Genomic DNA, 57,671 nt, shown 5'->3' on the forward strand with positions numbered 1-57,671 from the left:
TCGATCGCCCTCGAGCTGGCCGAGAGCCAGGCCGCCGCGGCCGGGGTTCAGCTCGAATCGGCGGCAGGATCGGCGATTACCGACGACGTGATCGTCGCCACGCTCTCGCAGTTCGCACCGACCGTGACGATCGACGAGTTTTACGGCCTGCTGGACCGGCCGGAGGTGCTGCACTGAGCGGCGGCGCGGCCGGCAAAGGCAAGCGGGCGCTCATGGCGTGAGCACCCAATTTCGTTGCGCAAGCAACGAAACTTCGGAGTATTAGAACTTCTGACGCAAGCCCACGCTCACGATGGCTTGCGACCGCGTGGCCGACGAGTGGCCGTTGCCCTTGTCGGACACCGAAGCGGTTGCCGCGACCGGATTGCCGGCGGCGTCGAGCGTCATGCCCGCTGCATGCTGGTATCCCGCGAGCAGATACACCGTCGAGCGCGTCGAGAGATCATAGGTCGCGCCCACCGAAACGTTGTGGTACTGCGCGTCTTCATCCACACCTTCCACGGCGCTGCCCCGCGTATAGCTGTAGCCCGCGAACAGATGCGTGCGTGGCTGCACGTTCCACTGCGTGAAAATGCCCGCGATATTGAAGATCGCATTGCCCGAAAACAGCGAATTCGCGCCCGAGCGATATTGCACGTTGCTGTAGTTCACGCCGACCACGGCGGGACCGAAGTCCCACGTTGCGCCCGCCGCCACCACCTGCTGCGATTGCGCGCTCGCATAGCCTTCGTTGATCGACGAGTTGAACGTACCGTCGTAGGTGCCTTGCCACTTGCCGTAGGTGGGATCGTCGAGGCCGGTCTTGCTGTTGTCCGAGTGTTCATAACCCACGCCCATGCGCAGCGGGCCGTTTGCGTAGCCCGCGCCCACGCTCCAGGTGTTCTTGCGCTTCATGCTGCCCGCCTGGCCGCCGAAACCGTACAGCGCACCGAACGTGAAGCCCCCGTAGTTCGCGCTCGTGTACTTGATCGAGTTGTCGACGCGCGTGGTCTGGTCGAGGTCGTCGATGTCGCCCGGATGCGCGCCGAAGCCGCCGATGTAGTTCACGGGCGCGACCGGCCCGACGAAGTCGTCGAGCGAGGTGTACTGGCGGCCCATAGTGAGCGAGCCGTAACGCTGGTCCGAGAGGCCCACGAAGGCCTGACGGCCGAACAGGCGCCCGCTCTGGCCCGAGGTGCCGTTCGTGATGTCGAAGCCGTCTTCGAGCAGGAAGATGGCCGCGAGCCCGTTGCCCAGGTCTTCCTTGCCCTTGATGCCCCAGCGGCTGCCCGAGAGGTTGCCGGTGGAGAGGCCCACGTTCGAATGGCCCGTGTAAGCGCCGGTGGTGCCGGTGCGCTCGTTGCTGCGATACGTGATGCCGGCGTCGGCAATGCCATACAGCGTGACCGAGCCTTGCGCCGATGCGATGCCGGCGAGCGAGAACAGGACTGGTGCGGCGAGCAGGTGTTTTCTCATCATTTGTTGTATCAACGTCTAAAGATCGCCTGTTGAGCGATTTCTGGTTATGCGCGCACACACCTGCGGTCTCGCGAACGAGACCGCAGGTGTGAAACGCGGGGAGGGAAAAGTGCTGCGCGGGGCGCGTTAGTGCTTGAGCGTTGCGCCAGGCGGCAGCCCCGGCGTGCTCACGGTGATGGTCTTGCGGACCCTCCCGACGTCTTCGGCGCTCACTGGCGCGCCGGTGTTGCCCCAGCTCGCACGCACGAAGGTGGACACGTCGGCCACTTCCTGGTCGGACAGACGCCAGCCGAACGGCGGCATCGTGAACGACGAGGGCGCGGATTGCGTGCCTTCGAGCGCGCTGCCTGCGAGCAGCACGTGAATCAGCGAAGTGGGGTCCTTGCCCTGCACGACCGGGTTGCCGCCGAGCGCCGGGAACACGCGCGTGTAGCCGCGTCCGTCGCTGCGGTGGCAGGCCATGCAGTTGTCGCGATAGACCGCTGCGCCGCGTGCGCTCGCGTCGCCGTTTTGCAGCTTGTGCGCGGCGGCGGGATCGTAGGCATACGCGGTTTCCTTCGGGTCACTGGAGGGCAGCGTCTTGAGGTAGCGCGCGATGGCGAGCAGGTCCGCGTCGTTCATGTGCTGCATGCTGTGCTGAACCACGTCGGTCATGCCGCCGAACGCCGCAGTATGCAGATTGCGGCCCGACTTGAGGAACTGCACGATGTCGTCCTCGTTCCAGTTGCCCAGGCCCGTGCGCGGGTTGCCGCGCAGGCTGGAGGGGACCCAGCCGTCGATCGGGTCGCCGCCCGCGAGGAAGTCGTCGCCTTCGAGGTCGGAGAGCGCAAGCTCCTGCATCGTGCGTGAGCGCGGCGTGTGGCACGCGCCGCAGTGGCCGAGGCCCTGCACGAGATACGCGCCGCGCGCGACGATCGCATCGTTGTAATGCGAGCCGTCGAACGCCTGCACCTTCGGCGCGAACAGCACGCGCCAGGCGCCGAGCGGCCAGCGCATCGAGAGCGGCCAGGGAATGTCCACGGCGCGGTTCTGCGCCTGCACGGGCCCGACGCCATGCATGAAGTACGCGTAGAGCGCCTTCATGTCGTCGTCGGAGAGGCGTGCGTACGACGGGTAGGGCATCGCCGGGTAAAGCGTGTCGCCGTTCGGCCGCACGCCCTGGCGCACGGCCCTGGCGAAGTCGTCGTAGCTCCACTTGCCGATGCCCGTATTCGCGTCGGGTGTGATGTTGGTCGAGTAGATCGCGCCGATCGGCGTGTCGAACCTCAGGCCGCCCGCGAAGGGCTTGCCGCCCTGTGTGGTGTGGCAGGCAATGCAGTCGCCGGCGCGAGCGAGGTATTCGCCATGTGCGACGAGAGCGGCATTCGGTTGCTCAGCCGCGTGTGCCGAAAATGCCATGAACGCCGCACACGCGAAAGTTGCGCGCGCAACTTTCGCGCCGATGGAAAAAATGTTCTTCTTCATGCGGCTCTTCACACGCTCACCAGGGGACCGGGATTCTTCAGATACTGGTTGCGAATGGCCTTCGCGCTCCAGTAAGCGAGGGCGGCGACGAGGCCGGTCGGGTTGTAGCCGATCCCCTGCGGGAACGCGGAGGCACCCATCACGAACACGTTGGGCACATCCCAGCTCTGCAGATAGCGGTTGATGACGCTGGTGTTCGGATCGGTGCCCATCACGGCACCGCCCACGAGGTGAGTGGTCTGATAGCGGCGCGAGTCGAAGTGCGCGCCGAACTCGCGCGTGTAGACGTTGATGGCCTTCGGGCCCATCGCCTCGGCAATCTTCTGCATCTGGCCCGTCACGTACCGCGCCATCTTGATGTCGTTGTCCTTCCAGTCGAAGGTCATGCGCAGAAGCGGCTGGCCGTATGAATCGCGATAGGTCGGATCGAGGTCGAGGTACACGTCGCGGTACGACATGTTGGAGCCGTGCGCGTCCATCGAAATGGTGTGCGCGTAGTGGTCCTTCACGGCCTTCTTCCAGCCTGCGCCCCAGTTCGGCGTACCCGCCGGCGTGGCGATGCCGCTGATCGGCTTCACGCCCGCCTGGTTCACCCAGAGCGGCGAGCCGCCCACGAAGCCGGGCGGGCCGTGGTCGAAGTTGTCGGCGTTGAAGTCGTCCACGGCCACGCCGTTGCCGCCCGCACCGATGAACGGGTTCGTCCACGTGTCCTTGTCGAAGAACGCCGTGATGGTCGAGAGGTTCTGGTACGCGAAGTTGCGGCCCACCACGCCTTCGCCCGACACCGGGTCATAGGGCTTGCCGATGCCCGAGAGCAGCAGCAGGTGCACGTTGTGATACTGGAACGCCGAGACGATAACGAGGTCCGCGGGCTGGAACACTTCCTGGCCCGCCGGATCGATATACGTCACGCCCGTGGCGCGCTTTCTGGTGTCGTCGAGTTCGACGCGCAGCACGTGGCATTTCGAGCGCAGTTCGAAGTGCTTTTCCTGCTTGAGAGCGGGCAGGATGTTGAGATTCGGCGAAGCCTTCGAGTACATGTAGCACGCGTAGCCGCTGCAGAAGCCGCAGAAGTTGCACGGGCCCATCTGCACGCCATAGGGATTCGTGTACGGCCCCGACGTGTTCGCCGAAGGCAGGCGGTAGGGATGCAGGCCGAGCGACTTCGACGCATCGAAGAAGCGCTGCGCCGAGTACGTATTCAGTTGCGCGGGCAACGGGAAATTGTCGCTGCGCGCGGCTTCGAACACATTGCCGTCGCCGACCACGTTGCCCTTCACCTTGTACGCCTGGCCCGAGGTGCCGAACACCTTTTCCGCGAAGTCGAAGTGCGGCTCCAGTTCGTCGTAGGTGACGCCGTAGTCCTGGATCGTCATGTCTGCGGGGATGAACTTCTTGCCGTAACGCTCTTCGTAATGGCTCTTCAGGCGCAGCTCTTCAGGCGTGATGCGGAAATGCACGCCCGACCAGTGCAGACCCGCGCCGCCCACGCCTTCGCCGGGCAGAAACGCGGCGAGCTGGCGGTAGGGCAGGGCCGTGTCGTTCACGCCGTGGCGAATCGAGACGGTGGTCTTCGAAAGATCGAGGAAGAGCTTCTTGCGGATGTTGTACGTGAGCTCGTCGATGGTGTTGGGGTACGCGCCGTCCGGGTAGGTGTCGCGATACTCGCCGCGCTCGAGCGCCACCACCTTCAGACCCGCTTCGGTCAGTTCCTTCGAGAGGATCGCGCCGGTCCAGCCGAAGCCGATCACGACGGCATCGACATGAGGTTTTTTGATCGCCATTCAGGTACGCTCCCCGTTGATCGAGACCGGGCCGTACGGGTAGGGCTTGCCGTTCTGGTTCACGAAATCCATGAAGTCGGCGCGTGCGCCGGGAAAGCCGATCATCTTCCACGCAGCCATGTTGCGGTTGCCGCCGTGGATCGGGTCGCAGAAGTAGCCTTCGCGCGTGTTCTGCAGCAACTGCCCGAAGAACACGGAGGCCGGCACGCCGTCCAGCTCGACCTTGCCCGCTTCGAGTGCGCTGAGCACGCTGTCGCGCGTGCTGGCGTCGAGCGCGTCGAAGTCCTTGCCGTAGGCCTTCGTGCAGTACGCGTTCACGGCCTTGATGCCGAGGCGGTAGATGTCGCGCGGCACGAGCTTCAGCTGGTAGCCGAGTTCGGGCACGCCTTGCTGGAACGGCCCCTGCATGTACCAGAGCGCGCCGTGCGCGTAGGGCGTGTCCATCTGCCGGTCGATGAATTCGGGCACGCCGGCTTGCAGCGCGCCGGGCCCTTCGGAATCGGCGGGAATCAGACGGTCGGTGGCGGCTTCGACAAAGGCCCACTCGCGCGCGTCGAAAAAGCGCGGCTTGTAGGCGACGGCCTGATGGGCTTCTGGCCTGGCGTTGGGCGCAGAGGCGGCGCTGCCCGCCGCGGCGGTTTCGCTCGACGGCTGCTTGCCGCCCTCGCAGCCCGCCAGTGCGCTGGCGGGTACGAGCACCGCTGCCGTGCGCAGGAAGCCGCGGCGTGTCGTGAGAGGAGATTCAGACATGGTGGGATTCTGTATGAGTTCGGCGCGGTGTGGTTCGACCGTGTCCGAGTAGCCATCCTGAGTTGTTGCGCGTGACATCCGCCGCGGCGGCCACGGAACGGAGATGTTAAATGGAACCGGTTCCACGATTGGAGCGCAATTCTACAATATACCTTTACGGGGCCGGTACCGACCGCGCAAGGGCGAGCGGACCCCGGTTGTCATACCCTCCGAACAAACCCCAACAAATGCAACAAGTTGTTTGACAACTACGGTGGGCCAGTGCTACTGTGCCCGGTATTGACAACCCACCATCCCAGCACGAGGCCTCATGAACGTGTCCCCGATTGTCGAGAGCGAATTCGCCTCGACTGTGATGGCAGTGCCGCCGCTCGCACGCCGCCCCGACTTCTCCCTCGACGTCGAACAGAACCGCAAGCTGATCCGCCATATGGAAGCGGGCGGTATTCGCACGCTGCTGTACGGCGGCAATGCGAATCTGTACCACGTCGCCGTGAGCGAATTCCGCGAGTTGCTTGACATGCTCGCCGGCCTCACCGCGCCCGAAACGCGCGTGATTCCGGCCATCGGCCCCGACTACGGCAAGATGCTCGACCAGGCGCGCATCCTCGCGCAAACGCAATACAAGACGGCCATGGTGCTGCCGCTCTCCGGCTTCACCACGCCCGCAGGCGTCGAAGCCGGTCTCGCGCGTATCGCCGACACCGCCGGTATTCCGCTCACGCTCTATATCAAGAGCGAAGACTACGTCGACGTCGACACGCTCGTGCGCCTGATCGACCGCGGCACGCTCATTGCGGTGAAGTACGCCATCGTGCGCAAGGACCCGGCGAACGATCCGTATCTGCGCCGCCTGCTGGAAAGCGTGCCGGCCTCGAAGGTCGTCTCGGGAATGGGTGAGCGTCCGGCGCTGGTCCACGTGCGCGACTTCGGTCTGGCTGCCTGGACCACGGGCTCGGGCTGTATCGCTTCGAGCGCCATCATGGCGCTCCTGAAGGCCGCGAAGGAGGGCCGTGCGGAAGAAGCCCAGCGCCTCTACGATGCCTTCATGCCGCTCGAAACGCTGCGCGACAACATCTCGCTCATCCGCGTGCTGCATGACGCCGTGACGCTCTCGGGCATTGCCGACATGGGTCCGATCCTGCCGCTGCTCTCGCAGTCGCCCGCTGAGGCGCTGCCGGCGATCGGCGACGCGGCCAGGGCGCTGCTCGCGTTCGAGCAGAAGCTGGCCGCAACGGCCCAGACCGCCAGCGCATAAATGGCAGATAGCATTTGAACGGAGCGAACATGCAGATTACTGGAGCCATGTTGTTGGGCGCGCAAGCGGTGCGCGGCGAGGCGGGCGAGATGCGCGCCTTCGCGCCCGCGCTCGGCCAGGAGATCGAGCCTTCTTTCGGCCTCGGCGGCAAGGCCGAAGTCGCGCGCGCCTGTGAACTCGCAGCGCAGGCGTTCGACGCCTTCCGCGCCGCCCCGCACGAAACGCGTGCGCGCCTGCTCGAAGCGATCGCCGAGCGCATTCTCGGCATCGGCGACGCGCTGATCGAGCGCGCGCATCTCGAATCGGCGCTGCCCAAGGCGCGCCTCGAAGGCGAGCGCGGCCGCACGGTCGGGCAGCTGCGCCTTTTCGCGTCGCTCGTGCGCGACGGCCGCTGGTGCGGCGCCGTGCTCGACTCGGCGCTGCCCGAGCGCAAGCCGCTACCGCGCTCGGACCTGCGCGCGCATCGCATCCCGCTCGGCCCGGTGGCCGTGTTCGGCGCGAGCAACTTCCCGCTGGCGTTTTCGGTGGCGGGCGGCGACACGGCTTCGGCGCTGGCTGCCGGCTGCCCGGTCGTCGTGAAGGCGCACCTCGCGCATCCGGGCACCTCGGAACTCGTGGGCCGCGCGATCCAGCAGGCCGTGGCTGACGTCGGCCTGCCCGAAGGCGTGTTCTCGCTCGTGTTCGGCGGCGGCAACGAAGCGGGCGAAACGCTCGTGGCGCACGCGGCTATCAAGGCCGTGGGCTTCACGGGCTCGCGCCGCGGCGGTCTCGCGCTTTCGCACATCGCGGCCGCGCGTCCCGAGCCGATTCCGGTCTACGCCGAAATGAGCAGCATCAACCCGATGTTCGTGCTGCCCGCGGCGCTGGCCGCCCGCGGCGACGCGCTCGCGCAAGGCTTTGTCGATTCGCTCACGCTGGGCGTGGGCCAGTTCTGCACGAACCCAGGCCTCGTGTTCGCGATCGACTCGCCGGAACTTGACCGCTTCGTGAAGGCGGCGAGCGCCGCGCTCACGCAGAAGCCCTCGCAGAGCATGCTGACTCCCGGCATCGCCTCGACGTATGGCGAAGCGATTGCGGCGCGCAAGCAGCTGCCGGGCATCGAGAATCTCGCCGAAGGCACGAAGACAGAAGCGCATTGCGACGCACTGCCGGTCCTCTTCAAGGCGAGCGCCGAGCAGTTCCTCGCCCAGCACGCGTTGTCGGACGAGATCTTCGGGCCGACCTCGGTCGTCGTGGCGTGCCGCGACGAAGCGGAACTCGCGCGCGTGGCGGAGCACCTCGAAGGCCAGCTCACGGCGACGCTGCACATCGACCGCGACGACTACGCGATGGCCGCGCGCCTCTTGCCGATTCTCGAGCGCAAGGCCGGCCGCATTCTCGCGAACGGCTTCCCGACGGGTGTCGAAGTCTCGTATGCGATGGTTCACGGCGGCCCGTTCCCGGCCACTTCGGACGCGCGCTCGACTTCGGTGGGCGCGATGGCGATCGAGCGCTTCCTGCGTCCGGTCTGCTACCAGGACCTGCCGGCCGAACTGCTGCCGGTCACACTGCAGAACGACAATCCGCTCGCGCTGTGGCGTTTGCGCGACGGCGAGCTGGTGAAGCAGTAATCCCGCGAAAGCGGTCAGAAAAGCGCCTGCAGAAGCCTTGCAGGCGCTTTCTCCAAAAGGAGCCCGACAAGAGGCTCACAGTAGTCTCACAAAGAGCCTGACGTTGCTTGACAACTTGATGCGTGGTTCGGCATCCTGTGTCCGGCTTTGAAAATACAAGAATCGACGGGTCGCGTAGAACAAATTCCATAAACAGAGATGTGAGGAGATGCGATGTTCGATGGACGTTTGAAGGCCAGGGTGCTGGCCGTGTGTGTGGCGGCCGCCGCGGCGCTCGGCATGAGCGCGGCAAAGGCCGATCCCGTTTCGCTGAACATAGTCGACGTGGCCGGTAACCTGCAGCTCACGCAGAAGGCTTTCGAAGCGTTCAAGGCGAAAAACCCGAATCTCGTCTCCAACATCACTTACACCAACGCGCCCGCACCGCAGTTGCCTGGCAAGATCAAGGCCATGCAGGCCGCCGGTCGCGCCGACATTGATCTCGTGCTGACGGGGACCGACGCGCTCGCCGCCGGCATCGAACAGAATCTCTGGATGAAGCTGCTGCCCGACCAGCAGGCCGCGCTGCCGGGCGTGCTCGACAAGTACGCGCCGGGCGCGCGCAAGATGCAGGACCTGGCGCAAGGCTATGGCCTCGAAGTGGCGTACATGCCGGCCGGTCCGCTGATCGAATACAACCCGGCCAAGGTCGCCAGGCCGCCGCAAACGCCGCAGGAACTGCTGACGTGGTGCAAGGCGAACCCCGGCAAGCTGATCTATGCGCGTCCGGCCAACTCGGGTCCGGGCCGCACGTTCCTGATGGGCCTGCCTTACCTGCTCGGCGACAAGAACCCGCAAGACCCGATCAACGGCTGGGACAAGACCTGGGCGTTCCTGAAGGAGCTGAACTCGTGCGTGCCGTACTACCCGGGCGGCACCTCGGCGGTGATGAAGGAATTGGGCGAAGGCACGCGCGACATGACCGTGACGGTGACGGGCTGGGACATCAACCCGCGCGCGCTCGGCATCGTGCCGGCGGACTTCAAGGTGCAAGCGTTCAACAACATGACGTGGGTGAACGACGCCCACTATATGGTCGTGCCGAAGGGCGTTTCGAAAGAGAAGCTCGCGGTGCTGCTCAAGCTCATGAACTTCATGCTCGAGCCGCAGCAGCAGGCCATGACGTATGACGACGGCTACTTCTATCCGGGCCCGGCAGTGAAGGACGTCACGCTGCAGATGGCGCCGAAGGAAAGCCAGGACGTGATCGCGAAATACGGCCGCCCCGAGTACGCGAAGTGGCTCACGGCCTATCCGCATGTCCAGCCGCTTTCGGCGCAGGCGATGGTCGCGGCGTTCCAGAAATGGGACCGCGAAGTCGGTTCGCAGAAGTCGCAGTAACGAGAGGAAGAATCAGCAATGGACGGACGGTATTCGAGTCGCTCATTCGGGTTGAGTGCCGTCCGCGTTCCATTCGTACGTAGTTGATCTTGTTGATCAGGAACGGGTCATGAAGCATTCTTTCGATCGCCTGCGCCTCGACTCGGTGTGTCGTAGCTTCACTAGCGCAGAGGGGACGCAGCTCGCCGCGCTGCGCGGTCTCGACCTCGATATTCGCCGCGGCGAATTCATCGCGCTGCTAGGGCCGTCGGGCTGCGGCAAATCCACGGCGCTCAATTGCATCGCCGGTCTGCAGCCGCTCACGAGCGGCAGCATCTGGCTTGATGACCAGCGCATCGACGTGTTGCCGCCCGAGAAACGCGGCTTCGGCATGGTGTTCCAGAATTACGCGTTGTTCCCGCACATGACGGTGCTGGAAAACGTCGGCTTCGGCCTGAAAATGCAGGGCGTGCCGCGCGAAGAGGCGAAGCGCCGCGCGCGCGAGGCGCTGCAGCTCGTGCAGCTCGTCGGCCATGAAAACAAGCTGCCGGGCCAGCTTTCGGGCGGCCAGCAGCAGCGCGTGGCGATTGCCCGCGCCATCGTCATCGAGCCGCCGCTCGTGCTGATGGACGAGCCGCTCTCTAACCTCGACACCAAGCTGCGCATCGAAATGCGCGCGGAAATCCGCCGCATTCACGGGCAGCTCGAACGCGCCACGATTTACGTGACCCACGATCAGGACGAAGCGCTTTCGATGGCGGACCGCATCGTCGTGATGAAAGAGGGCGTCGTGCAGCAGGTCGCGACGCCGAAGGAAGTGTATAGCCGCCCCTCGAATCTGCACGTTGCGCGCTTCATGGGCTTTCGCAATGTGCTGCCGTTCGCCATGACGGGCGAGCAGGGCGCGCATGTTGCGATGTCGTCCTCGGGCATCACGCTCACAGGCGTGCCGATGGGCGAATTGAACGGCGGCGAAATTTCCGTGGCCATGCGCCCCGAGGATTTCGAGCGCGCCAACGCGGGCGATGCGAACGCCTTCGACGTCGAAGTGGAAATGGTCGAATACGGCGGCCGCGATTCGCTGCTGCTCGCCAACGCGCCGTTCGGCAAGCTGTGGGCGCGCGTGGAAGGCGAATTCGAAGCGGGCGAGCGCGCCACGCTGCGCGTCGCGCCTTCGCACGTGCTGGCCTACGCGGAGCGTGCGTCATGAGCACGCTCCTTCCGTCGCTGGTCAAGGCGCCGCGCGATTCTCGCGGCTGGCTCATCACGCCCGCGCTCGGCTTCATCATCGCGATGTTCCTCTATCCGTTCGCCTACGGTCTCGTCCTGTCGTTCAGGCCGATGAACGGCGGGGGCATGTTCGCGAATTACCTGCAGTTCGTTCACGACCTTTCGCTCTGGCCCACGGTGTTCGTCACGCTCAAGCTGGCGGTGCCCGCGACGATCATCAATGTCGGGCTCTCCCTGCCGGTGGCCTTCGCGCTGCGCCGCAAGTCGCCGTACCAGAAGCTCGTGACCACGCTGCTCGTCATCCCCGTCACGCTCGGCACTGTGCTGATCGCCGACGGCATGCTCAGTTACTTCGGCCCGAACGGCTGGTTCCCGCAGGCGCTGCACGCACTGCATCTGTATACGAACGAAGAGATCCGGCTCACGCACAACTATTGGGGCGTGCTGATTTCGCTGATCGTTTCGGGTTTCCCGTTCGCGTTTCTGCTCACGCTCTCGTACGTCACCGGCATCGACCCGACGCTCGCGCGGGCGGCGGCCACGCTTGGCGCAGGCCCGTGGCAGCAGTTCCGGCAAATCTATTTGCCGCTGCTCGCGCCCGGTCTCACGATGGCCGCGTGCCTGTCGTTCGTGCAGGCGTATTCGGTGTTTCCTTCGGCGGTGCTGCTCGGTGCGCCCGCGGGTCCCACGCGCGTGATCTCCATTGCGGCAGCGGAGGCGGCGTTCGAGAGCTATGACTACTCGCTCGCCTCGACCATCGCCATCGTGATGGGCTTCGTGCAGTTGATCGTCGTGGCCGCGATGTTGAGCGCCAAGCGCTTCTTCTACTCGGGCCCGGTGAGCGGGGGGAAAGGCTGATGAGCGCCCATCAACGTAACGCGGCCGGCCTCGGCACGGGTGCGCAGGCGGGCGAGGAGCGCAGCGCTCCCGCCGCTAACGTCGAGCAGGCCAGGCCCGCTTCGCGCCTGCCCGACGTGCTCTGGAAAGTGTTCGTCTGGGGCGGCGTGGTGTTCTTCCTGCTCAATGTTGTGCTGCTGATCGCCACGGTGGGCGTGAACTCGATCGCCACACGCTGGTTCGGCACGCCGCTGCCGCAGGGCTTCACGCTGCACTGGTATGCGCAGGCGTGGCGCGACTTCCAGCTTTCGAGCGTGCTGTGGGTGACGTTCGAAGTGGTCGGCTCGGTCGTGCTGCTGTCCATCGCGCTGGGCGTGCCCGCGGCCTACGCTCTGGCGCGCGCGCAGTTCCCAGGCAAGCGCATTGCCATGCTCGTGTTTCTGCTGCCGCTCATGGTGCCGCCCGTCACGTACGGTATTCCGATGGCCACTGCGATGTACCAGATCGGCCTCGCGGGCACGCTGCCCGGCGTGATCCTCGCGAACCTGGTGCCCGCGCTGCCGTTCGTGATCCTCGTGATGACGCCGTTCATCGAGCAGATCGATCCGAACCTCGAGTCGGCCGCGCGCATTTTCGGCGCGAACACGTTCCGCTATTTCCGTTATGTATTGCTGCCGCTCCTCGTGCCGGGGATGCTGGCGGCCGGGCTGCTCGTGCTGGTGCGCACGATCGGCATGTTTGAACTCACTTTCTTTACCGCCGGGCCCGACACGCAGACGCTGGTGGTTGCGCTGTACTACGCCGTCTTCTCGACGGGCGTGCGTGCGCCGCAATCCATCGACGCGATGGCCATGATCTACATGGCCATCACGCTCGCGTGGGTGCTGGTGGCACTGCAGTTCGTCAGCCCGACACAGCTCGTGTCGCGCGTGAAGGAGCAGCGCTAGGGCCGGCGGCTTTACTGGAAACACCTGGAGCAACGCAAGATGAGCAAGAAGCGAAAGACCCCCGAAGAACTGCGCAGCCACCGCTGGTATGGCGTGAACGACCTGCGGTCGTTCGGCCATCGCTCGCGCACCGCGCAGATGGGCTACAGCCGCGAGGAGTACGCGGGCAAACCGGTGATCGCCATCCTCAATACGTGGAGCGAGATCAACCCTTGCCATACGCACTTCAAGCAGCGCGTGGAAGAGGTCAAGCGCGGCATCTGGCAGGCGGGTGGTTTCCCGATCGAACTGCCGGTGCAGACGCTTTCCGAGCCGTTCCAGAAGCCCACCACGATGCTCTATCGCAACTTCCTCGCCATGGAGGCGGAAGAGACGATCCGTTCGTACCCGGCCGACGGCGTCGTGCTGATGGGCGGCTGCGACAAGACCACGCCCGCGCTGCTGATGGGCGCGATCTCGATGGATCTGCCGACTATTTTCCTGCCCGCGGGTCCGATGCTCAACGGCAACTGGAACGGCGTGACGCTCGGTTCGGGTTCGGACACCTGGAAGTACTGGGCCGACCTGCGCGCGGGCAAGATCACCGAAGAGGACTGGAAGGGCGTCGAAGGCGGCATTGCACGCTCGCCGGGCCACTGCATGACGATGGGCACGGCATCGACGATGACGAGCGCCGCGGAAGCCTTGGGCTTCACGCTGCCGGGCTTCGCCTCGATTCCCGCGCCGGACTCGCGCCACGCGCAGATGTCGGCAAAGACGGGCATGCGCATCGTCGAGATGGTGTGGGAAGACCTGAAGCCGTCGGACATCATCACGCGCAAGTCGGTCGACAACGCCGTGACCACGTGTCTCGCGCTTTCGGGCTCGACCAACGCGATCGTCCACATGATCGCGCTTGCGCGCCGCGCCGGTGTCGATCTCACGCTCGCGCAGTACGATGAAATCGCGCGCCGCACGCCGGTGCTCGCGAACATCCGCCCGACCGGCAAGTACCTCATGGAGGACTTCTACTACGCCGGCGGCCTGCGCGCGATGCTCAAGGAACTCGGCGAGCTGATCGACGGCACGCAGATGACCGTGAACGGCAAGACGCTCGGCGAAAACATCGCCGACGCGCAAATCTACAGCGAAGAGGTAATCTATCGCCGCGCGAAGCCGCTCATGCCGGATACGGGCCTCGCCGTGCTGCGCGGCAATCTCGCACCGGACGGCGCCGTCATCAAGCCCGGTGCGGCGGAAAAGCGCTTGCACGTGCACACGGGCAAGGCCGTAGTGTTCAAGGATTACAACGACATGGCTGCGCGCATCGACAGTGAAGAGCTCGACTGCGACGAGAACAGCGTGATCGTGCTCCAGCACGCGGGTCCTGTCGGCGCGCCGGGCATGCCGGAGTGGGGCCAGCTGCCGATTCCGCAAAAGATTCTGCAGAAGGGCGTGCGCGACATGTTGCGTATTTCCGACGCGCGCATGAGCGGCACGAGCTACGGCGCATGCGTTTTGCACGTGGCGCCGGAATCGTTCATCGGCGGTCCGCTCGCCCTCGTGCAGGACGGCGACCTGATCGAGCTGAACGTGCCGGAGCGCCGCCTGAACGTGCTGATTTCGGACGAGGAAATGGCGCGCCGCAAGGCCGCGTGGGTCGCACCGGAACCGCGCTTCAGGCGCGGATATGGCGCGATGTACCAGATGCACGTCATGCAGGCCAACAACGGCTGCGAGTTCGACTTCATGCAGCGTGACGGCGTGGGCGGCTCGTGCGCCAGCGCCGGCGGCGAACCCGAGATTCACTAAGGAGACGAATTCGGCCGGGAGCGCTTCAGGGGTGATGCGCTCCTTGCCGGACAGGAGGCAATGTAGCAACCAGGGTTTTAACGAGTATCAAACCACAACGACTAAAGATAGGACGACTGATGAAAAAGACTATCCTCGCTTCCGCGCTTGGACTCGCCGCGCTGGGCGCTCACGCGCAAAGCAGCGTCACGCTGTACGGTATCGTCGATAACGGTATTGGTTATCAAAGCAGCTCCACCTCGCTGGGCAAGACTTCTGGCGGACGTTCGCTCGTCAAGATGGCGCAGGGCATCTGGGCCGGTTCGCGCTTCGGCTTGAAGGGCGGCGAAGATCTGGGCGGCGGCACGCGCGCGATCTTCACCCTTGAAGAAGGCTTCAATTCGGCAACGGGCGCACAGCAAACCACGAACCTGATGTTCAGCCGCCAGGCGTTCGTGGGTGTCACGAACGCGAACTACGGCACGCTGACGGCCGGCCGCCAGTACGCCCCGTACTACACGCTGCTTTCGCCGTACAGCCCGACCACGTGGCTGACCGGCGCATACGGCGCGCACCCGGGCGACATCGACTCGATGGACACCATCTATCGCATCAACAACGCGCTGGTCTATACGTCGCCGAACATCGCGGGCCTGACCGTGAGCGGCATGTATGCACTGGGCGGCGTGGCGGGCAGCACCGGCGCAGGCCAGACGTGGAGCCTTGCCGCGCAATACCTGCACGGTCCGGCAGGCATCGCCGTAGGCTTCGAGCGCCTGCACAACGCGACGCCTAACGGCGGCGCATGGAGCGCGAACTCGACGGCTTACAGCAATGGCGAGCCGGGCGTGTCGGCTCTCACGAACGGCTTCCAGACGACACAGTCGCAGCAGCGCCTGGCTGTGACAGCTGGCTACCAGTTCACCTCGCAGTGGGACATTTCGGTGGCTTACTCGAACGTCCAGTACATTCCGGGCACGGGTTCGTCCTTCCACGACACGCAGATCTGGAACACGGGCGGCGTCGTGCTGCACTACAAGCCGATCACCGTGCTCGACCTCGCGGCTGGGTTCTCCTACACGCGCGCGACCAAGGCCAACGGCATCCAGAGCTCGGCTTCGTACGCACAGTACAACCTGTCGCAGTACTACACGCTGTCGAAGCGCACGGGTCTGTACTTCGTCGAGGCGTACCAGCGCGCAGGCGGTCAGACGCTTGGCACGAACGGCGCGGGCAACATCATCAACGCGACTGCCGACATCGGCGATGGCCAGAACAGCGCGCCGTCCTCGTCGCGCAGCCAGGTGGCGGGCGCGATCGGTATCATTCACCGCTTCTAAGTCTTCACGCTCCGAAAGCAGTATGTTCGGCGGTGCCGGGTCGATAACCGGCGCCGCCGTTTTTTTTGCGGGCAGAGGTAGTAGAACATCTAATCTTCGAATATCCGGCCGAATCGATAAGATCCTGCGATGTTTCACGGAGAATCGGCATGACATTCACGACTTCCGCGCTTCATCTCTCCAACGTCAGGCTGGCCGACGGCCAGCGCGTTGGCGTCGCGCTCGCCGATGGCCGCATCGAGGCAATCGGACCCCACGTCGCGGCACAGCCGGGCGTACCAGTCGTCGACGGCGGCGCAGGGCTGCTGCTGCCCGGATTCGTCGAAGGCCACACGCACCTCGACAAGAGCAACTGGGGCCGCCCGTGGTATCGCAACGAGGTAGGGCCGCTGCTCACCGACCGCATCGCCAACGAGCGCGAATGGCGCAGGACCTCGGGCCACGATGCCGCCGCCCAGTCGCTCGCGCTGGCGCGTGCATTCGTGCAGGCCGGTACGACGCGCCTGCGGACCCATGTCGACATCGACACCGACGCGCGGTTGCGCTACCTCGAAGGCGTGCTCGCCACGCGGCAGACGCTGCGCGATGTCCTCGACCTGCAGATCGTCGCGTTTCCGCAGTCGGGCATGCTGATCCGGCCCGGTACGGTCGAACTGCTCGACAGCGCACTGGCGGCCGGCGCCGACGTGCTCGGCGCGCTCGACCCGGCGCTGATCGACGGCGATCCCGTGGCCTCGCTCGATGCCACGTTCGCACTGGCGGAGCGCCATCGCAAGCCGATCGATATTCATCTGCACGAACCCGGCGAGGTCGGGGCGTTCACGCTGAAACTGCTGCTCGATCGCGTGCAGGCGCTCGGCATGCAAGGCCAGGTGGTCGTGAGTCACGCGTTTTGTCTGGGCGCGTTGCCGGAGCGTGTGCGCGACGCATTGATCGACCGGATTGCGCAACTGCGCGTGGCGCTGCTGACGAGCGCGCCGCCTTCGTGCCCGGTTCCGCCGCTCAAGGTCTGCCGCGACAGGGGCGTGACGGTGTTTGGCGGCAACGACGGCATTCGCGACACGTGGTCGCCGTATGGCGTGCCCGACATGCTCGAGCGTGCCATGTTGATCGGCTTGCGCTACGACTTGCGGCGCGACGACGATATCGCTATCGCATTCGACTGCGTGAGCGTGGCCGCCGCGCGTGGCTGCGGTTTCGCCGACTACGGTCTGCAGGTTGGGGCGCGTGCGGACCTCGTGGTCGTCGAGGCGGAGAGCGTCGCGCAGGCCGTCGTCGCGCGGCCCAAGCGCAAGCTGGTTGTCGCGAATGGATGTGTCGTCGTGCGTGATGGGGAGTGGATCGTGTAAGTGATCGGTGGGACATGCAGCACGGCGGCGCGTTCGGTCCGCCAAAAAGCGCTTCGCAGATTGCCAGGTTAAGGCTCGGTTCGACCCTTCTCTGTCGTTCCACTTAGAACAGCGTATGCAACTTCTGCGTGTTCTTCATCGGCCGCGATGGCATCGTTAGATGCCACCGTGCGCGGCGATGAACATGGCGACTGCCGACCGGCAATAGGATTCGATTTCGTTGTCGTCCTCTGCTCTCGCCTCGTCGAAGCGGGCGATAAGCAGGAGATCGGATCCTTTGAACAGCGCGGCAAACAAGCGGGCCGACTGGAGAGCGTCGGGTACGTTCAGAATCGCTTTCGCGTGCAACTGACTCAACACGGCCTCGATTTGGGCGATGACATGCGCGGGCCCGGCATCGTAATGGAGCTTGCTTAACGACGGTTGATTCGTCTTGTCGGCCAACACCATGGCTTCGACACTGCGGACGTCCGGGCTCAACAGCGTGCGAAGCAGGGATGATCCCACCGCCATGAGCTGATCTTCGGCCGAACCGTCGACGCCTTCAGAAAGGGCCTGCGGTGCAAACTGATCGCAGCGGGCCACCATGGCCGCGCTGAACAGCGCCTCCTTGTTCTCGAAGTGCCGATAGATGCTGAGCTTGGATATCTTCGCGCGCTGGGCGACCTTGTCCATGGTCGTCGCTTGAAAACCCAATTCCACAAAGAGTTCGCAGGCGGCGTCGACGATCGTTTGGCGAAGCGCCTCGTTGGCGGGCCGGCCGCGCCGGCCCTGGCTGTTTTCGGTCACGTCAATTCCAGTACTTGACAGTATTCAAATTCATGTATTACGATACCATTAAGTATCGCAATGTGCAAGCCAAGGGTGGTTTCACCGGTTGTCCAAATCAGGGTTCCCCGGGGCGCCCAGCGACATCGAATGGGGCATTGTCCGGCCGGTCACCTACTCGCTGACCCTCTCTAGCGCGTATCGCCCGCCGATATTGCACACCACGCCCAGCCGACCCCTCCATCCACAACACGGAGCCCAACACCATGAATGACGTCATCATCATCGGCGGCAGCTTTGCCGGCCTCGCCGCCGCCCTGCAGCTCGGCCGTGCCCGCCGCAAGGTCACCGTTCTCGATACCGGCAGGCCGCGCAATCGCTTTGCCGGCCACTCGCATGGCCTGCTCGGCCACGATCACAAGCCGCCGCTGGACATCCTGGTCGAGGCGCGGCAGCAGCTGGTGCGCTATCCAACGATCAGGCTGGTCGATGCCCGAGCCGAGAGCGTGTCTGGCGCCATCGACGATTTCTGCGTCGTCACTGACGATCACGAAAGCCTGAGGGCGCGACGCCTGATCCTGAGCTATGGCGTCGCCGACCAGATGCCTGATGTTCCGGGCTTTGCCGAAAGCTGGGGCACGTCCATCGTGCCCTGCCCCTATTGCGACGGCTTTGAAGTCGCCGGCCAGCATTGGGGCCTCGTCTGGTCCAGCCCGCAATCGCACCAGTCTGCCAGGCTGTTCCGCGATTGGACTGACAAGTTGACTGTCTTCGCCGATGGTCATGACATTGCGGCCGATATCCAGGCCGATCTGGCGCGCCGCAACATACCTCTCGTCGATGGCCGGATCGTCGAGATCGCCCATCACATGGGCCATATCGCCACCGTCAATCTCGATACCGGTCGCAATGTCGCGGTCGATATTCTGTTCGCCCAACCGCGCAACAGGCCGTCCGCAAGCCTGCATGAATCACTGGGCCTCGCCACGGTCGATACGCCCACCGGTATCGTCCTAAAGGTCGACGAGCGCCGCCAAACCAGCATGCCCGGCATCTACGCCGCCGGCGACCTCGCCACGCCCTTCTTGCCCTCGGTCACCCAGGCATCATCGCAGGGCGCGATGGCGGGTATCTTCGCCCAGCAGTCGATGGTTGTTTGAGAGCACAGATTCCTTTCTCCCGTTGCGTCGTCGCCTTCGAAAAGGTCGGCGTAGATCGGCGCGGTGAAGGACGGATCGTCGAGTCAAGGACAGGGCACGCCGCGCTCAGAGGAAGTTCCTGATTAGCATCGTCACCCACCGCCAGGCACCGCCGCAGCCGGCGGCCCGGCAGCGCGCATCGGGATCCGCCAGAAGGCGGCCATTGGCGTCGCTCACCGAACTTGAGTTGCTCAGGAAGTACGCCACGCTGTCTTGCAAGGGATCGAGCCCGTCCTCAGGGATATCTATCCACAGGCCGTTTTCGGTATTCAAGCGGGCCGACAGCGAATCGAAATTGAAACTGCCAAGATAATATCGATGGCCGTCGATGAGGACCAGCTTGGCGTGCATCATGCGGTTCTCTCGGTCGGAATATTCGCGCACCTCGATCCCCGCATTCACCAAGCCGGGCAGATCGTCGGCATAGGCGCGCCCGACCGCGGGGAATTCCTGCGTGATGCTCGCCAGCGAGGCGCTCACCAGGATCACGTGGACACCTTCGCGCTGCCTGCGCTCAAGCGCCTCGCGCAGTTCCGGAACCAGGATCAGGTAGGGGTTGATGATCAGGATTTCGTGCTGCGCCCTATCGAATGCTTCTAGCATGTCCTGCAACGTGCCTGGCGAGCGCTTGTCGGGCCAGTCGTGGACATAGTGCAGTCGCTCGCAGGCGATCGGCATCCAGGCGGGATCAAAATACGCCCCGCGAGCGGGCGGAGCGGCGGGATCATCGGGCGTATCGGAGGCAGTGGGTGTATCGGTAGCGGCCAGGTCTGTCGCCAGGGCAGCAGCATCGAGCGGAGCCTGCAGCCATTTGCGCCAATAATGGATGCGAGCCGGGTCCAGCGTCGGATAACCCTGCGAGTCTCGATAAGGACTTTCGACGTTGAGGAATTTTTCCGGCTCGGGGCGAACCACTTCCGGGCTATTCCAGAACAACGCGAAATGCTGGTACATGGCGTGCAGGGAGGAAGCCTCCTGGCCGGCGTCGCCCGACACCATCAAATCGCGCTCGCTGAGCCAGTTGCGGAAGCTCTCATCCCAGATCGAGGTACTGCCGATCACGGCCGTGTCGCCAACCAGGAACAGTTTGTCGTGCATGCGATGCGAAATCTCGACGAGATCGGATCGTGGATGGAAGATTCGGAGTTCAATGCCGGGCGCCACCTCGTGCAGGGCGACGATGAGTTCGTCCTCGAACGGGTAGTGCGGCTCGGGGCCGATGCCGTCGATCAGCAGCTTGACCGGCACGCCTCGGCGCGCAGCCTCGACCAGATGACGCAAAAGCAGGCCGCCGGTCTGATCGATTTCGAAGATGTAGGCGAGGATGCGGATCTGTTCGGTAGGCGCGGCACGGTCGACCAGCGCAATCCGCGACTGCATCAACTGACCGTCATCAAGACTGGCGACCAGGTCGACACATTGCGCGTGACCTTGCTGGGAAGAGGCAAACACGCACGCCAGAATGAGCGCCAGGCTTCTTGTTGTGGTCATGATGTGGCAAACGGGTTCGATGTGTTTCCGGCCCTATGTCCTTGAAGGTCTGCAAGGCTTTGTCGCGTAAGCGCGGTCAAGTCGCTCGCTGTTACTTCGGGAAGGTGAACAGAGATCGACCCACTGCCGTCGTTCGATCATCTGCTCCGTGGAAGACCCTTCTCGAGGGTACAGCGGCCATTGCCATAACGCTGCGATCGTTGAACCATCCAGACGCCTTTCACACCTTACCTGTAGTCATTCCCCAGCGATTCGGCTAACGCATATCGGGTCTTTACCCATGCCCTTTGGAGTGGTTGCCGACTTCCTGTCATATCCATCCGCGCAAGAATGACATGACCGTCGCCGACGGGGCCGTGAAGTTGTCATGCCCGTCACTGATTCGCGGCAAGACCAGGCTCCCGCCATCGGGCTACTGTCCTATCGATATTCCGACTCACTGTCGGTTCGCTGAGGGATCACATCATGAACAAGCTCACTGCCACCATTCTCGCCAGCTGCTTCTCGTTCGCGACCGCGGGCGCCTTCGCCGATGATAGTGTACCGACCGACGCGACTGCCAACGACGCGCCGAGTCAGGAGATAACCGCAAAGAGCGCAACAGAATCAGACGCGATGAGCGCCGACAGCGCGGCCAAAGACGCGATGAAAGAAGATGCGATGAACCATGACGGCATGGCCGGAGATGAAACAAAGAATGCCGAGGTGAAGGAGTAGTGTCGATGCCAGGTGATCCGCTGATGCCAGACCAGAAGACGCTTCCCGGAGGCGCTCCACGGATCACCCTCACCAGGCACCCGCGCAGTAGTCAGGCCCTTCGAAGCCTTGACGGTTTCGGAACGTCCGTTGCCTGGTGGAGAGCCGACGTACGAATGTCAGCGTGAGAACGGTGGCCAGCGTCGGCAACTGGCGGGCATAACAACAAGGTGAAATGTCCAGGATCTTCGCTAAGCCGCAGCCCCTCCTTATGCAAAGTTTGCATATGTCCATGCCGACACAGCATTAGACGAGCACGTCGGGCCACTTCATCATCGCGTCTCCGCAGCAATTGCGGTTGCCTCTACATCCCAGTGGTCACAAGGCATTACAACAAGGACATGCGTTATCAGGGCCGGCCGGCCGTGTAGACAGGCTCGGTACGGTACATGGATGCCGTACTCCCGGTATGGCTCGCTCGCGCTGTCCATCACGTAGGAGACAATGTGAAGCAATCGATACAACGGAACATCGGCCCGTTCGCGCTGATGTTCACCGGCCTCGGGTCGATCATCGGTTCGGGCTGGCTGTTCGGCGCGTGGAAGGCGGCGAAAATTGCAGGTCCGGCGGCGGTTTGCGCCTGGATTATCGGCGCCGTGGTCATTCTGGCCATCGCGCTCACCTACGCCGAACTCGGTGCGATGTTCCCGGAGTCGGGCGGTATGGTCCGCTACGCCCGCTACTCGCACGGCGCACTGGTGGGCTTCATCAGCGCGTGGGCGAACTGGATCGCCATTGTCTCGGTGATCCCGATCGAAGCCGAAGCCTCGATCCAGTACATGAGCACCTGGCCCTATGCCTGGGCGCACGCGCTCTTCGTCGACGGGTCGTTGACGCATTCAGGGCTCGGGCTCTCCGCGATTCTCGTGATCATCTACTTCATGCTCAACTATTGGGGCGTGAAACTGTTCGCGCGTGCCAACAGCGCGATCACGATCTTCAAGTTCATCATCCCGGGTCTGACGATCATCGGCCTGATGGCGGGTAGCTTCCACCAGGAAAACTTCGGCCAGACGACCTCGTTCGCCCCGTATGGCTGGTCGGCGGTGTTCACGGCAGTCGCCACGAGCGGCATCGTGTTCGCGTTCAACGGCTTCCAGAGCCCGATCAACCTCGCGGGTGAAGCGCGCAATCCGGCGAAGAGCGTGCCGTTCGCAGTCATCGGCTCGATTCTCTGCGCACTCGTGATCTACGTGCTGCTGCAGGTCGCCTATATCGGTGCGGTCAATCCGGCCGACGTCGCGAAGGGCTGGAACACGTTCAACTTCAAGTCGCCGTTCGCGGAACTCGCGATCGCGCTGAACCTGAACTGGCTCGCGATCCTGCTCTACGTCGATGCATTCGTGAGCCCGAGCGGCACCGGTACGACCTACATGGCGACGACCTCGCGCATGATCTACGCGATGGAGCGCAACAACACGATGCCGAAGATGTTCGGCAACGTGCACCCGTTCTACGGCGTGCCGCGCAACGCGATGTGGTTCAACCTGCTCGTGTCGTTCATCTTCATGTTCTTCTTCCGCGGCTGGAGTTCGCTCGCGGCGGTGATCTCGGTGGCAACGGTGATTTCGTACCTCACGGGTCCGATCAGCCTGATGGCGCTCAAGCGCGCCGCCACGGACATCGAGCGCCCGCTCTCCGTGCCGTTCATGAAAGTGATCGCGCCGTTCGCATTCGTGTGCGCATCGATGATCCTGTACTGGGCGAAGTGGCCGCTGACCGGCGAAATCATTCTGCTGATGGTTGTCGCGCTGCCGGTGTACTTCTACTTCCAGAGCAAGCAGGGTTTTGACGGCTGGGGCCAGGATCTGAAGGCCGCATGGTGGCTGTGCGCGTACCTGCCGATCATGGCGCTGCTCTCGCTCGTCGGCAGCAAGCAGTTCGGCGGCGCCGGTCTGCTTCCGTACGGCTGGGACATGCTGGTCGTCGCGCTGGTCTCGCTCGTGTTCTATTACTGGGGCGTGAATTCGGGCTATCGCTCGCCGTACCTCGCGGAACGCCAGGAGCACGACGAAGTCCTCGAGGGCATCGCAGTCCATTGAATGTCGATCGCCTGTCATGCGCGCCGTGGTCATCGCCAGCAGAGATATCTCTGCTGGCGCTCGGAAATGCATTACAGGCTGCGAAGACGCGGGAGCATTGCAGGGGGCGGCGTCCATTGCATGGTCGAACGCTTTGACGCTGGCACCGCTCGAAGATCGGAGGAGGTAGTCGTGGCGATGCGTGCTCTGATTGCGGGATCAGGCCTGAAGTTGGCAACAGAAAAGATGTTGCGAAGTACGGCGGCGTCTAGGCATCACTGGATGAAACGTCGTAGCTCTACCGTGGACGGGCGGCCGAAGATGTCCTCGGGCGGTCCGCTTTCCCATACGCGGCCTTCGTGCATGAACACCACGTTGTCACTGACCGCGCGCGCGAAGCGCATTTCGTGGGTAACCATGATGAGAGTCATGTTCTCGCGCGCGAGGCTTTCCACGACGCCCAACACCTCGCCCACCAGTTCGGGGTCGAGCGCGGATGTGATTTCGTCGCAGAGGAGTACGCTCGGCTTCATGGCGAGTGCGCGCGCAATGGCGACGCGCTGCTGCTGTCCACCCGAGAGTTGATTGGGATATGCGTCGAATTTGTCGCCCAGACCAACGCGCTCCAGCATTTGATGCGCGTTGGCGCGCGCTTCCTTGCGCGGCGCCTTCTTGACAACCGTCTGTGCAAGCATCACGTTTTCGCTGGCCGTGAGATGCGGAAACAGGTTGTATTGCTGGAAGACCATGCCGACCTTCAGCCGCAGTGCCCGCAGGTCCGCGTGCCGTGCATCGACGTGTTCGCCGTCGATTTCGATCGATCCCGCGTCGATACTTTCGAGCCCGTTCAGCGCCCGCAGCAATGTGCTCTTGCCGGAGCCGCTGCGCCCGATGATGCTGACGACCTGGCCGCGTTCGACCGTAAGGTCGATTCCCTTCAGTACATGATGGGCGCCGAACTGCTTTTCGACGCCCTCGGTCTTAACAAGCGGCATGCCATTTCCTTTGCAGGGCCCGCGCATACCGCGTAAGCGGGTAGCAAAGGGCGAAATAGACCAGCGCAACGAGTCCGTAGACGAGAAACGGGCGAAACGTCGCGTTCGAAATTTGGGTGCCAGCCTTCGTGAGTTCGGCAAAGCCGATAATCGACACGAGCGCCGTATCCTTGATGGCCTGCACACCGAAACCCACGGTGGGACCGATGGCGATACGCGCGGCTTGCGGCAGGATCACGTGACGTAACTGCTCGAAATAGTTCATGGCGAGACTGGCGGATGCTTCCCATTGACCTTTGGGCACCGCCTCCACGCAGCCGCGCCAGATTTCTGCCAGATAGGCACTGGTGAAGAAGGTAAGGCCAAGCGTGGCCGCCATCCAGGCCGAGACGTCGACACCTAGCAGCGGCAGGCCGAAGTACACGATAAACAGTTGCAGCAGCAACGGCGTGCCCTGGAACACTTCGATATAGACACGCACGAGAGCGCGCAGCACGCGCGAGCTCGATACGCGCATCACGAGCAGCAGCAAACCGACCATGCCACCGGTAACGAACGAAACGAGTGAGAGCAGGACAGTCCATCGCGCGGCCAGGAGCAATCCTGCGACGATCTGCGCGAATGTGAACTCGATCATCGCGCACCTCGCATGTTGCGCGTGAACAGTCGTCGGCCGGCGGCGGTGAGCGCGGCGCGCAGGAGTAGCGCCATCCCAAGATAGATCCCGGCGATGAGGAAATACGTTTCGAAAGCGCGGAAATTGCGCGACTGCACGTAGCTAGCCGCATACGTGAGATCCGCGACCGAGATCTGCGAGACGACGGCCGAGCCAAGCATCGTGATGACGATCTGGCTCGCCAGCGCCGGGAACACCTTCGCGAATGCTTGTGGAAGCAGCACGTGCACAAACGTTTCGCGGCGCGACATCGCGAGTGCCGCAGCGGCCTCGTGATGTCCGCGCGGCACCGCTTCAATGCCTGCGCGCAGGATTTCCACGGCATACGCACCGAGGTTCAGCGTCATGGCGAGCACGGCCGCGGTGTATTCGCCGATGTGCACGCCGAGGGCGGGCAGACCGAAGAACACGAAGAAAAGCTGGACGAGAAACGGCGTGTTGCGAATCGCCTCCACGTAGGCGTGAACGACTGCGCGCGGCGTCGCGCGGGGGCTCTGATATGCGGCGGCGCCCGCAACGCCGAGGCTGATGCCCAGCAGCGTTGAACTCGCCGTGAGCGCAAGCGTGACTGCGGCGCCGCTCGCGAACATGGTGGCATAGGCGGCGAGGTCGCCGAACTGTAGCTGATAGCTCATGAGGAAATGAGGGTTGCGTAGCGGAAATTGCCAGCCGCGCGTGGTGGCAACGCGGGCGTCACAGATTGGCGGGCAATGGTTGACCGAACCACTTTTTCGACATCGCCTGAAGTGAACCGTCTTTCTTCGCTTGCTCGATGGTTGTGTTGACCCTCGTGAGCAGTTGCGGCTCGTTCTTGTTGAGGCCCACGAAACACGGCGAGTCCTTGATGACGAACTTCATCTGCGGTTCGCGCGGCGGGTGTTTTGCGAGGATCGCCGCGGCGACGATGTTGCCCGCCGCGATCAACTGCACCTGGCCCGAGAGAAATGCCTGGATGGTCGCGTTGTTGTCGTCGAAGCGTCGGATGGTGGCGTTGGGCGCCATGTTGGTGAGCGCGACTTCTTCGAGTGCACCGCGCGTAGCGCCAACCGTTTTGCCAGTGAGGTCCGCCGCTGTGTTGACCTTGATGTCGGCTGGCCCGAAAACGCCCTGGAAGTACGGAGCATAGGCCTGCGAAAAATCGATGACCTTCTCGCGCTCCGGCGTTCTGCCGAGCGAGGAGATCACGAGGTCGACCTTGTCGGTCTGCAGGTAGGGAATCCGGTTCGCGCTGTTGACGGGCACGAGTTGAAGCTTGACCTTCATCGATTTTGCGAGCAGTGCCGCCATGTCGATGTCATAGCCTTGCGGCTGCATGTCGGGACCGATAGCGCCAAACGGAGGATAGTCCTCCGGGACGGCTACACGCAGCGTGCCGCGCTTGGCGATGGCGTCGAGCGCATCGGCGTTGGCGGCCTGTACCGTAACGAGGGCCAAGGCTGGCACTGCCAGCAGCGCAGCGAGCCAGCGGCGACGGCGAAATGAATTGGACTTGTATTCCATGCTGGATTTCCGAGGAGATTTGCCGCTCGCCATGGGTATCAAGCGCGAGCGTGCCATGCTCCAAGCAAGGACCGCGCCAATGCCGGCGCGCCAAGCCCGTGATCCTCCAGGCAGATGAAATGACTGCGCCAGTTTTGGCTCGATGTCGGGGATATTCACCAGATCGGTGCGTGCTGGCTTCCGCGGGGAATGCATCACGAGCACACAGGTGCGTTTCGCGCGACGCCACGCGGGCAGTCCCGATTTGCCTACCGCAAATTCAGGAAAACCTGACAGCTGTTCCGTTTCAGTCGTTGCGGCGAAACACCGTAAACATGGTGGTACCACCGGCTACGAAACAAGTCGCAACGGCGAAGCACGCGAGCGCCGGCCGCGCGAACTATCAGGAAGTCAGCATGCACAGCTTCACACAAAGCATCAAATTCAAGATCGTTCTTGCATTCAGTGTATGTCTGGTACTCATCGCTGCAATGGGTGCCTTTGGTCAGTTTGGGCTTTCGCGGCTGAATTCGAATGTAAGCGATTCCTATGAGGGGAACCTGCTTCCGATTCTTGATCTCGAGGACACGCGAGCCGCACTGCTCGAAATGCGCCTTCAGGTTCGTCGCGCCCAGTCTCTTCACGATGTAGCACAGACGAAAGCCAGCATCGGCAGGATTCGCGCGGCTCAGGATCGCCTCAGCAAGGGCTGGAGCGACTACTACCCAAACCGCGTCTCCAGTGACAAGGAGCGCGAACTCGCCGACACCATCAAGAATTTGTTGCCGCAGTTCGAGGCAGGCATTGATGCGGAGGTCTCGGCGCTGGAAGCTGGCAACTACGACGCCGTATCGACACTCGTCGACAAGTATGGCGAAGTGGCCAATGCGACCAGCAAATCGCTCGACGACGACGTTGCCGAAAATCGGCGCCAGGCAAAGCAGTCTGTCGACGACAGCGAAGGCACTTTTGGCACGATTCGCTGGGTATCCATTGCGCTGATTGGCCTCGGTCTCGTAGGTGCCACGGGAGCCATGGTCTATCTTTCCCGGGCTGTTACGAAGCCGCTCGGCGAAGCGGTGGGCATCGCGAACCGGATCGCCATCGGCGAACTCGAAAACCGCATCACGGTGCGCACACGCGACGAATTTGGCCAACTGCTCGAAGCGTTGAATAAAATGGACCGGCAGTTGAGCGACACCGTGCGGGGCATCAAGTCGGGCGCCGAGTCGGTCACCGTGGCAGCGCAGGAAATTGCCGCCGGCAACACGGACCTGTCGGCCCGCACCGAAGAGCAGGCGGCGTCGCTCGAACAAACAGCATCAAGCATGACTGAGTTGACCGAAACCGTGAAGCAGAACGCCGAAAACGCCCGGCAAGCCAATGCGCTTGCAACCCGTGCCACCGATATGGCCGATTCAGGCAACGAAGCCGTACAGGGTATGGTCGGCACGATCGAGCGGATCAGCGGCAGTTCGACGAAGATTTCGGAGATCACCGGCGTGATCGAGGGCATCGCGTTTCAGACCAACATTCTCGCGCTCAATGCCGCAGTGGAGGCAGCGCGGGCGGGTGAACAGGGTCGGGGATTCGCGGTGGTCGCCAGTGAGGTTCGCAGCCTGGCACAGCGCTCCGCGGCGGCTGCCAAGGAGATCAAGGAACTGATCGGTTCGTCTGTGGCGATGATTCGGGACGGGGCACAGCAGGCGGGCGACGTGGGTGCGACGATGGGTGAGGTCAAGCAGGCGATCAAGCAGGTGTCCGACATCGTGGGCGAAATTGCGGCGGCATCTGAAGAGCAGAGCCGCGGCATCGAGCAAGTCAATCAGGCCGTCATGCAGATGGACGACGTGACCCAGCAAAACGCCGCGCTCGTTGAAGAGGCCGCGGCAGCGGCGCATTCGCTCGAAGAGCAGGCAATGAGTCTTACGGGTACGGTTGCGGTGTTCAGGCTTGCCGACGCAAGGGGCGCCCAAACGCAAACACCGGAAAAGCGGCGAATCAAGACCGCTTGCCGCGCTGCTCCACCGGCGTGAAATCGAAGCTGGCGAAACTGCCGCCCTGATACCGCTGCGCCGTCGCGTCGAGCGGGTTCTTTTGCGCCAGAATTTCAGCCGCCCAATCTTCCGAGTTCTGCTTCGGCTCATAGCCAAGCCGTTTCGCGTCGTCGTGCGCGCCTTCCTGAATCCAGTAGCTGCGCGTGTTGTTCGACACGCCCCACACCACGGCAAAGCCGATTTCATCCACATTGATCACACGATCGACGAGATGGAACAGGTCCTCGTGGCCGAACCACGTGCTCAATTGACGGAACTCGGTGGGCCTCGGCAGGCAGCTGCCGATGCGCACGTTCACGGTTTCGATGCCATGCTTGTCCCAGTACAGGCGCGCGAGCGATTCGCCCCATGCCTTGGAAAGACCGTAGAAGCCGTCCGGGCGAAACGCGCAGTCGAGCGTGAGCTTCTCTTCCACGGGGTACATGCCGATCGCGTGATTCGAGCTCGCGAACAGCATGCGCTTCGTGCCGTGGCGGCGCATGCCCTCGTAGACTTCGACGAGACCGCGCAGATTGTTCTCGATGATCTCGGGCAGGGGACGCTCGACGCTCGTGCCGGCCATATGGATCAGCACGTCCACGCCGTCGAGCAGGCGGTCGACCACGGCGGGGTCGCGCAGGTCGCCGTGCATCACGTCTTCGCCCGCGACGAGCGGTTCGAGCGGCTTCGAGCCGGCCGCGGAACGCAGGTTCACGCCGCGTTCGAGCAGGCCCTTGCGCAACACGGTGCCGAGCTGGCCGCCCGCACCGGTCAATGCAACTTTCTTCACTGTGATTGTCCTCACGTAGAAATGCCGAAAGCCGGCACCCTCGCGGGCGCCGGCCGGTGAACAGGGCGATCAGGCCTGCACTTTGTGCGAGGGCTGGAGCGCAGGGCTGCCCGCGTTGTCCTTCTGCTCGTTCGAGATCAGTCGCCATGCCACACAGGCGCCGATGATGTCGAACAGCATCAGGCACACGAACAACGGGTTATAACCGATCGTGCTGGCCACTGCGCCGACGATGAGCGAGAACACCGTCGCGCCGAGGTAGCCGAACATGCCCGAGAGACCCGTGGCCGTGGCGACTTCGTGCTGGCCGAACACGTCCGAAGCCAGCGTGAACAGCGCGCCCGAAATCGTCTGGTGTGCGAAGGTGCCGACACAGAAGAGGGCGATCGCGGCGTAGGGGCTCGCAACGAGGCCCACGCAGGCCGGACCGACCATCAGCAGCGCACCGGTCGTGATGACGAGCTTGCGCGAAGTGATGAGCGAGCAGCCGAACCAGCGGATGAAGAGCGGCGCGAGGTAGCCGCCCACGAGGCAGCCGAGGTCGGCGGCGAGGAACGGCATCCATGCGAACAGCGCAATTTCCTTCAGGTTCATGTGACGCACGGTGACCATGTACAGCGGAATCCACGCGCCGAAGGTCTGCCATGCCGGTTCCGCGAGCATGCGCGGAATGCCGATGCCCCAGAAGCGGCGCGTCTTGAGCACTTCCTTGAACGAGGCGCGGCGGCCGCGGGTCGACTTCTGCGCTTCGGTCTGGCCTGCGCGGATGTAGTCGGCCTCTTCCTGCGAGAGCCGCGGGTGCTCCGCAGGCATCTTGAAGAACACGAGCCACAGCGCCACCCAGATCAGCGCGCCGCTGCCGGTGACCACGAATGCGAACTGCCAGTTGAACTTGAGAATGCACCACACGACGAGCGGCGGAGCGAGCATCGCGCCGATCGAGGTGCCGGTGTTGAGCCAGCCGGTCGCAACCGAGCGCTCCTTCGCGGGGAACCATGCGCTGATGGCCTTCATGCCGGCCGGGAAGATGGCGGCTTCGGTCATGCCGAGCATGCCGCGGAAAGCCGCGAGCGCGGGCCAGCTGCCGGCGAGGCCGTGCAGCATGTTGGCGACGGCCCAGCCGAACGCGAAGATCGCGAAGCCGATCTTGATGCCCACGGAGTCGAGCACGAAACCGGCGATCGGTTGCGCGAGGGCATAGCAGGCCTGGAAGGCCGTGACCACGTACGAGTACTGCTGCGTGGTCATGTGAAGCGTTTCAGTCAGCGTGGGTGCGGCTACCGCGAGCGAACTGCGCGCGAGGTAGTTGAAGATGGTGCCGATCATGACGAGGCCGATGATCCACCACCGCACCCCCTTGATTGTCTTGCGTCGCACTGCGCGTCTCCTGCTGTTGGCGGGCTCTGGCACCAGGCTGTGCCTGGCCGGGATCAAGGGCGCTGCTGTTCGCATCGGGCCCTTCATGTAAGACATCATTCTATTTGCGGCAAAGTTGTAAAGCAAATATTGATGTGATGGGGATTTCCCTGATGCAGGGTCGGGGTCGGACGACCGGCGCGACGTCTGCACGGCCATTTGTTGACTTTGACCATCATTTCTGGAGCCGCGCATGCCGATCTCACGGGTATTTCGCGCCAGTCCGAAGACTGGTCGTCATACATCCTGGGGTGGCCGGCAGCGCAATGGCGGGTTGACAATTTTCGTGTTGTATTACAACAATGCGACCCATCCGCTCGACAGTTTTTCGAGCCACCGCCCGCGCCACGCGCACCACGAAACACGACAACGGACGAGACACGATGACTTCCCCCGCCATGCCCGTGAGCGATGCCGCGCTCGAACAACTGCGCCACGTTTCCAACGCCACGCTCACCACGCAACTTTTCAAACGCGGCCTGCGCAACGTCTTCCTGCAGGGCGTGAAGCCGCTCGCCGCACCGGCGCCGGGCGCTCCCAACCTGGTCGGTCCGGCCTTCACGATGCGCAATATCCCGGCGCGCGAGGACCTCGACCAGTTGAGCGCGTTCCAGAACCCCGAGCATCCGCAGCGTAAGGGCGTCGAGACCGTGCCCGCGGGCGCGGTGCTCGTGCAGGACTGCCGCGGCGTGACTGACGCTGCCTCGATGGGCTCGATCCTCGCCACGCGCATGAAGGTGCGCGGCGTGGCGGGCATGGTCTCGGACGGCCCGGTGCGCGACAGCGCGACCATCGCGGCGCTCGGCATTCCGGTGTTCTGCGCGGGTGCTTCGGCGCCGCTCAATCTCTGCAGGCACCACACGGTCGACCTGAACGTGCCGATCGGCTGCGGCGGCGTGGCCGTGTTTCCGGGCGACATCATCGTCGGCGATGCGGATGGCGTGGTCGTGATTCCGCGTCATCTGGCCGAGGAAGTCGCGCGCGACGCCACGGAGCAGGAAACGCTCGAGCGCTTCATCACCGAGCGCATCGAGGCGGGCGCGGCGCTGCCGGGCACCTATCCGCCGAACGAGGCAACACTCGCTGCGTACGACGCCTGGAAGAAGGAGCAGCGTTGAGCGCGCAGCACGACGTGACGCTCGATGCGGTGTCGACGCCCCCTGTGAGGCCGCTCGAGGCACACGATGCGCGGCGCTCGTCGGTCGGCGAGTGCCCCGTGTGGCGTGCTGAGGAAAGCGCGCTTTACTGGGTCGATATTCCCGCTCAAACGCTCGTTCGCTATGCGGTCGATACGGCGCGCCGCACCGAGTGGACGCTGCCGGAGCGCATCGGCTGCTTCGCGTTCGCGCGCGATGGCGGTGTGCTGGCGGCGTTGGAGACGGGACTTTTTGCCGTGACGCTGCACGAACCGGCCGCGAACGCGCGGGCAGGCGAGGCAAGTGTGCGGCCGCTCGCGAGCGTGGCGCACGAGGCCGCGCGCATGCGGTTCAACGACGGCCGCTGCGATCGTCAGGGCCGTTTCTGGTCCGGCACGATGGTGCAGGACGCGGCGGCGCCCGACCCGGCGGGCAAGCTCTATCGCTACACGGCGCAAGACGGCTTGTCGGCGCCCGTGGTCGAGGGGTTGTGCACGCAGAACGGCCTCGCCTGGTCGCCGGACGGCCGCACGATGTATCTCTCCGATTCACATGCGTCGAGCCGCCTGATCTGGGCCTTCGACTACGACATCGACGATGGCGTGCCCACGAATCGCCGCGTGTTCACCGATCTGCACGACTACACGGGGCGCCCCGACGGCGCGGCCGTGGACGCCGACGGCTGCTACTGGACCTGCGCGAACGACGCGGGCCGCTTGCTGCGCTTCGCGCCCGCAGGGCGGCTCGAGCGCAGCGTGGGGGTGCCGGTGGCCAAGCCGTCGATGTGCGCGTTCGGCGGAGCCAACCTCGACATGCTTTACGTCACGACGATCTGCCCGCCGCAGACCGGCGAGCTGGACGGCCTCGTGTTCGCCATCGATGCCGGTGTGCGTGGCCTGCCCGAGCCCGCTTTCGCGGGTCCGCTGCGCGCGACCGACTGACCTTTGCCCTATGCCCTTAACGCGTTGACGATATGCCGCCGTTTCAGGACCGTGGCTCGGCCTGCCCGATGCGATTCACACCGGCCTCGGCCTGCGCTGGCTGGAGCCGGGAGAAACGCAGAAAGCGCAACTGCGCATCCGCGTGAGTGCGCTGCGATAAAGCGGGACAGCGCAAAAGCGTAAGCGCCCGTAAATTGGCTGCAAATTGGTAAAGCGGGACGGAAAGCGCGCAAACACCCGCAAAATGGGGGCTGGCCGGGGGCAGGTGCACGCTATCGGCGTGCCATATGACTTACAATTGACGACACTCCTGACAACCCAAAGTGCACCGTCCGATCATGTCTGAGCAGAAAGCGCCGAATATGCCGGCGCGGATTTACAGCGACATCCTCAATCGCATCATCGAGGGCGAATACAAGGAAGGGGAGCGCCTGCCGACCGAGCACATGCTCGCGGAGCGCTTCGCGACCTCGCGCCCCACGGTGCGCGAGGCGCTTGCCCAGCTGCGCGCAGACGGCATCATCGCCACGCGCCACGGCTCGGGCACGACGGTCATGCGGCGTCCCGACCCGGACGTGCGCCGTTTCGCGCCGCTCGAAACGCTGTCGGACATTCGTCGCTGCTACGAATACCGCGTGGTGGTCGAAGCCGGGGCGGCCTCGCTCGCCGCGCAAAAGGCCGAAGATGAAGACATCGCCGCGATCCAGCGCGAGTGGGACAACCTGCAGACCATCATCGAGACTTCGGGCATCGGCGCGAAAGACGACTTCGCGTTCCATATGGCCGTGGCGCGCGCCTCGAAGAACCAGTTCTTCATCACGGCGCTCTCGGGCATCCAGGAGCAGATGGTGTTCAGCATGAACCTGTCGCGCAACCTCTCGCTCGTGAAGTCGATCGAGCGGCAGCGCCTCGTGCAGCAGGAGCACCTCGAAGTGCTCGAAGCGATCCGGGCGCGCGACCCCGAGCGCGCATCGACCGCCATGCGCGCGCATCTCGAGCGCGCCGTAAACCGGATGTTCGGCTCCTGAGCGCACCTGCGCGGCGTGTGCCTTCATGGGTTCAAACGTTCTGCGCCGGCTGGCTGTTGTGACTGCGACGATCGCGGCGAGCGCGCTGATCGTTGCGCCGGCACCCGCACAGGCTCGCGCCGTGCGACCCGTCAGTGTGATCGCCGACGCGCGCATGAAGGTCGATACCCCGCAAGGCCACGCACAATTCCCGCTCTATGTGAGCGCGGACTGGAACGTGCCGCGGCCCGCCGTCCAGCGCGCGGTGGTAATCGTGCACGGACGGCTGCGTAACGCCGATACCTACTTTCGCACCGCGCAGCATGCGCGCGAGCTGGCGGGCGTCGATCCGGCGGCCACACTGCTCGTCGCCCCACAGTTTCTCGCCACCGCCGACGTGAGCGCGCACCACGCACCGGGCGACCTTCTGAGCTGGCGCGGCAACGCGTGGATGGGCGGCGCGGACGCCGCGAGCGGCGTGCCGGTGAGTTCATACGCCGTGCTCGACGACATTGCGCGGCATCTCGCCGACCGGCGTCTGTTTCCCAATCTGAAAACGATCGTGTTCGCGGGGCATTCGGGCGGCGCCCAGGTGCTGCAGCGCTATGCGATCGTCGCGCGCACGGATGCGCTCGCCGCCGCGGGAATCGACGTGCGTTTCGTGGTGGCGAGTCCGTCGTCGTACGCGTATTTCGACGCGCAGCGCCCCGGCGCGAGCGGCGCGCCGGCGCCATTCGACGCCTCGCGCTGCGCAGATTTCGACCACTGGAAATACGGGATGGAGAACGGGCCGGCATCCATCGCCGGGCGCACGCCCGCACAGCTCGAAGCGGACTACGTGAAGCGGCGCATCGTCTACCTGGCGGGCGGTAACGACGACGACCCGGCCTCGGCCTCGCTCGACAAGCGTTGTGCTGCACGGGCGCAGGGCGCGCAGCGCGTGGCCCGCGCGCAAGGCTTCTACCGCTACCTGCAAACTCGCCACCCGAATGGCCTGAACCAGACGTTTCATATCGTCCCCGGCGTGGGACACGACGGCGCACGCATGCTCACGTCGAGTTGCGCATTGGCGACGATGTTCGATACGCCTGGCTGCGCGCCTTGACGGCTCACGCTGCGTTGCGCCGGACCCCCCAATGGCAAACGGGCATGGAACTCGCATTGCACGAGATCCACGCCCGTCTTCAGTCCGGCTGGCGGCAGCGGTTGCCTCCGCCAGCGGAAAGTAAAGCGTAACGCTTAGGCAGCCTGCTTGGTGGCGCGCGCCGAAGCTTGCGCGACGGCCTTCGTCGCGGCCTTGCCGGCGGCGTCGAAGTTGCTTTCCGCGAATTCCACAGCCTGCTTCGCAGCCTTGTTCACCGACGTGTACGCGTTGTTGGCGGCGTTCAGCGCCGACTTGATCGCGGCGACAGCGGCTTCCGAGCCGGCCGGGGCGTTCTTCACGGCGTTGTCCACGAGCGTTTCGAGCGCGCGCTGCTGCGTTTCGTACTGCGACTGCGCGGCGGTGGCGAATTCGGCTTGCGTAGTCGAAACGATGCCGTAGACGCTGCGGCCATAGGCCAGCGCCTTTTCAGCGGCGGGCTGGGCGAAGCCGGCTTGCACGGCGAAGAAGCCTTGCGGGTCCTTGGCGGAGAGCGCGCGCTGAGCTTGTTCCTGACCTTCGGCGAACGCCGAGCGGGCCGTTTCGATGTTGAGTTCGGCGAGCTTGATCGCGCCTTCGAATGCCTTGCTCGTCAGGCCGAAGAGGGCCTCGAGACCGGCTTTCTGGTTGGCGGCGAATTGTTCGGGGGTCGGCAGGTTCATGTCTCTTTCCTTTGGGGACGCTACGCGTCGATTTCGGTTACGAAAACAAACTTTCGGTTCGATCACCGGTTCGCGCAGACAAAGTTTTGTGCGATGCAGCAATCGAGTTCATGGTAACCCATCCATAAAACGTGTCAAGAACTTTTTTGTGCGTCGCAACAATTATGTAAACGCCTGATTTTGGGTGGAAATTTCCAACATGGCGGGAGGCCCCTAAGCTGGGCTGCGCGGCGCGTGAACCGCTTGAGCGCAGCGCTTTGCGTCTGCGCGCAAAATGGCCGTTCCCTCGGGCGAGCGCGGGGTGCCGAAGGCTGGCACCGGCGCGCAGCCCGGGTTGGTCCCCCAATCTAGCAATGGCGGCCCCGACTGCGGCTCGAACCTGCTTTCGCAGTCGAACGGGCGCGGTGCGCTCAGCCGCCATGCGCGAATCCATCAGGAGAGCGGTAATGGGTGCATCGAACGACAAGTCTCCCGGTCATTCCACGACGAGCACGGGCGCGCCGGCTGTCAGCGACCGTAACTCGCTCACGGTCGGTCCTGACGGCCCGATCGTGCTGCACGACGTGCATTTCCTCGAGCAGATGGCGCATTTCAACCGCGAGAAGGTGCCCGAGCGCCAGCCGCACGCGAAGGGCGCCGGCGCGTTCGGCGAATTCAAGACCACCGAGGATGTGTCGCGCTACACGAAGGCCGCGCTGTTCCAGAAGGGCGCGGCCACGGAAATGCTGGCGCGCTTTTCGACCGTTGCGGGCGAAATGGGCAGCCCCGACACCTGGCGCGACGTGCGCGGCTTTTCGCTGAAGTTCTACACGACCGAGGGCAACTACGACCTCGTCGGCAACAACACGCCGGTTTTCTTCGTGCGCGACCCGATGAAGTTTCCGCACTTCATCCGCAGCCAGAAGCGTCTACCCGACTCGGGCCTGCGCAATGGCCAGATGCAGTGGGACTTCTGGACCAACAATCCCGAGTCCGCGCACCAGGTCGCCTATCTGATGGGCGAGCGCGGCCTGCCGAAAACGTGGCGCCACATGAACGGCTACGGCTCGCACACCTATATGTGGGTGAACGCGAAGGGCGAGAAGTTCTGGGTCAAGTATCACTTCCATACGAACCAGGGCATGCAGTTCTTCACCAACGCCGAAGCCGCGGCGATGGCGGGCGAGGACGCCGACTTCCACCGGCGCGATCTGTTCGATGCGATCAAGCGCGGCGAGTTTCCGTCGTGGACGCTCTCCGTGCAGGTCATGCCGTACGCGGAGGCGAAGAAGTACCGCTTCAATCCGTTCGATCTCACGAAGACGTGGTCGCACAAGGACTATCCGCTCATCAAGGTCGGCACGATGACGCTCAACCGCAACCCGGAGAACTTCTTCGCGCAGATCGAGCAGGCCGCGTTCTCGCCGGGCAACACGGTGCCGGGCATCGGCCTCTCGCCGGACAAGATGCTGCTGGGCCGCGCGTTTGCCTATAACGACGCGCAGCGCGCGCGTATCGGCACGAACTTCAATCAGTTGCCGGTGAATCGTCCGAAGGTTCCGGTGCAGACCTATATGTTCGACGGCAACATGGCCTACGAACATAGCGGCAACGCGCCGACTTACGTGCCGAACAGCTTCGGCCGTCCGTGGGCGGATACGTCGGGCGCGGCGGACGACGGCTGGGAAGCCGACGGCGACATGGTGCGCAGCGCCTACTCGCTGCATGCGGAAGACGACGATTTCGGCCAGGCGCACGCTCTCGTGCGCAACGTGTACAACGACAAGCAGCGCGAGGCGGTGATCCAGCAGGTGGTGGCGAGCCTGAGCGGCGTGGGCAGCCCCGTGCGCGAGCGCGTGTTCGACTACTGGAAGAAGATCGACGCCGAAGTGGGCTCGCAGATCGAACAGCAGGCGGGCAGCGGCAAGTAAGCCGTCGAAGCCACGAGAGAGCCGGAACGGGTTGCACGGCCCATTCCGGTTTTTCTTTTGTGCGCCGCCGTTTGCGAGGCGCCGCATGGCGGCCGGCCGCCGCCAAACTGGCAGAACCGCCATCTGGTGGATTCTGCAGCGTCAGGGACGACGGGGCATAATGCGCGAGTCGCCGTGTGGCAGCATCGCGCAATCCCGCCGGCGGAGCGCGTGCGGCGGGAATAAAAATGCCGCGCCGGGCGTTATCCCTACTGATCCGCAACGGCCAAGTCCACGTGAAAACTTCCCTTTCCGCCGAATCCCCGTTTGTCGGTGCCGACGCCGGCGCGCAGAAATACACGCGCGTTGCCGTGCTATTGCACTGGTTGATCGCGCTACTGATCCTCACGAACGTCGCCCTCGGCCTGACTGCCGCGCTGCTGCCCGACGGCGCGCTTTCGGACACCGCCATCCGCTTCGTGATCGATACGCACAAATCGATCGGCATTACCGTGCTCGGACTGGCCATCCTGCGCGTGCTGTGGCGTCTTACGCATCGGCCGCCGGCGCTGCCCGCCGAATTTCCGGGCTGGGAGCGCGCGTCGGCCCACGCCGCGCACGTCGCGCTCTACGTGCTGATCTTCGCGATGCCGCTTTCCGGCTGGCTGCACGACTCCGCCTGGGTCGCCGCCGCCTCGCATCCGATGTATCTCTTCGGCCTCGTGCAATGGCCGCGCATCGGCTTCATCATGAATCTCGATGCGGCCACGAAGGAACAGTTGCACAGCCAGTTCGGTGCGCTGCACACGGCGTGCAGCTATGCGCTTTATGGCGTGCTCGCGCTGCATATTGCGGGCGCGCTCAAGCATCAATGGATCGACCGTCATTCGGTGCTGCGCCGGATGATGCCGTGAGCAACAGGTAAGGGTACGACTTGAAAAACACGCTTGAAGATGCGCTCGCACGCACGTCGCCGCGCCTCGTGCCGCCTCCCACGCCATTCGCGAGCATCGCCATCCACCTCGGTGTCATGGCGCTCTGGTTCGTGCTGTTCGCGCGCGCGTTCTTCCTGCAAGGCGTGGTCGCGTGGTCCACGGGCATTGCCTATGTCGTCTACGACACGGTGTTGCTGCTGTTCGTCGCCTGGAAGGCGCGCGTGCTGCTTGCGCCTGCGGCAGCACCCGCGGACGCAGGCGCGGCGAAGCTGCCGACGCTCGGCGTGATCGTCGCCGCGCACAACGAAGCGGCCGTGCTGCCGATCACGCTCGACGCGCTGTTCGCGCAAACCCGCGCGCCGCAGCAGATCTTAATTGCCGACGACGGCTCGACCGACGGCACGGCTGCCTTGCTCGCGCAGCGCTACGGCCTGGCCGACCCAGGCGTCGGCAAGCTGAGCGCGCCTTCGCCGCAGTATCCGAATCTGCGCTGGCTGAAGCTCGCGCACGGCGGCAAGGCGCGCGCGCTCAATGCGGCCTTGCTTGCGATCGCAACGGAAACGGTCATGACCGTGGACGCCGATACGCTGCTCGAACCCGACGCATGCGCTGAGATGGCGAGCGCGTTTGGCCGCGAGCCGGCCCTCGTCGCGGCGGCGGGCCTGCTCACGCCGGTTTGCGACCATACGTTGAGCGGCCGTTTTTTCCAGTGGTTCCAGACCTACGAGTACATCCGCAATTTCATCTCGCGCTTCGCGTGGATGCGCGCCGACAGCCTGCTGCTCATCTCGGGCGCGTTTGCGGGCTTTCGCCGCGATGCGGTGATGGCCGTGGGCGGCTTCGATGCGGATTGTCTCGTGGAGGACTACGAACTGATTCACCGCTTGCGCCGTTATTCGGCGCGCAAGGGCCTGGGCTGGGATGTGCGTGTGCTGGGCACCGCCCGCGCGCGTACCGATGCGCCCGGTACGCTGACGACCTTCCTGCGTCAGCGTCGCCGCTGGTTCGCGGGCTTCCTGCAAACGCAGTACTGGTATCGCGACATGACGGGCAACCGCAAGTACGGCAAGCTCGGCCTCATGATGCTGCCCGTGAAGGCGTTCGACACCGTGCAGCCCATTTATGGACTGACGGCGTTCGCGTTGTTGATCGCCTTTTTGTTCGACGGCCGCTTTACGATCGTGCTGCCGGTGCTGGGCGTAATCGTCGGCAAGATCGCGATCGACCTCGCGTTTCATTTGTACTCCGTACATCTTTACCGGCGCTGGAGCGGCGACCGCACGCACTCGAGTTTCGGCATGGCGTTTCTTGCCGCCATCTTCGAGCCGTTTTCGTTCCAGTTGATGCGCCACGGAGGTGCGGCGCTCGGATGGCTGCATTTCCTGCTCGGGCGGCGCAAGTGGGGCGTGCAGAGCCGCACCGGGCTGGCGGCGGCGCGCAACCGCGAGAGCGCGACGTCTCAATGATCTGATTTCCGTGGCATTCGACTTGCTCCCAGGTTAAAAGGGCCGCGCCACGCGCGCGGTTCCGGCCTTTAACCGGTCAGGGAGAATCAAATGCATCGAATCAGCGTCCTCGCTTTACTCTTGCCGCTCGCACTCTCAGGCTGCCTGTCGTTCAGCAGCAGCGATCCCAACCCGCCACCGCCGCGTACCGTCGTCGTGCCGCAGCAGCCGGCCACCGAGGCGCCGCCACCCCCGCCGGGTGCGGCTTGTGTTGCGCCTTGCTGATCGATTCACTGACCTGCGGCAGCGTTGTGCATTGCGCCGTCCGGCGCTTTCGCCTCCAGCGCGTGCCGCACTTCGCGCATCAGGCTGCCCGCGAACAGCACGTCCGGTACATCGTCGAGACCCGCTGAGCGCAACGCTCGCGCGGTCCACGTGTTGCAGGTATGCAAGGCATCGTAAGTCCCTGACGCCGCGAAATAGACGCTGCCCGTATAGGGTCCGTCGGCGAGGCGGCGCGGCGCGCCATCCGCGTCGGTTTCCAGCGAAGTGCGCAGATAGCGCTGAACGCTGGCAAGTCCGGCGTCGCCCACCGGCACCTCCACGACGTTCTGCGGGCCGAAGGCCGCCTCCGGGGCCGCGCGCAGTACTGTCATCAGAACGGTAGCCTGGCTAGGTATGAGTGCGCCGATCATCGTCAGCGGATCGTGGCGGCGTTCCACCACGAACTGTCTCTCTCCAAAGCCGAAACACAGGACGGTTGCGTCGTCGAAGCCGCGCGCGAGTGTGTCGACCCAGGCATCGGCGTCGCGCACCCGCAGGCAGATATCGGTGTGCCAGTCGCGCTGCACGACGGCAACAGACGTGCGCGTTGGGCCGTCGCGGGCCGCCGGTTCGAGCGCGGCAGGCAAGGGACCGGCCATGTTCGTACATGCGCCGAGTGCGAGCGCGGGCACGATTGCGCAAAGCGCTTGCCACGCAGCAATTTTCGTACGACGCTCGTTCACGCAGGTCGCTTCGGTCATTGGAACTCAAGGCCCTCCAGTTGCGTGCCGCGTCTGCATATAGCGTGCCGCGCGAGCGCATTGCACCACCTTGAAGCGCAAAATCGGCGCCGCATTGGCATGCCCCGTTTCGACGCCGCCGAACCGCCCCGCGTTGCACCAATCGAGCGCATGAAACGCGCTCCAGGGCCGATGGCATACGCCTTGCTTTTTCCTGTACCGCAGCGCGCAACGCATCGTCTCGCCTCATTCATGAGACGAAACGCGGCGGCGCCCGCTGACCGAGTTGCACTCACGCGCGAGAACGAACCGATGCAAGTCCATGACGAAATGCGCGACGAGGGCGCGGTGCGCCCGCACTACGAACGCTTCCAGCAGTGGCTGGAGAGGCAGACTGGCGAGACGATGGCGCGCAAGCGCGCCGAGGCGGACCTGTTGTTCAGGCGGGTCGGCATCACGTTCGCGGTGAACGGCGACCTCTCCGGCACCGAACGGCTCATTCCCTTCGACCTCATTCCACGCATCATTCCCGCAGACGAATGGGTTCTGCTCGAGCGCGGACTGCGCCAGCGCGTGCAGGCGCTAAATCTGTTCCTGCACGACGTCTATCACGAGCGCAACATCGTGCGCGCCGGCGTGATTCCGGCCGAGCAGGTCTACACCAATGCGCAGTACCGGCCGGAGATGCAGGGCATCGACCTGCCGCTGGGCGTGTATGCGCATATCGCGGGCATCGACATCGTGCGCGATGGGCGCGACGGCGCGTTCTACGTGCTCGAAGACAATTTGCGCGTGCCCTCCGGCGTCTCGTACATGCTCGAGAACCGCAAGATGATGATGCGGCTCTTTCCTGAGTTGTTCGTTCAGCACAAGGTGGCGCCGGTCGCGCATTATCCCGATCTGCTGCTCGATACGCTGCGCTCGGTGGCCCCCGAAGGCGTGGACGATCCGACCGTCGTGCTGCTCACGCCCGGCATGTACAACTCCGCGTATTTCGAGCATACGTTTCTCGCGCAGCAAATGGGCGTCGAGCTGGTGGAGGGCAAGGATCTATTCGTAGAGGATAACTACGTATTCATGCGCACGACGCAAGGGCCGCGTCGCGTAGACGTGATCTACCGGCGTGTGGACGACGATTTTCTCGATCCCCTGGCGTTTCGCCCCGACTCCGCGCTCGGCGTGCCGGGGCTGCTCACGGCCTACCGCGCGGGCCGCGTCGTACTCGCCAATGCGATGGGCACGGGCGTGGCAGACGACAAGTCGATCTATCCGTATGTGCCCGACATGATCGAGTTCTATCTCGGCGAAAAGCCGATCCTGAAGAACGTGCCGACGTGGCAATGCCGCCGGCCCGACGATCTCGCCTGGACGCTCGAACATCTGCCGGATCTCGTCGTGAAAGAGGTGCACGGCGCCGGCGGCTACGGCATGCTGGTCGGTCCCGCTGCCACGCGCGAGGAAATCGAGGCGTTTCGCACCCGGCTGCTCGCGCGGCCAGGCAATTACATCGCGCAGCCCACGCTGTCGCTCTCCGCTTGCCCGACCTTCGTCGAAGCGGGCATCGCGCCGCGCCATATCGATTTGCGGCCCTTCGTGCTCTCCGGCAAGACGATCCAGATGGCGGCCGGCGGTCTCACGCGCGTGGCGCTCAAGGAGGGCTCGCTCGTCGTCAACTCGTCGCAGGGCGGCGGGACCAAGGACACATGGGTGCTCGAATGATTCCACTGGCCCTACCACACGCACACCAAGAGGTTCGACCATGCTGAGCCGCACCGCCGATCATCTGTTCTGGATGGCCCGCTACATGGAGCGCGCGGAGAATACCGCGCGCATGCTGGACATCAATCTGAAGGCGCTCCTGCTGCCCGGCAGCGCGGACGCCGAGGCGCGCACGCATCGCGCGATGCTGCGGATCTCGGAACTGGAGCCCGCCTTCGATGCGCGACACGAGGAAACGACCAGCAGCAACGTGCTCAAATTTCTCGTCGCGGACCCAACGAACCCGTCGAGCATCTACTCGTGCCTGCAGGCGACGCGCGAGAACGCGCGTGCGGTGCGCGGCACGCTCACCACGGAATGGTGGGAAACAATCAACGACACGTGGTTGCAATTCGTCGAGCTGTTGCGCGGCGGTGAGCTGGAAGCGCGTCCCGATGCGCTGTTCGAGTGGGTGAAGTTCCGCTCGCATCTGTCGCGCGGCGTGCGCCTTGGCACGGCGCTGCAGGACGACGCGCTCTTCTTCACGCAGCTCGGCACATTCCTCGAGCGCGCGGACAACACGGCCCGCATTCTCGACGTGCGTTTCGTCGACGTGGAAAACGCTGACTCGCGCTCGGCCGCGCGTCAGCTCGAGGACTTCTACTACTGGACCTCGATTCTCGGCTCGGTTTCCGCGCTCGAAATCTATCGCAAGGTTTACCGCGACGTGGTGACGCCCGCGCGCGTGGTGGAGCTGCTCATCCTCAACCAGCAAATGCCGCGCTCGCTGCTGGCGTCGCTGGATGGCGTCTGCACGAATCTCGCGATGCTGCGCACCGATGGCTCTCGCGAAGTGGAGCGTACTGCGGGCAAGCTGCGCGCCGAGCTGCTTTATGCGGACCTGCGGCAGATCTTCTCCCTTGGCGTGCATACGTTTCTTACGCAGTTTCTCGCGCGCGTGTACGAGCTGGGCAATCAGGTGGCGCGCACCTATCTGATGTTGCCGGTCGGTTAGCGCGATCCCGCGCTCATCGAACTCCCAATCGCCTCGATGGAGGATTGACGTCATGCAACTCGCGGTCCGGCACGACACGGTGTACCGCTACGAAGCGCCCGTGCATTATTCGATCCAGCAGTTGCGGCTGTCGCCGCTCACCACGCCCACGCAGATTGTCAAGCAATGGCAGGTCGAAGCGCCGGGCAAGCTCGATGCGTGCCGCGACGCCTACGGCAACGCGCTGATGACGCTGGTGCTCACGCGTCCGCACAAGGAAATTCGTCTGCGCGTGCGCGGCGAAGTCGAGACCGTGGCATTGCCCGATGGCCGGCTGCCCGAAGGCGAGGGCATGGTGCCGATGCACCATTTCACTTCGCCGACACGCCTCACCGAAGCCGACGAGGCACTCACGGAATTCGCGTTTAGCCTGCCGTCGCTGGACGACACCGCGGCCGTACTCGACGCGGCGTCGCGCATCACGGAGCGCGTGCGCTACGAATCCGGCGTCACGGATGTGACACACACCGCGGCGGACGCGCTGGCGCTCGGCCGTGGTGTGTGTCAGGACCATGCGCATGTGATGCTGGCGGTTTGCCGCGCGCGCGGCGTACCGGCGCGTTACGTGAGCGGATATATCGACCCCGGCGACGTGCCCGAAATGGCGAGCCACGCATGGGTTGACGTGTGGCTCGACAACGGCTGGGTGACGGTGGACGTCACGCACGCGTGTTTCGCAAGCGAAAAATATTGCCGGATCGCGGTGGGGCGCGACTATGACGCAGCCGCGCCGGTTCGCGGCCGCCGCGTGGGCGGCGCCGGTGAAACGCTCGATGTCAGCGTGCACGTGAGCGCGCAACAGTCGCAGCAATAGTTTTGCCGCTATAACAAGAAGAGCGGCGAGGTCAGGGAGGCGCATGACGTACTGTGTGGCAATGGCAGTGGATGAGGGGCTCGTGTTTCTCGCGGACACGCGCACGAATGCGGGTGTCGATCACGTCAGCACGTCGCGCAAGATGGCCGTGTTCGAAGAGCCCGGCGAGCGTGTGCTCGTGCTGCTCGTCGCGGGCAATCTGGCCATCACGCAGGCGACGCTGCAGGTGCTGACCGAGCCGCAGGACGCGGGGCGCGCCACGCTCTGGAACGCGCCTTCAATGGTCGAGGCTGCGCGCGTGGTGGGCGAAGCCGTACGCGAGGTGCACCGGCGCGACGCGGAAGCGCTCAAGACCTTCAACGTCGACTTCAACTGCAGTTTCATTCTCGGCGGCCAGATCGGCGGCCATGCCATGCGGCTGTTCCAGATCTACGCGGCCGGCAATTTCATCGAGACGTCGAGCGTCAATCCGTATTTCCAGATCGGCGAGTCGAAGTACGGCAAGCCGATCATCGACCGCGTGCTGACGCCGGGCACGCCGCTCGACGAGGCCGCGAAGTGCGCGCTCATCTCCATGGACTCGACGCTGCGCTCGAACCTCTCGGTCGGCCTGCCGCTCGACCTGCTCGTGTACGAGCGTGACGCGCTCCGTGTCACGCGATATGCGTCGCTCGACCAGTCGAATGCGTATTTCCAGATGATCCATTCGACGTGGGGCGAGCGGCTGCGCCAGGTCTTCGGTGAGATTCCCGATCCGCTCTGGACCGACGAAGGCGATGTGCCGCGCCACGAGCGCGCGACGTTGCCCAGCGCCCCGCGCGCCGCGCATGAGGGGCACGCGAGCGAACCGCGTCCCGCGCAAACGCTCGCGCAAGCCCAGCCGCAAGGCGCCGCAAGCGCGCCGCGTATGCCGCGCGACGGTTAAGAGGGCGGCTCGAGCGCTTCGTTTTTGCCTGGCCAACTGCGGAACCGGTATCCTGCTGCGTAATATTCGCGGTACGCCGCGCGCAATGCGCGTCCCCTCGACAATGGAGGCAGGCTGATGAAGCAGAACGACGAACCCAGGAACGGGCGTCCCGAAGAACCTTCCATTCCCGCCGGTCCGGACGATCCCGCGCGCCGCCGTGTGCTCGGCGGGCTGGCGGCGGTTGGCGTGGGCCTCGCGCTGGGCGGCTGCGAGACGCCGGCGCAGAGTGCGGCGGGCGCGCCGCGCAGCGCTGCCGACGCGCGCGTCGATGCCGCGCTGCGCGACCAGGTGCGCCAGATCGTCGTGATCTACGCAGAGAACCGCAGCTTCGTCAATTTGTACGGCAACTATCCCGGCGTGCAGACGCCGCTCGCGAATGTGAGCGCCGAGCGCTACGCGCAGCTCGATCGCGACGGCAAGACGCCGTTGCCGCAGTTGCCGAAGATCTGGGGCGGCCTCGTGCCCCAGGCGCAGGAGCTGGATGGCAAGCGCTACATGATCGCGGAGCATCAGATCACGGGTCTGTCCAACCGTCCGTTCCGGATTGTGGATACGCACGGCAATCCGTTGCCGAACGGCATCATCACGCGCGACCTGATCCATCGCTTCTATCAGAACCAGATGCAGATCAATGCGGGGCGCAACGACCAGTTCGCCGCGTGGGGCGACTCGGGCGGCCTCGTCATGGGCTTCTACGAGAACTCCGCGCAGACGCTGCGGCTCTGGAATATCGCGCAGCAGTACACGCTCTGCGACAACTTCTTCATGGCCGCGTTCGGCGGCTCGTGGCTCAACCACATCTTCCTGATCTCCGCGCAGGTGCCGCAATACGCCGATATCCAGACGAGCGCCGCCAGGCATCTCGCCTCCGTCGTGGAGGGCGACGATCCCACCGGTACGCGCCTGAAGGTCGCGCCGAACTCGCCGGCCTCGGCGCTCGACGGGCCGCCGAAGTTCGTGAACGACGGCCTCTTCACGCCCGACGGCTACGCCGTCAACACGATGGCGCCGCCGTATCAGCCGAGCAACGTGCGCCCGTCGGAAGACGGCAACCCGGCGCTCGCCGATCCGGCCAATCCGCGCGTGCTGCGCCCGCAGACGTACGCGACGATCGGCGACCGGCTCTCGGCGAAGGGCGTCGACTGGGCCTGGTACAGCGGCGCCTGGCAGTTTGCGCTGGACCATCAGGACACGGGCGCGGTGCCCGACTTCCAGTATCACCACCAGCCGTTCAACTACTTTGCCAACTTCGCGCCGGGCACGTCCGCACGCGCGCGCCACCTGCGCGATGCGGGCCTCGGCGACGATCCGTCGACCAACCGTCTGCTCGCGGATATCGACGCAGGGCGCTTGCCTGCCGTGACGTTCTACAAGCCGCAGGGCAACCTGAACATGCACGCCGGCTATGCGGACGTCGAGTCGGGCGACCGCCACATCACGACCGTGATCGAGCACATCCAGCGCGGCCCGCAATGGGCGAACACGATGATCGTCGTGACGCACGACGAGAACGGCGGCTGGTGGGACCCGGTCGCGCCGCCCTTGGGCGACCGCTGGGGTCCGGGCTCGCGCATCCCGGCGCTCGTGATCGCGCCGTTCGCGAAGAAGGGCTACGTCGATCACACGTTCTACGACACGGTCTCGATCCTGCGCTTCATCAGCCGCGTGCATGGCCTCGCGCCGCTCGACGGCGTGGCCGCGCGCGATCAGACGTTCCTCTCGCGGGAGCAGACTCCGCCCGGCGATCTCACGGCGGCACTCGATCTGGCCTGAGTGCTGCACGCACGGATGCATCGAGGGAGAACGGGCGGCGGCCGTCGCGAAACGTTTGCGCCGCCGCCCCGGGTTGCCCATCCGGAACGCAATTTGATGCATCCACGACACAAGCGACGAACTCTCTATCCGATCAATGAGTTGGCGCGCTCGCCAGGCGGTTATCAACAGGTTTGTCACCAAAAACTGTGGACAACTTTGCTGCGCAAAAAACATGCACTTTTCATGTCGTTTGCGAGCTTCCCGTTTCCATTCAAGGACTTGATGCGGATGTCCAGAACTTGCTAACAGGGCTCTCAACAAAATCTGTGGAAAACCCTCCGCGCGTTTCCCCCAAAACGCCGCCGCTGCAACAAACGGCAACGCTGCGCACAATCCGAATCGCATCAAGCACTTGGTGCAGTCGTCAAAGGGTTACGCACAAGGCTGTCCCCCAAAGTTGTGGATAGCGCACCCAGATGTTGATCGCTGCGGGCTCAACCTTGCACAGTGTGGGAGTTCGGCCCGATAATCGCCGTCGATATGGCCGTCGCGTGACCGCGCGTGCACGGGCAACTCTCTTCTCGCCACTACCCGCCGCGCCGTGCTCAAAAACTCGCGCTTTGCCGGTCTTCTGCGTATTCCTGGTTTTCTGCCACTCGCCGGCGCCACCCTGATGCTCGGCGTGGCGATGTCCTTCACCGCGCCTTATCTCTCGCTCTTCGGCGTCGAGCGCGCCGGCATGACGCCGTTCCGGCTCGGTGTGTTCATGACCGCCATTGCCACGAGCGGCGTGATCGCGAGCACCGCGGCGGGCCGCTGGAGCGACGCCACCGGCAAGCACCGAACCCTGCTGCTCGTCTCGCTGTGCGCGGCCACGCTCGGCTATCTCTGCCTGTGCGTCGTGCGCGATTACCGGCTGCTGCTGCTCGTGGGCATTGCGTTCATCGGCGCGGGCGGCTGCGCGCTCTCGCTCGTGTTCTCGTTCAGCCGTGCGGCGCTGCCCGCGAGCGACGACGCCGAGCGGACCTTCGCGAGCGCGACGCTGCGCACGATCCTCTCCGCCGCGTGGGTGTTCGGGCCCGCGGTCGGCGCGCTCGTGCTGGCGGCCACGAACTTCTACGGGCTCTTCCTGTTCGCGGCGGCGAGCTTCGCGGCTTGCGGCACGATCGTCTGGCGCATGCGCGAGCCGCGCCATGACGAACACGCCACGCAGCATCTGATGGCGCGTCCCACCGCCGGCGAAGTCGCGCAGGAGATCGATGCTCAGAGCGAGGCGCAGTACGAGGGCCAACCGCTCACGCAGGCCGAAGTGCAGCCGGGTGCGCCACGCGACCCCGCAACGCTTCCGGCGGCTAAGGCAACGGCAAAAGCGAAGGTCAGAGCGGCGCGCGCGCCGGTGCCCGCCGCCGAGGGTTCGCAGAAAGACATCATGCGCGCGATCGTTGCGCTCACACTCATCGGCCTGGCCGCCAATGCGACGATGATCGTGCTGCCGCTCTACATCGTCCATGGTCTGCAGGGCACGCGCATCGACGTGTCGATCATGCTCGGCCTCGGCGCGCTCATGGAGATACCGATGATGCTCGCGCTCGGCGCGCGCGCCTCGGTGCTGGACAAGTCATGGTGGCTGGCCGCCTGCGCCGTGGTGCATGCCGTCTACTTCGTCGCGATGTCGCTGGCGCCGGGCGTGCACGCGCTGATCCCGATGCAGATCCTCAACGCCTTCGTGGTGGCCGTTACGTCGTGTCTCGGCATGACGTTCGTGCAGGATCTGATGCCGTCGTCGCCGGGGCGCGCAACGGCGCTGTTCTTCAACGCGTCGCGGCTCGGCTCGATACTGTCGGGCGTGCTTTCCGGCATGCTCGTGCAGGCGTTCGGCTATCGCGGCACGTTTCTTGTTTGCGGCGCGCTCGCGCTGTGCGCGCTGGTGCTGTTCGCCGTACCCGGCGAGCAGTATCCGAAGATGGCGCGTGCCGTGCGGCGTTATCTGCGTGAGCGTTCAGGCAAGCGGGACTGATTCATGCCGTGCGGCCCAGTCAGTGCCTGTGTCAGTGCATGTAGGTGACGCGGCGCGAGCGGTCGCTCAACCGCACTCCCGCGTCGAGCAGCGCGATGGCGAACCAGCGCGCGGTCTTGAGCATGCCGCTCACGCTCGGCATCGGCAGCCAGTCGTTGAGCAGTTGCACGGCGGCCTCGCTGCGCGTGGACTGCAGGAGCGCGATCACCTGCAGCAGCGAGCCTTCATCCTTCGCGAGTTCGGAGGCGCAGCGGCAGCGCGTATCGAGCGGGCGGCACGAGGCGCGGCACAGGGTGCCCATCAGCAGATCGAAGTAGCCGAAGCCTTCGCCGCCGAGCCCCGCGTCGGCGAGCACGCCGCGCCAGCTTTCGGCCTTGCCGTAGGCGTCGCAATGCGGTCGCAGCCAGGTGCGCACGGCGCGCAGGACGGTCTGCTCGGCGGTGTCGGGATGATGGACGAAGGTGTCGTCGATCAGCGTGTCATTTCTCGCGAAAGGGGTGGTGTAGTTCATGGAGCCTCCGGTCCCGCACAAATCATTCGGGTGGTGCCGGGTCGTCCGGCATGGGCTGTATTCTGGGACAAATGGTGGCTAAATGCAAATGATTATCATTTATAAAAATGAGCCGCTGCGCAAAGGCGGCCTCGCACACCCAGTAAGGGACTGTTCCATCCAGCGCCCTTAATTGCGGGGACACAAGCCGTTAAAGTGCCGGCCATGCGTGTTCCAGTGTGTTCTGGCGCAACGTGAGAGTTGGCCCCGGCCCCATGAAGGCCGGGGCTTTTTTTTGCACCGCGCAAGGGCGCGCGGGGCGGGCCTGGCACGCGTTCTGGAGGGCGCCGGGGACCTGACTTCGATGCATAAGTCATTGAACCGAAAGAAACAAGTAAGGTATTATTTCGGCCGCGCAGCGTGACAGCGTGCCGCGCGTCATGGCGCCCAGAAGGTCGAAAGCGCTGCTTTCGCGATCAAAAATGGGTGGTAACAGCCCGTTTGTTGTTTTTTCTCTTAGTACGTTCTTGAATAAAAACAATGACTTGCGTCAATCTTAGATCCGGCCCGTGTTGTTGCGCTGCAAAACTTCCGTATTCCGTTTACCCTCGTTAACCCTTGAACGTGTGTTGCATTTCGCCTCGTCGCTGACAAATACATTACAGCCAGCCTGGTTCGATTTTCACCCCGCGTCAATCTTTCAAGTTGCTTGCGTACCTGAACGTGCGCCGTGGAAGCTATTTGCTCCGCATTTTTGAGGTCCTGTTGAAATGCAATCCGTTCCATTCCTGAGTCTGGCGATCTGGATTCCCATCCTGTTCGGCGTGGCCGTGCTGCGCCTCGGGTCGGATCGTCATCCGCAGCGTGCCCGTTGGCTGTCGCTGGTTGGCGCCGTCGTCGGTCTGCTGCTGACCCTCCCGCTCATCGCCGGCTTCGACAACCACGCGGCCGGCATGCAGTTCGTCGAATTCCGCGACTGGCTGCCTGAGTTCGGCGTGGCGTGGCGACTCGGGATCGATGGTATTTCGATGTGGCTCGTGGTGCTCACCGCGTTCACGACGCTCGTGATCGTGATCGCTTCGTGGGAATCGATCACGGTGCGCGTCGCCCAGTACTTCGGCGCGTTCCTGATTCTCTCGGGCCTGATGGTCGGCACCTTCGCCGCGACCGACGGCATGCTGTTCTTCGTGTTCTTCGAAGCCACGCTGATCCCGCTGTACCTGTTGATCGGCACGTGGGGCAATGCCCGCCGCACCTACGCCGCGGTCAAGTTCTTCTTCTTCTCGCTCGCCGGCTCGCTCTTGATGCTGGTGTCGATGCTGTACCTCTACAGCCAGTCGCACACCTTCGACATGTCGGTGTGGCACAACCTCACGCTCGGCTTCATCCCGCAGATCCTCGTGTTCATCGGCTTCTTCGCGGCCTTCGCGGTGAAGGTCCCGATGTGGCCGTTTCACACGTGGCTGCCCGACGTCCACCTCGAAGCGCCGACCGGCGCGACCGTGATGCTGGCCATGCTGAAGCTCGGCGGCTACGGCTTCCTGCGTTTCACGCTGCCGATCACGCCCGACGCTGCGCACTTCTTCGCGCCGGCGATCATCACGCTCTCGCTCGTGGCCGTGGTCTACTCGAGCCTGCTCGCGCTCGCGCAGACCGACATGACCAAGCTGCTCGCGTACTCGACGGTCGCCCACATGGGTCTCGTCACGCTGGGCCTCTTCCTCTTCAACCAGATCGGCACCGAAGGCGCGATCGTGCAGATGATCTCGTACGGTTTCGTTTCGGGCGCGATGCTGCTCTCGATCGGCGTGCTGTTCGACCGCACGAAAACGCGCACGATCTCGGCTTACGGCGGCGTCGTCAACGTGATGCCGCGCTACGCCACCTTCATGATGCTGTTCTGCATGGCCAACCTCGGCCTGCCGGGCACGTCGGGCTTCGTGGGCGAGTTCATGGTCATCATGGGCGCGATCCGCGTGAACTTCTGGGTCGGCGCGATCGCCGCGACGACCGTCATTCTGAGCGCGGCGTACACCCTGTGGATGTACAAGCGCGTGATCTTCGGCGCTGTGGCGAACAAGGGCGTTGCGAAGCTGGCCGACATCGGCCGCCGCGAAACGCTGATCTTCGCTTCGCTCGCAGCGTTCGTGCTGGCAATCGGCCTCTACCCGAAGCCGATGACCGACGCGATCGAACTGTCGGCGGCGAACCTCGTCACCCAGGCCGGTCGCAACAAGCAACCCGTCGGCGAAGCAGCGCCTGCTGACGCAGTGCGAGCTGGCACGGACGTTCGTGCTCAGCACTCGCCGACGTGATCACTGAAGATTGACGGCGCAACCAACGCGCCGCATCGCCTCCGGGCGCTGCGGCGCGTTGTTGCGTCCAAGGGTTTTCGAATTTTGAGATTCGAGAAGTAGCCGCGGCGGGCCGCTGTCAAGGGCAGAGCAGGGCGCGACGTGCGTGTGTTTCCGAGGCGCGACAAACCTCGCGAACACATGCGACAAAGTGTCTCAATCTTCTTTTGACAAAGGTCATTTTCCACATTCATTGATTGCGAAATATCAAAGCGGCTGTATGATGCGGGCGCGCTTCCTTTGTCGGATGTCAGGGGACGCGTCCGGAACTATTCAATGAATGAATTTCAGGCAAACGTGATGAAAAGAACGACCTTTCAAAGGTTACTGCTTCCCATCAGCGCCGGATTGGCCTTGTGTCTTTCCGGATGCAACATGGAGCTCCTTGACCCCAAGGGAAGTGTGGGCGTGGCGGAAAAGCAGCTGATTGCGACCTCCACATGGGCCATGCTGATTGTTGTGATCCCCGTGATCGTCCTGACGCTGTGGTTTGCGTACCGCTACCGCGCGTCGAATCGTAGCGCCACGTACGACCCGAAGTGGTCGCATTCGACGGCGATCGAAGTCGTCGTCTGGACCATTCCGACACTGATCATTCTGTTCCTCGCCGTGCTCACGTGGAAGACCACGCACGAGCTCGACCCCTACAAGCCGCTCGAATCGAACGTCAAGCCGATCAACGTCGAAGTTGTCGCGCTCGACTGGAAGTGGCTGTTCATCTACCCCGATCTCGGTATCGCGACGGTGAACCAGCTGGCCGTGCCCGTTGGCACGCCGGTGAACTTCAGCATCACGTCGGATTCGGTGATGAACTCGTTCTTCATCCCGCAGCTTGGCACCCAGGTTTACGCGATGGCGGGCATGCAGACGCGTCTGCACCTGATCGCCGACCACGCTGGCGACTACGCCGGCCTCTCGGCGAACTTCAGCGGCAAGGGCTTCTCGGACATGAAGTTCCGCACCCTCGCCACCAGCCAGCAAGACTTCGACGCGTGGGTCCAGAAGGTGAAGGCGTCGCAGACGCAGCTTTCGATGGATCAATACGCGACGGTCGCACAGCCGAGCGAGAAGGCTCCGGTGGAGTACTTCTCGACGGTCGACCCGAAGCTCTTCAACAACATCATCGCGAAGTACAACAACGGCCACGTCACGAATTTCAGTGACCCGTCGTGCGTGACCAAGGGGTAAACCAGGCATGTTCGGAAAACTTACACTGGACGCCATTCCGTATCACGAGCCGATTATTCTCGGCACGATGATCGGTATGGCCGTCATCGGCGCATTCGTGCTCGGTGGCATCACTTACCTCGGTAAGTGGAAATATCTTTGGACGGAGTGGCTGACGAGCGTCGACCACAAGCGTCTGGGCGTGATGTACATCGTGCTCGCCCTCATCATGCTGCTGCGCGGCTTCGCCGACGCGATCATGATGCGTACCCAGCTCGCGCTCGCGTACAACGCGCCGGGCTACCTCCCGCCGCACCACTACGACCAGATCTTCACGGCTCACGGCGTGATCATGATCTTCTTCATGGCCATGGCTTTCATGGTCGGCCTGATGAACATCATCGTTCCGCTGCAGATCGGCGCACGCGACGTCGCGTTCCCGTTCCTGAACTCGCTGTCGTTCTGGATGACCGCAGTCGGCGCCATCCTGCTGATGATCTCGCTCGTCGTGGGTGAGTTCGCAATGACGGGTTGGCTCGCGTATCCGCCGCTTTCGGAGCTTGCGTACAGTCCGGGGGTAGGGGTGGATTACTACCTGTGGGCGCTGCAGATCTCCGGTGTCGGCACGCTGCTGACCGGCGTGAACTTCTTCGTCACCATCATCAAGATGCGTGCCCCCGGCATGACGATGATGAAGATGCCGGTGTTCACGTGGACGGCGCTGTGCACGAACGTGCTGATCATGGCCGCGTTCCCGATCCTGACCGTCACGCTCGCGCTGCTCGGCCTCGACCGCTACATCGGCACGCACTTCTTCACGAATGACGGCGGCGGCAACGCCATGCTGTACCTGAACCTGATCTGGGCCTGGGGTCACCCCGAGGTGTACATCCTGATCCTGCCGGCGTTCGGTATTTTCTCGGAAGTCGTCGCGACGTATGCCAGGAAGCCGCTGTTCGGCTACAAGGCAATGGTCTACGCGACCTGCGCGATCATGGTTCTGGCGTTCGTCGTGTGGCTGCACCACTTCTTCACGATGGGTTCGGGCGCCGATGTGAACGCGTTCTTCGGTATCGCCACGATGATCATTTCGATCCCGACGGGCGTGAAGATCTTCAACTGGCTGTTCACGATCTACCGCGGCCGCCTCGAGTTCAACTCGGCGGTGCTGTGGACGATCGGCTTCATGGTCACCTTCACCATCGGCGGCATGACCGGCGTGATGATGGCGATCCCGGGTGCGGACTTCGTGCTCCACAACTCGCTGTTCCTGATCGCGCACTTCCACAACGTGATCATCGGCGGTGTGGTGTTCGGCTATCTCGCCGGCATGAACTACTGGTTCCCGAAGGCGTTCGGATTCAAGCTCAACGAAAAGCTCGGCAAGCGCGCGTTCTGGTTCTGGCTCTCGGGCTTCTATGTCGCCTTCACGCCGCTGTACGTGCTGGGCTTCATGGGCGCAACCCGCCGTCTGAACCACTACGACAATCCGGCATGGCATCCGTGGATGATCATCGCGTGGGTTGGCGCCGTGCTCGTGGCAATCGGTATCGCACATCAGCTGCTGCAGCTGTACGTCTCGATCCGCGACCGCAACCTGCCGGAAAACCGCGACTTGACGGGCGATCCGTGGGGTGGCCGTACGCTGGAGTGGGCGATCTCGTCGCCGCCGCCGTCGTATAACTTCGCGATCATTCCGCACGTGAGCGAACTCGACGAGTTCCAGCACCTGAAGGACACCGGCCGCGAAACCGTGGACGTCGCGAACACGAAGTACACCGACATCCACATGCCCTCGAACACGAGCGCGGGTCTGTTCATCGGTCTCTTCAGCCTGGTGCTCGGCTTCGCTGGCATCTGGCACATCTGGTGGCTCATGATCGCTGGCTTCGTCGGCATTCTCGCGACGGCTATTGGCTACAGCTTCCAGAAGAACGAAGGCTATTACATCCCGGCCGCCAAGGTTCGGGCAGACGAAGAAGCGCGCGAGCGCGCACTGGTCAAGGCGTTCGCCGACAAGCAACGCAATGGCAAGGTTGAAGCAGCACTGGAGGCCAACTGATGTCGACGCATACTAGTGCGGCCGCACACGCGGAGCACGATCACCACGATCACCCGCCGTCACACTCGGTGTTCGGCTTCTGGCTGTACCTGATGACGGACTGTATTCTGTTCGGCTCGCTGTTCGCAGTGTTCGCCGTGATGCAGAACCAGTTCGCAGGCGGCCCGACGGGCAAGGACCTGTTCGACATTCAGGGCGTGGCCATGGAAACGGCAGTGCTGCTGCTGTCGTCCATCACGTACGGCTTCGCGATGATCGGCGCGCACAAGCAGCGCAAGGGTCAAGTGTTCGTCTGGCTGGCGATCACGTTCCTGCTCGGCGCAACGTTCCTGTATTTCGAACTGCACGAATTCGCGAACATGATCGCGGAGGGCAACGGTCCGCAACGCAGCGCGTTTCTCTCGTCGTTCTTCACGCTGGTTGCCACCCACGGTATCCACGTGACGATGGGCATGATCTGGATGGTCGTCCTGATGGTTCAGGCCTTGAAGGCGCCGGTTCTGGGCGAGCGTGAAATTCGCCGCCTGACCTGCCTGAGCCTTTTCTGGCACTTTCTGGACATCGTCTGGATCTGCGTGTTCTCCTTTGTCTATCTTGCGAGCGTGATCTAAATGAGTGCTCATCCTATCCATGAAGAAGAAAGCCACGGCAGCGTAGGCAGCTACCTGGTTGGTTTCGTCCTGGCGGTGGTGCTCACGGCCGCTTCGTTCTGGCTCGTGCTGCATGGCGGCTTTTCGCGCGAAACCGCGCTGCTCGGCCTCGCCGTGCTGGCAGTCGTGCAGATCCTGGTTCACCTTGTGTTCTTCCTGCACATGAACACGTCGTCGGGTCAGCGCTGGAACGTGACGGCATTTGGCTTCACGGTGTTGACGGTCCTGATCGTGGTCGTCGGCACGCTGTGGGTCATGCACAACGTCAGCATGAACATGATGTCGCGTTAAGCGTTCATCGTTGCTGGGCATGCGCTTCGACCGCTGCGGGTGAAGCGCAAGAAAAACGCCGCCAGGCCTTCGGGCCGGCGGCGTTTTTTCTTTTTGCAGTCCGATGTGCGCTTATGCGCCGAAGCGCTGACGCACGACTTCCGCGACGGCCTTGCCGAGCCGGTGGTGTTGCGAGGCTTCGTAGTGAATGCCGTCGGTGGGGCTAACAGTGGCGAATTCGCCGGCGTCGAGAAACGCCGAGCCGTATTTGACGGCTACGCGCTCATAGAGCGGCGCAAGCAGGCGCGATTTCGCGGCGCCCCCCGTGAAGATATCGCCGAGAAAGCCAATCTCTTCGATCGGCACCGGCGACATGAGCAGCACATGCGGCGTCGAGCCGCCCGGACCCGCGCGGCACGCGACGAGCGTTTCGAGCAGCACATCGACCGAGTTCGCAATGTCGGTGGGCGTGACGGAAAAGCGTGTCTTGAGGTCGTTGGTGCCGAGCATCAGCGCGACCACATCGACGGGCAACTGGCTTTCGAGGCATGGGCGTATATACGCGAGACCGTTCTTGTGACGGCCTTCGATGGGATCGTCGTGAACCGTGGTGCGCGCGGGCAGGCCTTCCTCGATGATCGCCCAGCCTGGCCCCAGCGCCTCCTGCAGCACGCCGGGCCAGCGGTCGGCGGGGCCGAATCGCTCGGACACACCGGGCACGGTCAGCGGCTTCGTGCCGTGCGTATTGGAATCGCCGTAACAGAGCAGGGTGCGTGACGTCATGGGTTGCCTCTTCCTGGTTACTGGTTAGCTGGTTGCGGGGTGCGATGCAATGCCATTACTCATCGTGGGAGATTACTAGACGACTGGTCTAATCGCTCTGTACCATGTCACCTCATGAATGCAGCGGCAGCCGTCGAAGTGCGGCAACACATCCTCGATACCGCCATGCCCATTCTGCTGGGCAAGGGCTTTTCCGCAGTCGGTCTCAATGAGATCCTCGCGGCCGCCGGTGTGCCTAAAGGGTCGTTCTATCACTATTTCGGCTCGAAGGAAGCGTTCGGCGAAGCCTTGCTCACGTCGTATTTCGACGAGTATGCGGAGCGTCTCGACGATCTGCTGGTGCGGGCGCCGGGCACGGCGGCCGAGAAGCTGATGCGCTACTGGGACGAGTGGCGCCTGATCCAGTGCGCCGACGATCCCGTAGGCAAATGTCTCGCGGTGAAGCTGGGCGCGGAGGTGAGCGACCTTTCCGAGGCGATGCGCGAGGCGCTGCGTCTTGGCACCGATGCGACGATCTCGCGCATTGCTGCGTGCCTCGAAGCAGGGCGCGTGGATGGCTCGCTCGCAGGTGTAAACGACGCCGCGACCATGGCGGTGACGCTCTACGAACTCTGGCTCGGCGCGACGCTGCTCGAGAAGATCCACCG

General features: G+C 63.9%; 49 protein-coding genes and 1 pseudogene (2 of these 50 only partly in view). 34 read left to right on the forward strand and 16 right to left on the reverse strand.

All coding sequences use genetic code 11. From position 1 onward, the window contains the following. On the forward strand, nt 1-177 hold the 3' portion of the coding sequence (locus AB4Y36_RS27980; RefSeq protein ID WP_028207581.1) for a hypothetical protein. 42 nt of this gene lie to the left of the window's left edge; 177 of the gene's 219 nt are visible here — the last part of the coding sequence; the start codon falls outside the window, past its left edge; the stop codon is at nt 175-177. Nucleotides 178-261: 84 nt separating this feature from the next. On the opposite strand, the gene AB4Y36_RS27985 is transcribed toward AB4Y36_RS27980, so the two are convergent. The 4 genes from AB4Y36_RS27985 to AB4Y36_RS28000 form a co-directional block, all read right to left on the reverse strand. After that, nucleotides 262-1,455, reverse strand: coding sequence for a porin (locus AB4Y36_RS27985; protein WP_368684765.1), 1,194 nt, complete (start codon nt 1,453-1,455; stop codon nt 262-264). A gap of 129 nt (nt 1,456-1,584) precedes the next feature. Next, a complete protein-coding gene (locus AB4Y36_RS27990) occupies nt 1,585-2,856 on the reverse strand; it encodes a c-type cytochrome (protein WP_368684766.1) in 1,272 nt (423 codons plus the stop codon). Between the two features lie 74 nt (nt 2,857-2,930). Continuing rightward, nucleotides 2,931-4,706 carry a GMC family oxidoreductase gene (locus tag AB4Y36_RS27995; protein WP_368684729.1) on the reverse strand — a complete coding sequence of 592 codons (1,776 nt, stop codon included), beginning with the start codon at nt 4,704-4,706 and terminating at the stop codon, nt 2,931-2,933. Then, complete coding sequence (locus AB4Y36_RS28000; RefSeq protein ID WP_368684730.1) at nt 4,707-5,456, reverse strand: gluconate 2-dehydrogenase subunit 3 family protein; 750 nt, start codon at nt 5,454-5,456, stop codon at nt 4,707-4,709. 310 nt (nt 5,457-5,766) lie between these two features. On the opposite strand from AB4Y36_RS28000, the gene AB4Y36_RS28005 reads away from it, so the two are divergent. The 9 genes from AB4Y36_RS28005 (at nt 5,767) to AB4Y36_RS28045 (ending at nt 17,156) form a co-directional block, all read left to right on the forward strand. Further along, the gene (locus AB4Y36_RS28005) at nt 5,767-6,714 is read left to right on the forward strand and encodes a dihydrodipicolinate synthase family protein (RefSeq protein ID WP_368603043.1); all 948 of its coding nucleotides are present in this window, start codon (nt 5,767-5,769) and stop codon (nt 6,712-6,714) included. Between the two features lie 29 nt (nt 6,715-6,743). After that, nucleotides 6,744-8,324, forward strand: a complete 1,581-nt coding sequence (locus tag AB4Y36_RS28010; RefSeq protein WP_368684731.1) for an aldehyde dehydrogenase (NADP(+)) — start codon at nt 6,744-6,746, stop codon at nt 8,322-8,324. Between the two features lie 279 nt (nt 8,325-8,603). Next, nucleotides 8,604-9,704: an ABC transporter substrate-binding protein gene (locus AB4Y36_RS28015; RefSeq protein ID WP_368603067.1), complete on the forward strand. Its 1,101-nt coding sequence runs from the start codon at nt 8,604-8,606 to the stop codon at nt 9,702-9,704. Between the two features lie 109 nt (nt 9,705-9,813). Beyond that, nucleotides 9,814-10,893, forward strand: a complete 1,080-nt coding sequence (locus AB4Y36_RS28020) for an ABC transporter ATP-binding protein (protein ID WP_069267326.1) — start codon at nt 9,814-9,816, stop codon at nt 10,891-10,893. Next, on the forward strand, nt 10,890-11,771 hold the full coding sequence (locus tag AB4Y36_RS28025; RefSeq protein ID WP_368603045.1) for an ABC transporter permease: 882 nt from the start codon (nt 10,890-10,892) through the stop codon (nt 11,769-11,771). Before AB4Y36_RS28020 ends, AB4Y36_RS28025 begins: the two co-directional genes overlap by 4 nt. Further along, a complete protein-coding gene (locus AB4Y36_RS28030; protein ID WP_368684732.1) occupies nt 11,771-12,697 on the forward strand; it encodes an ABC transporter permease in 927 nt (308 codons plus the stop codon). Before AB4Y36_RS28025 ends, AB4Y36_RS28030 begins: the two co-directional genes overlap by 1 nt. 39 nt (nt 12,698-12,736) lie before the next feature. After that, on the forward strand, nt 12,737-14,488 hold the full coding sequence (gene araD / locus AB4Y36_RS28035; protein ID WP_342946357.1) for an L-arabinonate dehydratase: 1,752 nt from the start codon (nt 12,737-12,739) through the stop codon (nt 14,486-14,488). A 119-nt stretch (nt 14,489-14,607) separates the two neighbouring features. After that, nucleotides 14,608-15,807, forward strand: a complete 1,200-nt coding sequence (locus AB4Y36_RS28040; RefSeq protein WP_069267329.1) for a porin — start codon at nt 14,608-14,610, stop codon at nt 15,805-15,807. Between the two features lie 149 nt (nt 15,808-15,956). Continuing rightward, the gene (locus AB4Y36_RS28045) at nt 15,957-17,156 is read left to right on the forward strand and encodes an amidohydrolase family protein (RefSeq protein ID WP_069267330.1); all 1,200 of its coding nucleotides are present in this window, start codon (nt 15,957-15,959) and stop codon (nt 17,154-17,156) included. 156 nt (nt 17,157-17,312) lie between these two features. Here the strand turns inward: AB4Y36_RS28045 and AB4Y36_RS28050 are convergent, their stop codons facing one another. Then, nucleotides 17,313-17,945 (reverse strand): TetR/AcrR family transcriptional regulator, encoded by a 633-nt coding sequence (locus tag AB4Y36_RS28050; protein ID WP_342946355.1) that lies wholly within the window; start codon nt 17,943-17,945, stop codon nt 17,313-17,315. Between the two features lie 245 nt (nt 17,946-18,190). On the opposite strand from AB4Y36_RS28050, the gene AB4Y36_RS28055 reads away from it, so the two are divergent. Beyond that, on the forward strand, nt 18,191-19,084 hold the full coding sequence (locus AB4Y36_RS28055) for an NAD(P)/FAD-dependent oxidoreductase (RefSeq protein WP_368684733.1): 894 nt from the start codon (nt 18,191-18,193) through the stop codon (nt 19,082-19,084). 105 nt (nt 19,085-19,189) lie between these two features. Here the strand turns inward: AB4Y36_RS28055 and AB4Y36_RS28060 are convergent, their stop codons facing one another. Further along, nucleotides 19,190-20,614, reverse strand: a complete 1,425-nt coding sequence (locus AB4Y36_RS28060) for a phosphatidylserine/phosphatidylglycerophosphate/cardiolipin synthase family protein (protein WP_368684734.1) — start codon at nt 20,612-20,614, stop codon at nt 19,190-19,192. 465 nt (nt 20,615-21,079) lie between these two features. Between AB4Y36_RS28060 and AB4Y36_RS28065 the strand changes: the two genes are divergently transcribed. Together AB4Y36_RS28065 and AB4Y36_RS28070 are read left to right on the forward strand one after the other, a co-directional pair. Further along, nucleotides 21,080-21,331 carry a pentapeptide MXKDX repeat protein gene (locus AB4Y36_RS28065; protein WP_069267335.1) on the forward strand — a complete coding sequence of 84 codons (252 nt, stop codon included), beginning with the start codon at nt 21,080-21,082 and terminating at the stop codon, nt 21,329-21,331. A gap of 485 nt (nt 21,332-21,816) precedes the next feature. Further along, a complete protein-coding gene (locus tag AB4Y36_RS28070) occupies nt 21,817-23,412 on the forward strand; it encodes an APC family permease (protein ID WP_069267336.1) in 1,596 nt (531 codons plus the stop codon). 254 nt (nt 23,413-23,666) lie between these two features. Here the strand turns inward: AB4Y36_RS28070 and AB4Y36_RS28075 are convergent, their stop codons facing one another. Genes AB4Y36_RS28075 through AB4Y36_RS28090 form a run of 4 tightly spaced genes read right to left on the reverse strand, consistent with a single transcriptional unit; the run spans nt 23,667 to nt 26,562 of the window. Beyond that, entirely contained in the window at nt 23,667-24,386 is a 720-nt protein-coding gene (locus AB4Y36_RS28075) for an amino acid ABC transporter ATP-binding protein (protein ID WP_368618454.1), read from the reverse strand. After that, entirely contained in the window at nt 24,373-25,023 is a 651-nt protein-coding gene (locus AB4Y36_RS28080; protein WP_069267338.1) for an amino acid ABC transporter permease, read from the reverse strand. The genes AB4Y36_RS28075 and AB4Y36_RS28080 overlap by 14 nt, the downstream gene beginning before the upstream one ends. Further along, nucleotides 25,020-25,697, reverse strand: a complete 678-nt coding sequence (locus AB4Y36_RS28085; RefSeq protein WP_069267339.1) for an amino acid ABC transporter permease — start codon at nt 25,695-25,697, stop codon at nt 25,020-25,022. Before AB4Y36_RS28085 ends, AB4Y36_RS28080 begins: the two co-directional genes overlap by 4 nt. 58 nt (nt 25,698-25,755) lie before the next feature. After that, nucleotides 25,756-26,562, reverse strand: coding sequence for a transporter substrate-binding domain-containing protein (locus AB4Y36_RS28090; protein WP_368684735.1), 807 nt, complete (start codon nt 26,560-26,562; stop codon nt 25,756-25,758). 395 nt (nt 26,563-26,957) lie between these two features. Here AB4Y36_RS28090 and AB4Y36_RS28095 point away from each other — a divergent pair, with 395 nt between their 5' ends. Continuing rightward, nucleotides 26,958-28,577 carry a methyl-accepting chemotaxis protein gene (locus tag AB4Y36_RS28095; protein WP_368684736.1) on the forward strand — a complete coding sequence of 540 codons (1,620 nt, stop codon included), beginning with the start codon at nt 26,958-26,960 and terminating at the stop codon, nt 28,575-28,577. On the opposite strand, the gene AB4Y36_RS28100 is transcribed toward AB4Y36_RS28095, so the two are convergent. Beyond that, nucleotides 28,543-29,367 carry an NAD(P)-dependent oxidoreductase gene (locus AB4Y36_RS28100; RefSeq protein ID WP_069267341.1) on the reverse strand — a complete coding sequence of 275 codons (825 nt, stop codon included), beginning with the start codon at nt 29,365-29,367 and terminating at the stop codon, nt 28,543-28,545. The genes AB4Y36_RS28095 and AB4Y36_RS28100 overlap by 35 nt on opposite strands. A 69-nt stretch (nt 29,368-29,436) precedes the next feature. Next, complete coding sequence (locus AB4Y36_RS28105) at nt 29,437-30,693, reverse strand: MFS transporter (RefSeq protein ID WP_069267478.1); 1,257 nt, start codon at nt 30,691-30,693, stop codon at nt 29,437-29,439. 473 nt (nt 30,694-31,166) lie between these two features. Here AB4Y36_RS28105 and AB4Y36_RS28110 point away from each other — a divergent pair, with 473 nt between their 5' ends. The 5 genes and pseudogenes from AB4Y36_RS28110 (at nt 31,167) to AB4Y36_RS28130 (ending at nt 34,972) form a co-directional block, all read left to right on the forward strand. Then, a complete protein-coding gene (locus AB4Y36_RS28110; protein WP_069267342.1) occupies nt 31,167-31,901 on the forward strand; it encodes a ribonuclease activity regulator RraA in 735 nt (244 codons plus the stop codon). A gap of 29 nt (nt 31,902-31,930) precedes the next feature. Further along, nucleotides 31,931-32,860 (forward strand): SMP-30/gluconolactonase/LRE family protein, encoded by a 930-nt coding sequence (locus tag AB4Y36_RS28115; RefSeq protein ID WP_368684767.1) that lies wholly within the window; start codon nt 31,931-31,933, stop codon nt 32,858-32,860. A gap of 49 nt (nt 32,861-32,909) precedes the next feature. Beyond that, nucleotides 32,910-33,020 (forward strand): annotated as a pseudogene (locus tag AB4Y36_RS28120) (aldose epimerase); the annotation flags it as partial. A gap of 178 nt (nt 33,021-33,198) precedes the next feature. Continuing rightward, entirely contained in the window at nt 33,199-33,888 is a 690-nt protein-coding gene (locus tag AB4Y36_RS28125) for a FadR/GntR family transcriptional regulator (RefSeq protein WP_368684737.1), read from the forward strand. Nucleotides 33,889-33,913: 25 nt separating this feature from the next. After that, on the forward strand, nt 33,914-34,972 hold the full coding sequence (locus AB4Y36_RS28130) for an alpha/beta hydrolase (RefSeq protein WP_368684738.1): 1,059 nt from the start codon (nt 33,914-33,916) through the stop codon (nt 34,970-34,972). A gap of 134 nt (nt 34,973-35,106) precedes the next feature. Here the strand turns inward: AB4Y36_RS28130 and phaP are convergent, their stop codons facing one another. Further along, entirely contained in the window at nt 35,107-35,670 is a 564-nt protein-coding gene (gene phaP / locus AB4Y36_RS28135) for a TIGR01841 family phasin (RefSeq protein ID WP_069267345.1), read from the reverse strand. A gap of 446 nt (nt 35,671-36,116) precedes the next feature. On the opposite strand from phaP, the gene AB4Y36_RS28140 reads away from it, so the two are divergent. The 3 genes from AB4Y36_RS28140 (at nt 36,117) to AB4Y36_RS28150 (ending at nt 39,960) form a co-directional block, all read left to right on the forward strand. Next, nucleotides 36,117-37,580: a catalase gene (locus AB4Y36_RS28140; protein WP_342946345.1), complete on the forward strand. Its 1,464-nt coding sequence runs from the start codon at nt 36,117-36,119 to the stop codon at nt 37,578-37,580. 275 nt (nt 37,581-37,855) lie between these two features. Then, nucleotides 37,856-38,473 (forward strand): cytochrome b, encoded by a 618-nt coding sequence (locus AB4Y36_RS28145; RefSeq protein WP_069267480.1) that lies wholly within the window; start codon nt 37,856-37,858, stop codon nt 38,471-38,473. Between the two features lie 20 nt (nt 38,474-38,493). Then, on the forward strand, nt 38,494-39,960 hold the full coding sequence (locus AB4Y36_RS28150) for a glycosyltransferase (RefSeq protein ID WP_368684739.1): 1,467 nt from the start codon (nt 38,494-38,496) through the stop codon (nt 39,958-39,960). Nucleotides 39,961-40,229: 269 nt separating this feature from the next. Here the strand turns inward: AB4Y36_RS28150 and AB4Y36_RS28155 are convergent, their stop codons facing one another. Further along, a complete protein-coding gene (locus tag AB4Y36_RS28155; RefSeq protein ID WP_368618460.1) occupies nt 40,230-40,964 on the reverse strand; it encodes a DUF2459 domain-containing protein in 735 nt (244 codons plus the stop codon). 291 nt (nt 40,965-41,255) lie between these two features. Between AB4Y36_RS28155 and AB4Y36_RS28160 the strand changes: the two genes are divergently transcribed. The 6 genes from AB4Y36_RS28160 (at nt 41,256) to AB4Y36_RS28185 (ending at nt 49,248) form a co-directional block, all read left to right on the forward strand. Then, a complete protein-coding gene (locus AB4Y36_RS28160; RefSeq protein ID WP_069267481.1) occupies nt 41,256-42,662 on the forward strand; it encodes a circularly permuted type 2 ATP-grasp protein in 1,407 nt (468 codons plus the stop codon). 40 nt (nt 42,663-42,702) lie between these two features. Continuing rightward, nucleotides 42,703-43,656, forward strand: coding sequence for an alpha-E domain-containing protein (locus AB4Y36_RS28165; RefSeq protein ID WP_069267349.1), 954 nt, complete (start codon nt 42,703-42,705; stop codon nt 43,654-43,656). Nucleotides 43,657-43,708: 52 nt separating this feature from the next. Then, the gene (locus AB4Y36_RS28170; protein WP_069267350.1) at nt 43,709-44,509 is read left to right on the forward strand and encodes a transglutaminase family protein; all 801 of its coding nucleotides are present in this window, start codon (nt 43,709-43,711) and stop codon (nt 44,507-44,509) included. Between the two features lie 43 nt (nt 44,510-44,552). Beyond that, a complete protein-coding gene (locus tag AB4Y36_RS28175; RefSeq protein ID WP_368684740.1) occupies nt 44,553-45,434 on the forward strand; it encodes a peptidase in 882 nt (293 codons plus the stop codon). A gap of 117 nt (nt 45,435-45,551) precedes the next feature. After that, nucleotides 45,552-47,249, forward strand: coding sequence for an acid phosphatase (locus AB4Y36_RS28180; protein WP_368618462.1), 1,698 nt, complete (start codon nt 45,552-45,554; stop codon nt 47,247-47,249). A 583-nt stretch (nt 47,250-47,832) separates the two neighbouring features. Continuing rightward, nucleotides 47,833-49,248 carry a sugar efflux transporter gene (locus AB4Y36_RS28185; RefSeq protein WP_368618463.1) on the forward strand — a complete coding sequence of 472 codons (1,416 nt, stop codon included), beginning with the start codon at nt 47,833-47,835 and terminating at the stop codon, nt 49,246-49,248. Nucleotides 49,249-49,279: 31 nt separating this feature from the next. Here AB4Y36_RS28185 and AB4Y36_RS28190 read toward each other — a convergent pair whose 3' ends face one another. Beyond that, nucleotides 49,280-49,759, reverse strand: a complete 480-nt coding sequence (locus AB4Y36_RS28190) for a hypothetical protein (RefSeq protein ID WP_069267354.1) — start codon at nt 49,757-49,759, stop codon at nt 49,280-49,282. A 749-nt stretch (nt 49,760-50,508) separates the two neighbouring features. Between AB4Y36_RS28190 and AB4Y36_RS28195 the strand changes: the two genes are divergently transcribed. From AB4Y36_RS28195 to cyoD, 5 genes are all read left to right on the forward strand, one after another. Next, on the forward strand, nt 50,509-52,053 hold the full coding sequence (locus tag AB4Y36_RS28195) for an NADH-quinone oxidoreductase subunit M (protein WP_368684741.1): 1,545 nt from the start codon (nt 50,509-50,511) through the stop codon (nt 52,051-52,053). Between the two features lie 339 nt (nt 52,054-52,392). Continuing rightward, nucleotides 52,393-53,280 (forward strand): ubiquinol oxidase subunit II, encoded by an 888-nt coding sequence (gene cyoA, locus AB4Y36_RS28200; protein ID WP_069267482.1) that lies wholly within the window; start codon nt 52,393-52,395, stop codon nt 53,278-53,280. Between the two features lie 7 nt (nt 53,281-53,287). Next, nucleotides 53,288-55,321, forward strand: coding sequence for a cytochrome o ubiquinol oxidase subunit I (gene cyoB / locus AB4Y36_RS28205; protein WP_069267356.1), 2,034 nt, complete (start codon nt 53,288-53,290; stop codon nt 55,319-55,321). Further along, on the forward strand, nt 55,321-55,932 hold the full coding sequence (gene cyoC, locus AB4Y36_RS28210) for a cytochrome o ubiquinol oxidase subunit III (protein ID WP_069267357.1): 612 nt from the start codon (nt 55,321-55,323) through the stop codon (nt 55,930-55,932). Before cyoB ends, cyoC begins: the two co-directional genes overlap by 1 nt. After that, complete coding sequence (cyoD, locus tag AB4Y36_RS28215) at nt 55,933-56,262, forward strand: cytochrome o ubiquinol oxidase subunit IV (RefSeq protein ID WP_069267358.1); 330 nt, start codon at nt 55,933-55,935, stop codon at nt 56,260-56,262. Nucleotides 56,263-56,373: 111 nt separating this feature from the next. Here cyoD and AB4Y36_RS28220 read toward each other — a convergent pair whose 3' ends face one another. Further along, entirely contained in the window at nt 56,374-57,024 is a 651-nt protein-coding gene (locus AB4Y36_RS28220; protein ID WP_368684742.1) for an SGNH/GDSL hydrolase family protein, read from the reverse strand. 114 nt (nt 57,025-57,138) lie between these two features. Between AB4Y36_RS28220 and AB4Y36_RS28225 the strand changes: the two genes are divergently transcribed. Beyond that, nucleotides 57,139-57,671, forward strand: partial view of a TetR/AcrR family transcriptional regulator gene (locus tag AB4Y36_RS28225; RefSeq protein ID WP_069267360.1) — the 5' portion only. Its footprint extends 70 nt past the window's final position; the window shows 533 of its 603 coding nt (coding positions 1-533); the start codon lies at nt 57,139-57,141; its stop codon lies beyond the right edge, outside the window.

This window comes from Paraburkholderia sp. BR10936 (assembly GCF_040965735.1).
In the GTDB taxonomy this organism is placed as follows: Bacteria; Pseudomonadota; Gammaproteobacteria; order Burkholderiales; family Burkholderiaceae; genus Paraburkholderia; species Paraburkholderia nodosa_A.

Bases quoted from the DNA above. Each gene is read 5' to 3' on its own strand.
- AB4Y36_RS27985 (WP_368684765.1), bottom strand. From the start codon at position 1,455: ATGAGAAAACACCTGCTCGCCGCACCAGTCCTGTTCTCGCTCGCCGGC.
- AB4Y36_RS27990 (WP_368684766.1), bottom strand. From the start codon at position 2,856: ATGGCATTTTCGGCACACGCGGCTGAGCAACCGAATGCCGCTCTCGTC.
- AB4Y36_RS27995 (WP_368684729.1), bottom strand. From the start codon at position 4,706: ATGGCGATCAAAAAACCTCATGTCGATGCCGTCGTGATCGGCTTCGGC.
- AB4Y36_RS28000 (WP_368684730.1), bottom strand. From the start codon at position 5,456: ATGTCTGAATCTCCTCTCACGACACGCCGCGGCTTCCTGCGCACGGCA.
- AB4Y36_RS28005 (WP_368603043.1), top strand. From the start codon at position 5,767: ATGAACGTGTCCCCGATTGTCGAGAGCGAATTCGCCTCGACTGTGATG.
- AB4Y36_RS28010 (WP_368684731.1), top strand. From the start codon at position 6,744: ATGCAGATTACTGGAGCCATGTTGTTGGGCGCGCAAGCGGTGCGCGGC.
- AB4Y36_RS28015 (WP_368603067.1), top strand. From the start codon at position 8,604: ATGAGCGCGGCAAAGGCCGATCCCGTTTCGCTGAACATAGTCGACGTG.
- AB4Y36_RS28020 (WP_069267326.1), top strand. From the start codon at position 9,814: ATGAAGCATTCTTTCGATCGCCTGCGCCTCGACTCGGTGTGTCGTAGC.
- AB4Y36_RS28025 (WP_368603045.1), top strand. From the start codon at position 10,890: ATGAGCACGCTCCTTCCGTCGCTGGTCAAGGCGCCGCGCGATTCTCGC.
- AB4Y36_RS28030 (WP_368684732.1), top strand. From the start codon at position 11,771: ATGAGCGCCCATCAACGTAACGCGGCCGGCCTCGGCACGGGTGCGCAG.
- araD (WP_342946357.1), top strand. From the start codon at position 12,737: ATGAGCAAGAAGCGAAAGACCCCCGAAGAACTGCGCAGCCACCGCTGG.
- AB4Y36_RS28040 (WP_069267329.1), top strand. From the start codon at position 14,608: ATGAAAAAGACTATCCTCGCTTCCGCGCTTGGACTCGCCGCGCTGGGC.
- AB4Y36_RS28045 (WP_069267330.1), top strand. From the start codon at position 15,957: ATGACATTCACGACTTCCGCGCTTCATCTCTCCAACGTCAGGCTGGCC.
- AB4Y36_RS28055 (WP_368684733.1), top strand. From the start codon at position 18,191: ATGAATGACGTCATCATCATCGGCGGCAGCTTTGCCGGCCTCGCCGCC.
- AB4Y36_RS28060 (WP_368684734.1), bottom strand. From the start codon at position 20,614: ATGACCACAACAAGAAGCCTGGCGCTCATTCTGGCGTGCGTGTTTGCC.
- AB4Y36_RS28065 (WP_069267335.1), top strand. From the start codon at position 21,080: ATGAACAAGCTCACTGCCACCATTCTCGCCAGCTGCTTCTCGTTCGCG.
- AB4Y36_RS28075 (WP_368618454.1), bottom strand. From the start codon at position 24,386: ATGCCGCTTGTTAAGACCGAGGGCGTCGAAAAGCAGTTCGGCGCCCAT.
- AB4Y36_RS28080 (WP_069267338.1), bottom strand. From the start codon at position 25,023: ATGATCGAGTTCACATTCGCGCAGATCGTCGCAGGATTGCTCCTGGCC.
- AB4Y36_RS28085 (WP_069267339.1), bottom strand. From the start codon at position 25,697: ATGAGCTATCAGCTACAGTTCGGCGACCTCGCCGCCTATGCCACCATG.
- AB4Y36_RS28090 (WP_368684735.1), bottom strand. From the start codon at position 26,562: ATGGAATACAAGTCCAATTCATTTCGCCGTCGCCGCTGGCTCGCTGCG.
- AB4Y36_RS28095 (WP_368684736.1), top strand. From the start codon at position 26,958: ATGCACAGCTTCACACAAAGCATCAAATTCAAGATCGTTCTTGCATTC.
- AB4Y36_RS28105 (WP_069267478.1), bottom strand. From the start codon at position 30,693: ATGATCGGCACCATCTTCAACTACCTCGCGCGCAGTTCGCTCGCGGTA.
- AB4Y36_RS28110 (WP_069267342.1), top strand. From the start codon at position 31,167: ATGACTTCCCCCGCCATGCCCGTGAGCGATGCCGCGCTCGAACAACTG.
- AB4Y36_RS28125 (WP_368684737.1), top strand. From the start codon at position 33,199: ATGTCTGAGCAGAAAGCGCCGAATATGCCGGCGCGGATTTACAGCGAC.
- AB4Y36_RS28130 (WP_368684738.1), top strand. From the start codon at position 33,914: ATGGGTTCAAACGTTCTGCGCCGGCTGGCTGTTGTGACTGCGACGATC.
- phaP (WP_069267345.1), bottom strand. From the start codon at position 35,670: ATGAACCTGCCGACCCCCGAACAATTCGCCGCCAACCAGAAAGCCGGT.
- AB4Y36_RS28140 (WP_342946345.1), top strand. From the start codon at position 36,117: ATGGGTGCATCGAACGACAAGTCTCCCGGTCATTCCACGACGAGCACG.
- AB4Y36_RS28155 (WP_368618460.1), bottom strand. From the start codon at position 40,964: ATGACCGAAGCGACCTGCGTGAACGAGCGTCGTACGAAAATTGCTGCG.
- AB4Y36_RS28160 (WP_069267481.1), top strand. From the start codon at position 41,256: ATGCAAGTCCATGACGAAATGCGCGACGAGGGCGCGGTGCGCCCGCAC.
- AB4Y36_RS28165 (WP_069267349.1), top strand. From the start codon at position 42,703: ATGCTGAGCCGCACCGCCGATCATCTGTTCTGGATGGCCCGCTACATG.
- AB4Y36_RS28170 (WP_069267350.1), top strand. From the start codon at position 43,709: ATGCAACTCGCGGTCCGGCACGACACGGTGTACCGCTACGAAGCGCCC.
- AB4Y36_RS28175 (WP_368684740.1), top strand. From the start codon at position 44,553: ATGACGTACTGTGTGGCAATGGCAGTGGATGAGGGGCTCGTGTTTCTC.
- AB4Y36_RS28180 (WP_368618462.1), top strand. From the start codon at position 45,552: ATGAAGCAGAACGACGAACCCAGGAACGGGCGTCCCGAAGAACCTTCC.
- AB4Y36_RS28190 (WP_069267354.1), bottom strand. From the start codon at position 49,759: ATGAACTACACCACCCCTTTCGCGAGAAATGACACGCTGATCGACGAC.
- AB4Y36_RS28195 (WP_368684741.1), top strand. From the start codon at position 50,509: ATGCAATCCGTTCCATTCCTGAGTCTGGCGATCTGGATTCCCATCCTG.
- cyoA (WP_069267482.1), top strand. From the start codon at position 52,393: ATGAAAAGAACGACCTTTCAAAGGTTACTGCTTCCCATCAGCGCCGGA.
- cyoB (WP_069267356.1), top strand. From the start codon at position 53,288: ATGTTCGGAAAACTTACACTGGACGCCATTCCGTATCACGAGCCGATT.
- cyoC (WP_069267357.1), top strand. From the start codon at position 55,321: ATGTCGACGCATACTAGTGCGGCCGCACACGCGGAGCACGATCACCAC.
- cyoD (WP_069267358.1), top strand. From the start codon at position 55,933: ATGAGTGCTCATCCTATCCATGAAGAAGAAAGCCACGGCAGCGTAGGC.
- AB4Y36_RS28220 (WP_368684742.1), bottom strand. From the start codon at position 57,024: ATGACGTCACGCACCCTGCTCTGTTACGGCGATTCCAATACGCACGGC.